The following is a 56,087-nucleotide window of genomic DNA, read 5'->3' as shown; positions in this document are numbered from 1 at the left end:
GCAAGCCGCTCGCCGGCATCGACCGCCGCCGCACCGCGACCTGGCAGCCCGACGGTACCGGCTATTCGACGCTCACCGTTATCGACGCCGCCGGGCGCGCGGCCAGCGTGAAGGTTTTCGTTGAATAGAAGCGGGCAAGCGATTCGGCGCGTTGCGCCTTTCAAGGATCGAAAGGCACTTCTCTCGAGGCTTATCGCGAAGCACACCCGTCCTTCAGCGGGAGCAGCTATAATCCTCCCGGCACTAGCTCTCCTGGCTGCCTTCTCCGCCCACGCCGACCCCTGCCCGCCGGGTTCGTCCGGCTCGCCGATGTCGATCCGACCATTCGCCAGGACATCCGCTATGCCGGGCTGGAAAACTTCCTGCGGCGCAAGGTCGACGGCTCGAAGCGCCTGTCTGCATCCTGACCGCGCCGGCGGCGAAGGCGCTGTCCGTCGTCCAGAAAGCAATAGCGGCCAAGGGCCTGACGCTGATCCTCTTCGACTGTTACCGCCCGGCACGCGCCGTCGCCGACATGGGCAGATGGACAAGGCAAGGCGGCCCGCCCGACCCGCAGTGGTATCCGAAGGTCGACCGCGGCGACCTCATCTCCGAGGGCTATGTCGGCGAACTGTCCAGCCACTCGCGCGGCTCGACCGTTGACCTCGCCGTCGCTGAGCTTGACGAGACAAGCGCGGCTCATCGCGCCTGCGGCGCGACTGACCCCGGCACCCTCGACTTCGGCACCGGATTCGACTGTTTCGATCCGGCGAGCGAGACGGCGCACCGCCACCTGCCCGTCCAAGCAGCGGCAAACCGCACGATGCTGCTTTCGGCCATGCGCGCCGCCGGCTTCCGCAATTATGCGCGCGAATGGTGGCATTTCACCCTTGCCGACGAGCCGTTCCCAAAGCAGCGCTTCGATTTTCCGGTGACCGCCGACTAGGGCCACACGGCTTGCCGTGACCGCGACCGGTTCTAATTAGGCCCGCTGACGAGGATCCATGTTGCCGCCACGTGAGGAAGATATTTCCTCGACTGGCCGCCCCTCGGCGAAAAATTGCTGCAAGGAGATGAAAAAGGCAACATTCAGTGCATCTAATTTCTATAAATTCGCTAGAGTTCGGGCCGTTCAACGGAGGCGGAAATGACCAACCCTCATTTCGGGAAACTGCTCGGCGCGCTGGTCGCCACATCTGTCCAGTTCGGCACCCTCGGTTTCGCGTTTGCCGATACGACCATTCTCAATGTGTCCTACGACCCGACCCGTGAGCTCTACAAAGCCTATGACGAGGCCTTCGCCGCGCACTGGAAGGCGGAGACCGGGGAAACCGTTACCATCCAACAGTCGCATGGCGGATCCGGCGCCCAGGCGCGAGCCGTCATCGACGGTCTCGACGCCGATGTCGTGACGCTCGCGCTCGAGGGCGACATCAACGCCATTGCCGCGAAGACGAAAAAGATCAATCCGGACTGGCGCACGAAGTTCGAGAACAACTCGGCCCCCTACACCTCGACCATCATCTTCCTGGTGCGCAAGGGCAATCCCAAGGGCATCCATGACTGGAGCGATCTGGTGAAGGACGGCGTCCAGGTAATCACGCCGAACCCCAAGACCTCGGGCGGCGCGCGCTGGAACTACCTCGCCGCCTGGGCTTATGCCAATACCAATGACGGCAATGACGAAGCCAAGACCAAGGAGTTCGTCGGCAAGCTCTATGCGAATGTCCCCGTCCTCGATACCGGCGCCCGCGGCTCGACGGTGACCTTTGCGCAGAAGGGGCTGGGCGACGTGCTGATCGCCTGGGAGAACGAAGCCTATCTTGCGCTTGATGAATTCGGCGCCGACAATTTCGACATCGTCTACCCGCCGACCTCGATCCTGGCCGAGCCGCCGGTCGCCCTCGTCGACGGCAATGTCGACGCCAAGGGCACCCGCAAGGTCGCCGAGGCTTATCTGAGCTGGCTCTATTCGAAGGAAGCCCAGACCATCATCGCCAAGAACCACTATCGTCCGGCCAAGCCCGACCTGGTGCCTGCCGAGGATCTCGCCAAGCTCCCAGCAATCAAGCTTGTCACCATCGACGATCCGCAATTCGGCGGTTGGAAGAAGGCGCAGCCTTATCATTTCGGCGACGGTGGTATATTCGACCAGATTTACAAGCCCGCCCAATGAAGCATGGCGGCCATGGGCCGGATGAAACCTGATTGGGACTATTGTACGAGTGCCCGAGCCGAGGCGAAGGGCACTCTGGTCTGAGTAAGAAGGGACGATCCAGAACAGCATGAACACAGCACCCGCCAAGGCGGGGTGGCGGTTCAGACAGCCGAGTGTCATTCCGGGCTTCGGATTGACGCTCGGCTTCTCGCTTGCCTACCTCACGCTCATCATCCTCATTCCGCTTTCGGGGCTGGTCTGGCGTTCGGCCGCGCTCGGCTGGACCGACTTCTGGGCGATCGCCGTCGACCGGCGCACTCTCAATGCACTGAAGATCAGCTTCGGCACCGCCTTCCTGGCCGCCGCGGTCAACGTCGTCTTCGGCACCATCGTCGCCTGGGTGCTGGTCCGCTACCGCTTCCCCGGCCGACGCATCGCCGATGCGATGGTCGACCTGCCCTTCGCCTTGCCCACCGCAGTCGCCGGTATCGCGCTCACCACGCTCTATGCGCCGAATGGCTGGATCGGCCAGCTTCTGATGCCGCTCGGCATAAAGGTCGCCTACACCCCGCTCGGCATCGTCATCGCCTTGGTGTTCATCGGCCTACCCTTCGTGGTGCGCACCGTCCAGCCAATCATGGAGGAGCTCGACAGGGAGGTCGAGGAAGCTGCCGCCACGCTTGGCGCCAACCGCTTCCAGACCATCACTCGTGTGCTCTTCCCGGGACTGGCGCCGGCCATCGTCACCGGCTTCTCGCTCGCCTTCGCGCGCGGTGTCGGCGAATACGGGTCGGTCATCTTCATCGCCGGCAACCTGCCCTTCAAGTCGGAGATCGCGCCGCTCCTCATCGTCATCAGGCTCGAGGAATACAATTACGAGGCGGCGACCGCGATCGCCGCGATCATGCTGGCGCTGTCCTTCGTGATGCTTTTGGTCGTCAACCTCGTCCAGACATGGAGCCGCAAGCGCTATGGCTGATCCCGAGATCAAATCCTACGAACCGCATCACGAAAGCCAGTCGGCCGCGGTGACCGAAAGTCGGCCGGTTCGCTGGGTGGCGATGGGAATAGCCTTCGCCTTCCTCGCCGTCTTCCTGCTTCTGCCGCTGATCGTTGTCTTCCACGAGGCGCTTAGCAAAGGCATCGGCGCCTACACGGAGGCGCTTGCCAGCCCCGACACGCGCTCGGCGATCCGCCTGACGCTGCTGGTGGCGGCGATCTCGGTGCCGCTCAACCTCATTTTCGGCATCTCGGCTGCCTGGGCGATCGCCAAGTTCGAGTTCAAGGGCAAGGCCTTTCTGACCACCCTCATCGACCTGCCGTTCTCGGTGTCGCCCGTCATTTCCGGCCTGGTTTATGTGCTCCTCTTCGGGGCGCAAGGCCTGCTCGGCGCGTGGCTGAAGGCGCATGGCATCGTCATCCTGTTCGCCGTGCCGGGCATTGTGCTCGCAACCATCTTCGTCACTTTCCCCTTCGTCGCCCGCGAGCTGATCCCGCTGATGCAGGAACAGGGCAATGGCGACGAGGAGGCGGCCCTGTCACTCGGCGCCAACGGTTGGCAGGCCTTCTGGTATGTGACGCTGCCCAACGTCAAATGGGGCCTGCTCTACGGCGTGCTTCTCTGCAACGCGCGCGCCATGGGCGAGTTCGGCGCCGTGTCGGTGGTCTCGGGTCATATTCGCGGCCTCACCAACACCATGCCGCTGCATGTGGAAATTCTCTACAATGAGTATAACGCCGTCGGGGCCTTCGCGGTCGCCTCGCTGCTTGCCGGCCTGGCTTTGGTGACGCTGGTCTTGAAAACACTTCTGGAGATGCGCTACGGCGCCGAGATTGCCGCGACGCGCGGACATTAGATGCATGCCGCCCGAAACCGCGTAGCATGCATCAACTGATTGAGGGATCTGTATGGAAGTTCGCGTTGTCAACGTGCGCAAGGAGTTCGAGCGGTTTCCGGCGCTCCACGACGTTTCGCTCGACATCAGGTCGGGCGAGCTTATCGCGCTGCTCGGGCCATCCGGTTCCGGCAAGACGACGCTGCTCCGCCTGATCGCCGGCCTGGAGCGGCCGACCAAGGGCGCCATCTTCTTCGGCGAAGAGGATGCCTCGCAGAAGTCGATCCAGGAGCGCAATGTCGGCTTCGTGTTCCAGCATTACGCTCTGTTCCGCCACATGACGGTTGCCGACAATATCGGCTTCGGCCTCAAGGTCCGGCATGGCGCCGCGCGTCCCTCGGCGCAGGAGATCCGCCGCCGCGCCTCGGAACTCCTCGACCTCGTCCAGCTGTCAGGGCTGGAAAAGCGCTATCCGGCGCAGCTTTCCGGCGGCCAGCGCCAGCGCGTCGCGCTCGCCCGCGCCATGGCCATCGAGCCCAAGGTGCTTTTGCTCGACGAGCCGTTCGGCGCGCTTGACGCGCAGGTGCGCCGCGAGCTGCGCCGCTGGCTGCGCGAAATCCACGACGCCACCGGCCACACCACCGTCTTCGTTACCCACGACCAGGAGGAGGCGCTCGAACTCGCCGACCGCGTTGTCGTCATGAGCCAAGGTCGCATCGAGCAGGTCGGCTCGGCCGACGAGATCTACGACACGCCGAACTCGCCTTTCGTCTACAGCTTCATCGGCGAATCGAGCTCGCTGCCGGTCAAGGTTGACAATGGCGAGATCTGGCTGGCCGACCGGCCGGTCGGTCTACAGGCGCCGCATGCGCAGTCGGGAGAGGCCCTGCTCTACTTTCGTCCGCACGATGTCGAGCTGCTCGACGGCTGCAGCGGCTGCATTGCCGGGACGGTCGCCGCCAGCCGCCGCGTCGCCGGCACAAGGCGGGTCGAGCTCGAGATCGGCGGCGAGCGTCAGCGCGTCGAGATCGAGCTGCCGGTCGACCATCCGGCGGCACAGAAGAGCCGGGTCGCTTTCAGGCCGAGGCGCTGGAAGCTTTTCCCGGCCTCCTGACCTATTTGCCGCCTGCCACGTCCGGGCGCCCGGTGGAGGAGCCGCGATGAATCAGGTTGGAAGAAAATCCTACCAAGCGGCTGTTCGGGCGGGAGATTTTCCCGCTGCTCGTGCGTCCCCCGGACCGCGTGCCTCGCGCAGCCAGGCTTTCCTTTTTATGGTCACACCATAGTTCTGATTGTCTGGAGGAGGACCGTTTTCATGAAGCGCTTATTGCTGGGTATTGCCACGCTTGCCGGCTTCGTCGTCCTCGCGTCCTCCCAAGCCTGGTCGGCCGACAAGCTGCTCAATGCCTCCTACGACGTCGGCCGCGAATTGTTTGCCGACATCAACAAGGCTTTCATCGCTGAGCATCCCGGCGTGACCGTCGATCAGTCCCACGCCGGAACCTCGGCGCAGGCTCGTGCCATCGCGGAAGGTTTGGCAGCCGACGTCGTCACCTTCAACCAGGTCACCGACGTCGATTTCCTGGTCAAGAGGGGTCTGATCTCCGCGGACTGGCAGAAGGATTTCCCAGACAACGCATCGCCTTTCTATTCGCTGCCGTCCTTCCTTGTTCGTGCTGGCAATCCCAAGCACATCAAGGACTGGAACGATCTGGTGCGTGACGACGTGCAGGTGATCTTCCCCAACCCGAAGACATCGGGCAATGCGCGCTATACCTATCTCGCTGCCACCGCTTACGCCAAGGAGGCCTTCAAGGGCGACGACGCCAAGGTGAAGGAGTTCATCGCCAAGCTGTTCGCCAACGTGCCGATCTTCGACACCGGCGGCCGCGCCGCCACCACCACCTTCGTGCAGCGCGAGATCGGCGACGTGCTGATCACCTTCGAATCCGAAACGCGTGGCATCCGCAGGGAATATGGCGACGACAAGTTCGAGCAGGTCACGCCTTCAGTCAGCCTGCTGGCCGAATTCCCGGTGGCGATCGTCGATAAGATCGCCGACGAGCACGGCAGCCGCGATCTCGCCAAAACCTATCTCGAATTCCTCTATTCGCCCGAGGGCCAGGACATTGCCGCCCGCAACGGCCTGCGGGCCCGCGACGCAGCAGTGGCCGCCAAATACAAGGCCGAGTTTCCCGACGTGCGCCTGTTGACGGTAGACGAGGTCTTCGGCGGCTGGGACAGGGTGCAGAAAGAGCATTTCGCGGCAGGAGGCTTGCTCGATCAGGCCTATGGCAGCCGGTAGCGCTTACAATCAAAAGAAGTGGAAAGCCGTCATCGCCGTCGGCATCGCCGGCTTTTTTCAATCTGGAGCCCGCATCACTTTGCCGGCGAAATCAACGCGGCCAATGTGAAAAACATTACGAAGAATCAACGCGTTTGTGCCTAACCTGTGTCGACGAATTGTTGTGCCAAACCGCCTAGCGCGGCCAAAACTGTCATGATTTGCACACAAACAACCGCCAGATGCAGGCGCTTGGGGTTTGATAAACTGAATCGGGCATGCTGACCAAAAAAGGCAAATACGGCCTCAAGGCCCTCGTGCATCTTTCCGGCCTGCCGGCTGGCCAGCTTGCATTCGTCAACGACATAGCGGTCGCAAACAACATCCCGAAGAAGTTCCTGGACGCCATCCTGGGCGAATTGCGCAATGCCGGCTTCGTCCAGAGCCGCAAGGGCAAGGAAGGCGGCTATCGCCTCGCCAGGCCCGCTTCCGAGATCAAGATCGGCCATGTGGTGCGCGTGCTCGACGGGCCGTTGGCGCCGATCCCTTGCGCCAGCCGCACGCAATATCAGCGCTGCGAGGACTGCGACGAGGCGACGTGCCAGGTCCGTCACATGATGCTGGAAGTGCGCCAGGCGATCGCCGAGGTGCTCGACAACCGCAGCCTCGCCGCCATGCGCGACGCCGACAACGACGATTTCCCGGTCGAACTCACGTCGCAGATCTGACCGCTCAGCCGCGCCGTCTCGCCGTTGGTTGTCTGTCCGCGACAGACGCTGTAAATCGGCTGACGGATGGATGAAGGTTTGGGGGTATCTGACGCATGAGGCTGCCTCGGCTTGGCAAGTCCCGCAGGGCCAACCGGCAACCGTCATCCGCCAGCATCTATCATACCGAGATCATCGCCGACGTTGCAGTGCCGGAGCGCGGCGAGACCGTCCGCTTCTTCAGCCGCAAGCTCCTCCGCCCCGGCAAGTTGCGCAGCGTCTCCAACAAGGATCTGCGCGAAAGCCTGCTATCCATGTTCTATCTCGGGGTGGCGGCGGTGCTGCCGGTGGCCTGGTGGGCGCCGATCTGCGATTGGGTTTCGACGCTTCGACGCAAGCGTCATTTTCGCAAGGATTTCGCGCGGTATGACGTGGCGATCAAAGCGGTGCTTGGCGATGATGCCGACACGCGAAGCCTTTTCAGGGGACATCTCGCCGCCGCGCATCGCCGCCGTCTGATGCTTGCCGCTCATCTGGCGCCTGGCAGGCGCTGGTCGCCGGCGATCCGGCTGGAAGGCATCGACGGCTTGCGCGAGGCCTTGCAGCGCGGCCGCGGCGCCATCGTCTGGTGCGATCAGTTCGTCGCCCAGACCATCATGGGCAAGCGCGCCCTCTTCGAAGCCGGCATCGAAGCGCACCAGGTGAGCGTCAACTTCCACGGCTTTTCGGAAAGCAAATTCGGCCTGCATGTGATCAACAAGCCGCTGGTCGAGGTCGAAAACCGGTTTCTGAAGAGCCGCATCGTCTTTGAGCGCGCCGAAGCCTACCAGGTTACGGCGCGCATCCAGAAGACGCTGAAGGAGAACGGAGTCGTGCTGATGACCAACACCATCCACGCGGGATCTACCTTCACCGAGAGCGCCATGGGCGAGCGTGGCTGGACCCACCTCGCCTCGGCGCCGGCGAATTTTGCGGCGCGCGCCGGCGCTGCGCTGTTTGGCATGTCGACCCTGGAGACAGTGCCCTTTCGCGAATACCGGGCGATCGTCAGTCCCGAACTGAAGCCCAACGCTGTCCAGCCTGCATCCCGGCCGGCAAAGGACGTGGCGGCAAAGAACCTCGTTCTGCAAGCGGCCTATATCCTGCTCAAGCGCGACCGGCTGCTGGAAGCGGTCAAACTGCATCCCGAGCAGATGATGGCCTGGTCCAGCGCCAACCGGCTCACCGGACAGCAGGATCAAGCCGCGATCGGCGCCGACGCCGCATAATGCATTTCCCCCAGACGCGCAGCGGTTTTGGGTCAACGACATGCATCAGAACGAAGACTGAAAAGTGCGTCGCCTGAACCTGTTCAGCTCGAGGAGCTTGAGCTCAGTGCTTGTTTAAGGATGGCGGCGACGCTCCGCGCGCCATCCGCCGTCACCGCCGGTTCGTCCGGCTCCGGTTCTTCCAAGGCCGCGAACTGGCTGTCGACCAGGCTCGCCGGCATGAAATGGCCTTTGCGCCCCGACACCCGTCGCCAGGCGGTCTCGCGATCGATCTTCAGATAGAGGAAGACGATGCCCGGGCAAAAGCTGAGCAGCCGGTTCCGGTAGCTGCGCTTCAGCGCCGAACAGGCCGCCACCGGCTTGTGTCCCTCGCCGACCGAGGCTGCGATGCGCTCGCCGATGGCATCGAGCCAACCCTCGCGCAAAGCATCCGTCAGCGGCTCGCCGCGCGCCATGCGCGCCACGTTTTCTGGTGGATGCAATAGGTCGCCCTCGATGAAGACCGCGCCCAGCGCCTCGGCCAGCGCTTCGCCGATCACCGACTTGCCGCAGCCGGCTACCCCCATCACGACTATGGCCGGCGCTGACCGGATGTCGTTCAATGGAAACCTCCGACGGCTGTGGCCTTGCGATCCTTCATCCACAATCAGCGGCTTGCCGGCGCACGGCCATAGAGCAAAAGCATGGCCACGATCACGACGCCGTAAATGATTTGCCGCCCCGCCTCCGGCATCTGCATGACCGACAGGATCGATTGCAGCAGCGTGATCAGGATCACGCCGGCGACGGTGCCGAGATATGAGCCGCGGCCGCCGAGGATCGAAGTGCCGCCCAGCACCACGGCGGCGATCGACGGCAACAGATAGGCGTCACCCATCGACTGCGCCGCCTTCGATGCGTAGCCCGCGAGCAGGACGCCTCCGAAGGCCGAGAGCCCGCCGGAGACGGCAAAGGCAATCAGCACCACGCGGCGCGTGTCGATTCCGGAAAGATAGGCGGCGCGCTCACGGTTACCGATGCCGTAAACTACGCGGCCGAAGGAGGTGCGGGTCAGCACGAAAACCATTGCCGCCCCTATCAGCGCCCAGATGATGACGGCGTTCGGCACCCCCGGAATGGTGAAGCCGGTCGCAAGGTAGCGCATCGCCGCCGTCGCCGAATCCTGCGGCGAGAACCCGCCTGTGTAGACCACCATCAATCCTTGCGCGACGGCGTTGGTGGCTAGAGTGATGATCATCGAGGGAATGCGCAAATAAGCCACGCCGACGCCGTTGACGATGCCGATCGCGACCCCGCACAGAACGCCGAACGGGATGGCGAGCGCGACGCCGACCGGACCGTAGGCTGCAGCGGCACAGGCCATCATCGCGCCGGTCGCCACCGACCACGGCACGGAAAGGTCGATCTGCCCGAGCAGGATCACCAGCATCATGCCGGTGGCGATCACGCCGAGGAACGACGCGACCTTCAGCTGCTGCAGGAGATATTCCGGCGAGAGAAAACTGCGCGAATAGAGGCTACCGAGCAGAAGCAGGATAACAATGCAGGCAAAGGCGGTCGCCACCGCCGGATCGGCGCGGCGGATGAATTTCGGCATGCGGCTGGCGATGCCGCCAAGCGTCGTTTCGCTCACAGGAACCACTCCAGCCGGTTGCGCACCCGAAACAGCGCGAAGGCGCCGAGGCTGACCGCGATCAACAGGATGATGCCCTGGAACAGCGGCTGCCAGAGCGGGTCGAAATCGAAGACGAAAAGCAGGTCGCCGATGGTGCGGAAGGCGAGCGCCCCGAAGATCGCGCCAATGGCGCTGCCTTTGCCCCCGAACAGCGAGACGCCGCCGAGCACAACAGCCGCGATCGAGAACAATGTGTAGGCATTGCCGCTCGCATAGGCGGCCTCGCCCGTATAGGTAAAGAAGGTGAGGAACAGGCCGCCGATCGCGGCAAGCAGTCCGGCCAGCGTGTAGGCAAGGAACTTGCCCCTGCGGATCGGCACACCTGACATATAGGCGGCCGTCTCGGACGAGCCGGCAGCGTAAGCGGCGCGGCCGAGCTCGGAGCGGCGGAACGGCACCCACACGACGAGCACGACGACGAACAGCGCCATCAGGCTTGCGGGCACAACGCCGAAGAAGCGCCCTGTCAGGAAATCGGCGACATCCTCGTTGACCGATCCGCCGGGAACCGGTCGAAAAAGCAGCGCGAGACCGAAATAGACGGCGCCGGTGGCTATCGTGGCGACGATCGGCTGCAGGCGCCCGTAGATCACGATGGCGCCGTTGATCGCCCCGCAGACGAGCCCGGTGCCAAGCACAGCCACCAATCCAAACGCGGTCTCGAGACCCGTGCCGATGACGAGCCAGGAAGCCATGCAATTGGTCAGCGTGAAGATCATGCCGACCGAGAGATCGATGCCGGCGGTGATCACAACCAGCGTTTGCGCCATCGCGACGAAGGCAAGCAGAACGCCCTTGTTCGCCGCTGTCTGCACGACATTGGCCGTGAAGCCGGCTGGATGATTGCCGCTGTAGATCGCGAACATGACGATGAAGATGGCGAACGCCAGCAGCGTCCCGCGCTGCTCGGCCAGCCAATAGCGCCAATCCTTCACGCGCCCTCTCCTTGCTCTGCCCGCTCGCTGCCGCCGTGGATATTCAGCGCGCTGGCGATCAGCGCGTGCTCGGTGATATCGGCGCCAACCAGCTCGCGCTTGATGGCGCCGTCATAAAGCACGAGCACGCGGTCGCAGCAGCCGATCAGCTCGTCATAGTCGGTCGAATAAAACAATATCGCTGCGCCGGCGTCGGCGAGCTTACGCATCAGCTGATAGAGCTCCTGCTTGGTGCCGACATCGATGCCGCGCGTCGGATCGTTGAGCAGAATGATGCGCGGCTGCCGCATCAGCCATTTGGCGATCACCACCTTCTGCTGGTTGCCGCCGGACAGCGCGCCGACCGGGATATCGAGCCCCGCCGTCTTGATGGCCAGCAATTCAACCATGTCATCGATCAGCCGCTGCTCGGCGGCACGGTCGATGACGCCGGCCTTTGACAGCCTGTCGAGTGCTGCGAAGGAAAGGTTCTCGCGCACCGTCATGGGCAGCATCAGCCCTTCCGTCTTGCGGTCTTCCGGGATCAGCGCCATGCCGATACGGTCATCGCTGGCGGCTGCCGGGCTGGCAATCGAAACCGGCTTGCCGTCGACCAGGATCTGCCCGGAAAGACCTCGCAGAACGCCGAAGAACGCCAGCAGCAGCTCACGCTGACCCTGGCCGTCGAGCCCGCCCAATCCTACGACCTCGCCGGCCGCAACCGAGAGCGAGATATTGTCCAGCCTATCGCTCCAGGACAGGTTGCGCGCCTCCAGCACAGGAGCCGCAACCGTCTGGGGCCTGGTCGGCTTCGGCGGAAAGATGTGGCTGTATTCCCGGCCGATCATCAGCTCGACGACTTCGTTGTCGCTCTTCGATCCAGCCCGATAGCTGGCAACATTGCGGCCGTTGCGAAACACCGTGCACTGGTCGGCAAGCTCGGAGATCTCGTTCATTCGGTGGGAGATATAGAGCAGCGCCAGCCCTTCCTGGCGCAGCCGCTTCAGCACCTCGAAGACCTTCGCGACATCGGCGGCGGTCAGCGCCGACGTCGCCTCGTCGAGGATCAGGATGCGCGGCTTCCTGGCCAACGCCTTGGCGATCTCGACCATCTGTCGTCGCGAGAGCGGCAGGTCCTTGATCAGCGCCAGGGGGTGAATATCGGCGGCACCCGCGCGGGCAAGCGCCTGTTCCGCGAGGCGCCGTTGCGCCTTGCGGTCGATCATGCCGAAGCGTTTCGGCGGATCGGATATGACGATGTTGTCGGCGACGCTCAGCTCCGGAATGAGCGACAGCTCCTGAAAGATGCAGACGATGCCGGCTTGGTTTGCCGCGGCGGGCGAAGCAAATGTCACCTCGCGGCCGTCCAGGGTCATGGTACCTTCATCCGGCGCAACGACACCGGCCATGACCTTGATCAAAGTCGATTTGCCGGCGCCGTTCTCACCGAGAATGGCGTGGATGTTGCCGGCCGTGACGGTGAGATCGGCCTTTTCCAGGGCGCGCACGCCGCCATAGCGCTTGGATATGCCTTCCATGCGGAAGAGCGGAGCCGCGCCGTTCATCAGCCCTCCCCAGGCCAGTTCGTGATTGGCATCAAGCGGCCGGCGCCGCGGCTTCCGCGACGCCGGTCCGTCAGACTATTTGTTTTCCTTGGTCTGGCCCATGATTTCCTGCGCGGTGAAATTGATGCCGCAGGTCGGGAAGGAATTGCCGACGAAGAAATTGTCGGACTGATCGGGGAAGTAGTCCTGCCCTGCCTTGAAGTTCGGATCCTCGACGATGGCCAAAGGCAGCTTGACCGACTGCGGCACGACATTGCCTTCGAGCGCGGCAATCGCCGTCTTGATGGCAACGGCAACCTGCGCCGGGCCGGTACCGGCCGACGAACATTTCAGCCCGTCCGCCGCATGCGCCGCGCAGAATTTGCGGAAGCCGTTTTCCGTCTCGCCGCCGAACGGCACGAACGGATGCTTGGCGTCGATCATCGCCTGCACGATGCCGGTATCGCCGCCTTGCCCTGTGATGCCGTCGAACGGTCCGCTGGTGGCGATCGCGTCGGCCGTGGCTTTCTGCGCCACGCCGTCGTCCCACTTGCCGACGACCTCGGTGACATCCCATTTCTTGCCCGACGCGTTGAGAACCTCGTGAATGCCATTGTGCCGGTCGGTATCGACGGAGGTACCCGCGACGCCGCGCACCTCAAGCACTTTGCCGCCGTTCGGAACGTGCGAGACCAGCCATTTGCCCCACAATTCGCCGAGCCCCTTCTGGTCGACATTGACGTTGATGGCGTCCTTGGTGTCGAGGATGTTGTCGAAGGCAACCAGGATGACACCGGCTTCCTTGGCGCGCTTGATCACGGGCCCGAACGCGGTCGGGTTCTGGGCGTTGACGACGATCGCGTCGAAGCCGGAGTCGATGAAGTTATTGATCGCCGAGATCTGCGCCGGCACATCCTCGCCGGTCGATACCACCTTGAATTCCTTCAGCTTCTTGGCGACGTCCGGCTGCGCGGCATAGGCTTTGGCCGTCTGGATCATCTGGATGCGCCAGGTATTGGCGATATAGCCGTTCGCGAGCGCGATACGATAGGGCCCTTCCTTCTTCGGATATTTGAAGAATTGTGTGTCGGCCGCCCAGGGCGCGAAGCAGTCGGGCTCGGCCGAGGGCCCTTTGACGATTTCCGGATCGGCGATCGCCGACGAGCTCAGCATGACAAATGCAGTGGCGGCAACCACACCGCCAACAAGTGACTTGATCATCAGTATTCCTCCCAGTTGCAGTTCTGCTTGTTGATTAAGTCCTGGCGTTTTGGCCGGCACCTCCTACCGCATCCAATCGCCTGCCGGCCGGCCTTTGCTGCCCGCTGCCTCCTCTTGCCTCGCCTGCGGGCAATTCAGCAAACTATCATATTATACATAATAAACAAGTAAGGACTGTTTTCTTATGTATAATAAACAGCGCCTTCCCCCCACCCACCGTACTACTCGATGCTGAAGATGGTAGCGCTACCATGCAAGGTAGTAAACCGGCATTTGCACAGTCGTCTTTGCGTGTTTCAACGTGCGGTGCTCTCGCGGCGAATGAGCTCGAAACCGAGATCGACAACCCTCTGCTGGGGCCTCCGGCCCGCAATCGCCGCCAGCGCCATCGCCACTGCCTGCCGTCCGATTTCATAACGATGCGTGCGAACGCTGGTGACCGACGGGAACGCCGCCTGCATCATGTCGAGGTCGTTGAAGCCGACGATGCCGATGGCCTTCGGTACCGCGATGGCGGCGCGGCGACATTCGAACAAGACCCCCAGTGCGATATCGTCATTGTTGCAGAAGACGCCGTCGAGCGACGGCATCTTGGCCAGAGCATCGCGCAAAAGCTCGCGGCCGAGCGTCACGCTGGACAGTAGCGGCGTGGTGGTGACCAGGCGGGGATCGAACAGGCCGGCCGCCTCCATGGCCGCGCGATAGCCGGCAAGGCGCCGCTGCGAGCGCGGGTCCATGCGCGCGCCGATGAAACCGATGCGCCGATAACCTGCCTCGATCAGGTGCTCGGTGGCAGCGCGACCACCGTCGAAATGCGAGAAGCCGACCAGCATATCGACCGGATCGTGTCCGGTTTCCATCACTTGCACCACCGGGCAGCCGGCCGTCTCCAGCAGCTTTCGCGACTGCGGCGTCTGGTCGATGCCGGCAACGATAAGCGCCGCCGGGCGCTGCGAGGCGAACAGCTGCAGCAGCCGCTCCTCTTCCAGGCCCGAATAGTGGGTATTGCCCATCTGGATGCGGAAAGGGCTGTCCGAAAGACTGTCATAGACGCCGCGCACCACTTCGGCAAAGACATTGTTGGTGAGCGACGGCACCAGCACGCCGAAGACCTCCGCGCGCGCCGAGGCCAATGCGCGCGCATTGGGGTCCGGGATGTAACCGAGCTCGTCGACGGCGACCTGTATCTGCCGGCGCAGATCTTCCGAAACCCGCCCAGGCTCGCGCAGCGCACGCGACACGGTGATCGCGCCGACGCCCGCCTTGCGCGCCACGTCGGCGATGGTCGGGCGGCCGCCGCCGCGCCGCGAGCGCGGCCTTGTCACCGCCTTGTCCTTTTTGCACGAAAGGAGCGCAGCGGCGAGTTGACGATCAACAGTTTAGCCACAGCAACCATGTTTCGCAGCCCGTCCCATTCCGGTTGGGTCGCGCAGGCCATGGCCGTTGTCAAGCCGACGAATTTTGGTTCAGCCGACCCCCGGCAGAGGCGATAAACCCCGGGGTCAATGCCTCGGTCGTCAGACCGCCCTCGCTTGATCGGCCGTAAGCGCCTGCTCCCGCGTGCCGGAGACGATGATCTCAAGGACCTCGTGCTCGTCGGTGTTCCTGACATGACGGTCGCCGACATTCTCGCCGCGCTTGAGCACCATGACACGGTCACCTACGGCGAAAATGTCGACCAGCCGATGCGAGATGATGATCTGGGCAACACCCTGTCTTTTCAGTTCCAGCATGGTCTCGAGGAGCCTCGCGGTCGCCATCACCGAGAGATTGGCGGTCGGTTCGTCGAGGATCACGACGCGTGGCTCGAACGAAATCGCGCGGGCGATCGCCACGGATTGCTGGCGACCGCCCGACAGGCTCTCGACCTTCTGGAAAACGGAGTTCACGTCCACCTTGAGCCGCTTCAGCACGCTATCGGCTTCCGCGTACATCTTGCGGCGATTGACGAAAGGGCCTTTGCGCGGCCAGCGGCCGAGAAAGATGTTCTGGCCGACATCCATGTTTCCGCAAAGAGCGAAATCCTGGTAGATCATCTCGATGCCCGCATCGCGGCTCTCATGCGGACTCTTGAAGTGCACCGGTTGACCGGCGACGAGGATTTCGCCGGCGTCGCGCTGATAGGCGCCGGTCAGGATCTTCATGAGCGTCGACTTGCCGGCCGAGTTGTCGCCGACCAGTCCAAGGATCTCTCCGGGATAGAGCACCAGATCGACTTTCCGAAGCGCCTGAACGGCACCGAAGGCTTTTTCGATGCTTCGCATTTCCACGATCGGTTGAGGCAACGCAGCATCAGGCATGAATGGTTTCCCGGGTTCGTGCGCCTCGCGCGAGGCGGGCTCGCAGGCGACCGAAGATATTGGCCTGGCGCACCCAGATGTCGATCAGCACCGCGACAATGAGGATGACGCCGATGAAGACATTGATCCAATGCTGCGGCATGCTGAAGCCCTGGACATTGAGCTGCAGGAGCGCCCTAACCAGTGTGATCACGGCTGCACCGGCCAGAGAACCCAGCATGGTGCCGTAGCCGCCGAAGATCGACCCGCCGCCGATGATCACCGACGCGATGGCGTCGAGTTCGCGGAACTGGCCTGCAACGGGGTTGAAGCTTCGGAAATAGGCGACGTTGATGATCCCGGCCATCGTCGCGCAGAACGCCGCCAGCATGAGCGAGATGAAGCGCGCCCGGTTGGTGTTGATGCCGGCATAGGCGGCGGCGCGGATGTTGCCGCCGGTTGCATAGACCTTTTGCCCGAACGGCGTGTGGGCGAGCACGACGCCGGCAATCACGGCCACGAAGATCATCCAGATGGTCTGCACGCTGACCACCTCGGCCAGTGTTCTGAGGATGCCATCCGGAAGTACGATGCTGAAGTGAAGGAGGATGTCATTCACCTTGCGGCCGAGCAAATTGTAGCCCTCCGGCCAGCCGGTAAGCTGCTGCCCGGCGACGAACCAGGCCGCGAGGCCGCGGGCGATGTAGAACATGCCAAGCGTTGCGATGAAGGCCGGCAGTTTCAAGCCAACGGCGACGACGGCGTTGACGAGGCCGGCAAGCATTCCCGCAAGCAGGCCCATCGCGATAGCGGTGACGGGGTCGGCACCCAGGACCTTCAGGAAATAGGCCGCCGCGCTGCCGGCGAGCGCCAGGACGGCTCCGACGGAGAGGTCGATATCGCCGGCCGCAATGACGTAGGTAAGCCCGACCGTGATCAGCGCCAGTTCCGTATAGTTGAGCAGGATCGCGAAAGTGTTGGACAGGTTCCACCAGTAATCCGGCCTGAGGAAAAGACCCGTGAGCCACAGCACCACTGTCAGGATGACGGCGAGGGCATCGCGCCGGGCGAGGAACTTGCCGAACCCGGTCGCCGACAATGCGATGTCGGTCGCCATCGCGCCCTTGGTCACCACGCCCTCGAGCGCGACGCCGCCGATCTCGAAGGCCGGCGGCGGCGGCCTGCCGCGCAGCCATGCCCAGAGGCGCGCCGCGACCTGGCGGCGGATGAGATAGGGTTCGATCAGCACTGCGATGACAAGCAGCAGTCCGAGGAAGACCGGCACCGCGCCTACTGGCAGGGAGTAGACGGCGTTGACCGTCACCTCCTCCTCGCCGATCTTGATGGTGCGCGTGATCGGCAAACCCTCGCGCAGCACCTTGTCCAGCAGAACGACCAGCGTGGCGCCGAGGCAGGACCCGGCGACGCGGCCGCGACCGCCGAGAATGGAAGCGCCGCCGATGATCACCGCGGCGATGACGGTCAGTTCGCCGCTGACGCCGTAAAGCGGGGTCACGCCCTTGTCTTGAGCGGCCGACAGGAGGCCGGCAACAGCGGCGCAGAGCGACGAGAGCAGATAGGCACGGATCCGCACCCAGTTCGTCGGTATGCCAGCATAGACTGCTGCCTGCTCGTTGCCGCCCGTCGCAAAGGTTTCGTAGCCCCAGCGAGTGTTGGCGAGCACGTAGGCGCCGATCACGGCAACGACCGCGAAGATTGCGATCTGGTTGTTGAAGCCGAAGACGTTCGTCTCGCCGAGATGGAAGAAGAGCGGGGCCTCCTTCGCTTTGCCTGGATAGTAGATCGCCTGACCGTGCGTCAGGGCGAGGACGAAGCCGCGGCCGATTAAAAGCGTGGTCAAGGTGGCGATGAACGACGGCACTTTTAGGATGGTAACGAGCACGCCGTTGACGAGGCCGATCACCATGCCAAGAAGGACGCAGACGGTCACCGACGTGACGATGCCGAGATCGGCGAAGCTTGGCGCGAACAGCCTCGCAAAAACGACGGCCACCAGGCCGTAGATGGAACCGACCGAAAGGTCGAGGTCCTTGTTGATGATGACGAAGGTCATTCCGACGGCGATGATGGCGACCCGCGAGGTATCGCGAAACAGTGCATGGAACGCCTCTGGCGAGCCGAAGAACGCCGGATTGACGGCAGCGCCGGCGAGATAGATCAGCGCCAGCAGGGCGAGCAATCCCATTTCCCAGCCGCCGACGAGCTGGGATGGAAGGCGACGAACGAGAGCTTCAGCGGGCATTCTTTGATAAGGGGTTCCGATGGTCGAAACGCGCGGGAGGATACCAGCCCTCCCGCGCCGGGTTCAGTGTCGCTTTGACATTCAGTTCTCGAAACGCTTGCCGACCTTTCCAACGGTCTCCTGCGTCACCAGTTGGGCGCGCGTGTCGAGATTGGCGGCCGCGACGCCGCGATCGATCTGCAGATAGAGTTGCATGACCGGATAGAAGCCCTGCAGGAAGGGCTGCTGCCCGAGCGCGCCGGTCAGGTCGCCGCTCTTCAACGCATCCTGCTGCGCCGGACCGAGGTCGAATCCATAGGCGCAGATCTTGCCGGTCTTTCCGGTTTGGGCGACGGCCTTGGCCAGCGCTGGCGTGAACACGTTATTGCCGGCGAAGGCGCCGACAACATCACCGCGCGACTCGAACAGCGTCACGATGCCGTTCACCGGATCGTTCGGATTGGTGTCGATGCCGGTGTTCTCGGGACCTGCGTCGACCTTGAAGGCCTCGAGCTTGCCGGCATCCTTCAGGCCTTTGACGATCGCGTTGAAGGCCGCGGTGACGCGATTGTTCACCTCGATGTTGCCCATCGCGGTCGATGACGGCAGAACGATCGAGCCCTTCTCGATACCCTTGTCCGCCAGGCACTTGACGAGTGCCTCGCCGGCGATCGCCGCGGCGGAGGCGTCCTGACCGGTGTGGCTGATGCCGCTGCGGTCGAGGATCGTGCCGTCGAAGGAATTGGTCGTTGCTACCGGTATGCCCTTGGCCGCGGCGGCCTTGACGATGTCGTTATAGGCGCCGACCTGGGGCGTTGTCATGATCAGCCCGTCGATCGTCGGATCCTGCACGATCTGATTCAGGATTTCGATCTCGCGGGCCGGGTCGTCGGTCGGAGATTCCGAGCCGAGCAGCAGTATCTTGGCGCCGATCAGATTGCCGGCGGCGGTTGCGCCGACATAGACCGGATCGAAGAAGCCGTTGCCGGCCGTATGTGTGACGATGGCGAAGGTGAGATGGCCATCGGCCGAATGGAAATCCTTGGTGGTGGGGGCTTCCTTTGCGGCTTCCTCGAAGCTGTAGCCGCCGACTGCTTTCTCGACGCCGCCGGACTGCGCGAAGGCGGAGGGCACGCCGAGCAACAACGCCGCGGCGGATGCCGCGAGCGGGAAAGTACGTCTCATGATTATCCTCCCTTGCATTCAACGGGCGGAAGCCGTTCGAGCGCATTTATTCAGGAGATTTTCCGAGTGCTTCCTCCCACTTTCGCAATATTCCGCCCAAAGCCTTTCCAAGTAAATAGCCAGTATTCGGGCGCGACGTCATGCGAAAGAGCACGGACGAGTACGGCCCGGCCCCGCCTGACTCTCCCTTTGCGCCGGTAGACAAGCTTGCAATGGCCAGGGTTGCCGGCGGAAATCAGGCCGGCGCTTCCGCGCCTCGCCTCGCCTTCCACATAAGCAGCAAAATCGCCGCGAGATTGACCAGGTTCCAGGCGATGCCGTTGAGGAAGGCCGCGGCATAGGAGCCGGTTAGATCGTAGATCCAGCCCGACATCCAGCCGCCGACGGCCATGCCGAAGATCGTCGCCATCAGGACGATGCCGACGCGCTGGCCGGCTTCCTTGGCCGGCATGTAGTCGCGCACGATGATCGCATAGCAGGGAACGATGCCGCCTTGCGAGAGGCCGAACACCAGCGACACCACATAGAGCGAAGCCAGCCCGTCGAAGGGAATGTAGAACAGCAGCGACAGGCATTGCAGCGCCGAGCCGATGATCAAGGTTTTCACCGCGCCGATGCGATCGGCGAGGAAACCTGAGCCGATGCGGCTGACAACGCCCGCCGCCAGCATGATCGACAGCATGTCGGCGCCGCGCGCGACGCCGTAGCCGAGGTCCATGCAATAGGCGACAATATGCACCTGCGGCATCGACATCGCCATGCAGCAGCCGAAGCCGGCAATCACCAGCAACATCTGCAACGCCGCCGGCGACAGCGAGATTGGCTGCGTCGGCCGACTTCCCGACGAGCCATGGGTGGCTTCGCGCGGCGCGCCGCGGCGCAGCATCAGCACCAGCGGCACCATGGTGGCGAGGCAGAAGATGCCGATCGCGGCATAGGTGAACCGCCAGCCTTCGCCTTGCATGACATAGGGCATCACCGTCGGCCAGACTGCTCCGGCAAGATAGCTGCCGGATGCGGCCGCGGTCACCGCGACGCCGCGGCGCCGGTTGAACCAGTGCGAGATGTCGGCGATCAACGGGCCGAAGATCGCCGATGTGCCGAGTCCGATCAGAAGCCCCTGGACAAGGGTGAACGCAAGGATCGAGTTGGTCAGCGAGGCCAGCAGGAAGCCCGCGCCGAGCGCAATCGCAGAGACGAGCGCCGGGATCCAGTAACCCATGCGGTCGATGGCGCGTCCGACCAGCATATTGCCGGCGGCGAAGCCGACCATGGTCGCGGTATAAGGCATCGAAGCCGCGGCCCTGTCGACGCCGAATTCGGCCTGCACGGCGGGCAGAACGACGACCACCGCCCACATGCCGGCGCCGCCGATCGTCGATAAAAGCATCGAGACGCCGAGCCGCATCCATGCATAGGCGCTGTCGATGCTGGGGCCATCTGCCCGGCTGGAGACGGTTGTCGTCACACCTTTCCTGTCCGCGCTTGTTGGTGATCGGGCGGTTTCACACCACCAAGTATCGGCGCATTCCCGGTGCCGAGCAGCGCCACAAGGGACAAATCCGTGGCTCCAGAAATCGGGAACCGGCCTTGCCGCCCAGAGTTCTTGCCCCAGGAGAGCGTTATGCCCAAGGGAGAGTTGTGCCCCAGGAAGGAGGTTCGCCATGACCGCCAGGAAAAAATGGTCGGCCGAAGTCACCGCGCACAGCGATGCACTGGATCTCGAGGAGCACATTTTCGAATCCGACGATGCCAAGAGGATCGCCGCGTCGCTGAAGCGCTCGGCTGAGCACAGCCATCGCCGCAAGGCAGAGCCGTTCCGGTCGGCGATGTCGATGTTGAATTTCTACATCAACCGCGCCGGCAGGAACCTGCCGGAGAAGCGGAAGCGAGTTCTGGAAAAGGCCAAGGACGAGTTGCGCGTCGCATTCGGGCGCGAAAAGGAAGACTAAGGACTTGTCGAGGTCGGACCGGGCCTCACCCGGGTATCGGTAGGCCCTAACGCGAGCGGATGACGTCGTCGGTATTCGCGAGCAGCTTGCGCACGGCGTTGCGCGCCGCATCCGGCCGCTGCAGCCGGATGTTCCTCTCGATCGCTTCGTGCAGTTTCTGGGCGTGCTGCAGATCGTCCAGCTCGCGTGTCGTATAGGCGAAGAGATGATTGAAGGCGGATTCGATCAGGACGCCCAGGGGCACCAGGAGATCGTTGCCGGAGGCCCGGAGAATGGCCAGGTGGAAGCGGGTGTCGGCGCGCGTCCGCTCCTGCAGATTGGTCGCCTCGCCCATCTCGCGGCAGGCCTGGCTGATCTCGGCCATCTGCTCATCGGTGCGCCGCATTGCGGCAAAAGCCGTCGCCTCGGGCTCGATGATGTGGCGGAATTCCTGCACCGTCTTCAGGAAGACTTCACGGTCCGGCGACGTCGCGTACCAGGAGAGCACGTCGCGGTCGAGCAGGTTCCAGCGCTCCTTCGGCTCAACCCAGCTGCCGATCTTCGGACGTGATGCCAGAAGGCTCTTGGCCATCAGCATCTTGATCGCCTCGCGCACCGCCGAGCGGCTGACGTCGAAAGTCTCCGACCATTTGGCTTCGTTGGGCAGGATGGTGCCCGGCGGATAGTCGCCGCGCACGATCCGAAGGCCGATTTCGCTGGCCAGCGAGGTATGCACGCTGGCGCCAGGGATGCGCGGCGCGTCCGGCCGGCGAACGCCAGCCATACGCTCGGCGGATGCCGCTTTCGTCGGCCTCTTTTCGTTGTTCGGCTTTGCGTCCCGCATATGCCCAGAAAGTCCGGTTTTCAGAAGCTGTCAAGCGCGGCAAGGCCGGCTTTGCCGCCAGACGCCGCGCTGTGCACAGCTCAACCTATGTTTGTCGGCCCTCACGCTGTTTTGACGTATTTGCGCCAGCTGTGTTCGGGGCGGAAGCCGAGCACGTCCCGCGCCTTGCGGTTGGACAGCAGCGTCTCGAATTCACCGAGCTCGGCTTTCACCGGCACGCCTGGATAGAAACGCTTCAGGAGCTCGGCCGTCGGCAGATCGGACGAGGTCTCGTCATTGGCGGCGTTGAACACCTGATAGCCCAGCCCATCCTTCTCGATGGCGCGCAAGGCGATCTGGCCGAGATCGCGGGCGTCGATATAGCTCCAGGCAATGCGCTTGCGGAAACCGGGATCGGCAAACCATTTCGGGAACAGCGCATATTCATGCGGCTCGATGACGTTGCCGATGCGCAGCGCATAGATGTCGAAACCGCTGCGCAGCGCGAAGGCGCGCGCCGTCTTTTCGTTGACGATCTTGGACAGGGCGTAGCTGTCCATCGGATCGACGTCATAGTCCTCGTCGAGCGGGAAATGCGTCGGGTTGCGCGGCTCGTTGGCGAAGACCAGGCCGTAGGTCGTCTCGCTGGAGGCGATGATCACCTTGCGGATGCCGAGTTTCACCGCCGCTTCGATGACGTTGTAGGTGCCCATCGCGTTGATGCGGAACACCTCGTTGTCCGGCGTGATCATGATCCGCGGGATGGCGGCAAAATGCACCACGGCGTCGACCGGCTGTGCGCGCAGCGATGGATCGAATTCATGTAGCCCGGCATAGCTCGACAGCGCGTTGAACACCTGGCCGCTGTCGGTAATGTCGGTGATCAGCGTGCGCACCTTCGCGTTGTCGAGCGGCTTGGTGTCGATGTTGAGCACCTGGCAGCCATGCTCGACCAGATACTGCACGACATGGCGGCCGGCCTTGCCGCTGCCGCCGGTGAACATGATCCGCTTCGTCATTTTGCTCTCCACATTTCTCAAGGATTGTGTGTATTGTCAGACAATATGGCATTCAGCAACGGCCTGCCAACCGCGATCCGCGAAAACCTTCTCCAGCAAAGCTCGCCGGCCGGTCGCGCCGGCGCCGACCATCAGGAAAGACAAGGGACGAAACGACATGACCACCACCGCTGCCCGCGAAAACATCGGTTTCATCGGCCTCGGCCTGATGGGGCATGGCATCGCCAAGAACATCGTCGACAAGGGCTATCCGCTCACCTTCCTCGGCCGCAAGAACCGCAAGCCGGCGGATGACCTGCTCGGCCGCGGCGCAAAGGAAGTGGCCACGTCCAAAGAAGTGGCAGCGGTCTCCGACATCGTCTTCATCTGCGTCACCGGCTCGCGTGAGGTCGAGGCGATCATCCGCGGTCCCGGCGGGCTGAAGGAAGGTCTGAAGCAAGGCTGCGTGGTCGTGGATTGCTCGACATCCGATCCCGTCTCCACCGTCGCGCTGGCAGCCGAACTCAAGGCGCTCGGCGTCGACTATGTCGACGCGCCGCTCAGTCGCACGCCGAAGGAGGCCTGGGAAGGCACGCTCGACGCCATGGTCGGCGCGCCAGACGCGGTGTTCGCACGGTTGAAGCCGGTGATCGAAACCTGGGCCGGCCGCATCGTCCATATCGGTGACACCGGCGACGGCCACCGCATGAAGCTGCTCAACAACTTCATCTCGCTCGGCTACGCGGCGATCTATTCGGAAGCCTTGGCGCTGGCGCAGAAGGTCGGCATCTCGCCGCCCCGCTTCGACAGCGTGATCCGCAACGGCCGCATGGATTGCGGCTTCTACCAGACCTTCATGCGCTGGACGCTGGAAGGCGACCGCGACGCCCACAAATTCTCCATCGCCAATGCCTTCAAGGATTTGACCTATCTGGAATCGATGGCCGGCGCTGCCGGTATCGCCAATCCGCTTGGCAACGCCACCAAGAATTCGTTCGCGACCGCCTTCGCGGCGGGGCCGGCCGAGCAGTATGTGCCGATGCTGGCCACCCATATCGGCAAGCTCAACGGCGTCGACCTGATGCCGTCGAAGGACGGCAAAAAGCAGACGATCTGAAAGCCGCGGCCAAGCCTGTCAGCGTCTCGAGAGCTCGATCACCTCGTCGGTATTGGCGAGAAGCCTGTGCACCGCGCTTCTCGCCGCGGCCGGGCGCTGCAGGCGGATGTTCCGCTCGATCGCCTCGTGCAGGGACTGGGCCCGCCGCTGGTCGCTGTGCTCGCGCGTGACGAAGATGAAGAGATGATCGAGCGCCGATTCGATCAGCACGCCAAGCGGCACCAGCAGCTCATTGCCCGAGGCGCGCAGGATGGCGAGATGGAACCGGGTATCGGCGCGCGTGCGCTCCTGGATATGCGCCGCCTCTCCCATTTCGCGGCACGCCTGGCTGATTTCGACCATCTGCTCGTCGGAGCGCCGCAGCGCCGCGAAGGCGGCCGCCTCAGGCTCGATGATATGGCGGAACTCCTGCACCGTTCTGAGAAACACCTCGCGGTCAGGCGAGGTCGCGTACCAGGCGAGCACGTCGCGGTCGAGCAGGTTCCAGCGCTCCCTCGGCTCGACCCAACTGCCGATCTTGGGGCGGGACGCGAGCAGGCTCTTGGCCATCAGCATTTTGATGGCCTCGCGCACCGCCGAGCGGCTGACATTGAACGTTTCCGACCATTTGGCTTCGTTGGGCAGGACAGTTCCGGGCGGATAGTCGCCGCGCACGATCCTGAGGCCGATCTCGCCGGCGAGCGACGCGTGCACGCTGAGGCCGGCGATCCGCGTCGCCTCGGGTCGTCGTATCGTGGCCGCCTGTGCAGGCTCGGCTAAGCGCTTTCCAGACTTTTCCCGTGGCATCCAAGTTCCGGTGCCTCCTGTCGCGGGCTCCAAGACTCCCGCAAAAACTCTGCCGGATAAGAAGATTCTGGGCGCAAAACTCTTGGCTCCGCCGCCCCGGCAAGGCCGCGTCCATAGTCCTAGCGAAAGTGGAGGGGCGCCCTTCGAAGGGCGCCCCGGGGATCGAAGCCTACTTCTGGATGCAGGTGTCGACCGTATCCTTGGTGCATTCGTCGAGCCCGGTGAAGACCGGATCGTCGACCTTCTTGCCCTGGATGAGGTCAAGCATCACCGACGGCGCCTTGTAGCCCATTTCGAACGGCCGCTGGCCGACCAGTGCGGTCACAAGGCCTTCCCTGGCGATCGCCACCTCGTCGCCGATCGTGTCGGCGGCGCCGATGACGAACTCGTTCTTGGCGATCTTGTCGGCCATCGGCTTGAACAGGTCGCGATAGGGCTGCGGAGCGCCGAACAGCGGCCAGCCGCCCATGATGCCGAAAGCGTCGAGCTTCGGATTGGCGGCCAGGATGTCTGTCATCGCCTGCACGCCCTTGGCGCCGTCGTCATTGGTGAACACCGGGCAACCCGCCACTTCCGTCCAGCCGCCTTCGCCGGCGAGCGCCGGCAGGCCTTCCTTGCCCGACAGCGCATCGCGCATGCCCTGCGCGCGGCGCAGGATGTTGTCGGCGGCCGGATTGCCCTCGATCGTGCAGATCGTGCCGCCATTCGGCTTGGCCTTCTTGATGTATTCGCCGATCCGCTTGCCCATCAGATAATTGTCGGTGCCGAGATAGGTCTTGCGAAGCGCGGCGTCTTCTTTGGCGAGATCGGCATCGACCGTCATGATCGGGATCGACGGATTGGCGCTCTTGATCGTCTGCGCGATCAGCGGCGCGTTGGACGGCGAGATCGCCATTGCGGCCGTGTCCGGCTTGCTCAGCATGTCCTGCACGATCTGGGCTTCGCCGGCCTCGTCCGACGTCGATGCCGGGCCGGTGTAGAAACATTCATATTCGGAGCTTGCGTTCTCCTTGTTCCACTTCTCGCAGCCCTGATGGATGGCTTCGAAGAACGGGTTGTCGAGGCCCTTTACGACAATGACGAGCTGTTTCTTGGCCAAAGCCGGCCCGGCGCCCAGCGCCATGGCGGCGACGGCGGCGAGCAAAAGTGATTTCCTCATATCAGTCCTCCCTTGAAAACAGACGGACACGACGTGCCCGCCACACCGATCGGCCCGGATGCAAGCAACACGCGGAATAGGCTCGAAAGTTCGTGTCTCAAGCCAGGCCGACAAGCATTTGCCGATCCGTTCCAGCTCGAATGGGCGCCGGCCGGATCCTGAATCTTGCCCATCGCGTCACGCCGAGCAGCGATTTCGCGACGGAAAAATTCTTCCTCCAATGCTAGCTAATAACGGCTCGCTGCCAACGTCAATTGCTATTTGTCCTACAAAACCGATTTTTCGACGGGACTCGAAATTAATCGCCCGACAATTGATTGACGCCCATGGCCGCATTTGCCTAAATGAGTCTATCGCACCTGCTCGGGAGGAGTTGGAGGCGCGAGGCCCCTGCGGCGCCGGCAATTATGGCAAGGCAGTCGAGGGACGAAAACGGGGAGGCTTAAGGCTGGTGTCGGTTCTCGAACTTGCCAACATCTCGAAGCATTTCGGCGCCATCCAGGCGGTGAACGACGTCTCGTTCACGCTCGAGGCCGGCGAGGTCGTCGGCCTGATGGGCGACAACGGCGCCGGCAAGTCGACGCTGGTCAAGATGATCGCCGGCAATTTCCGCCCCAGTCACGGCACGATGCACATGGACGGCAAGGAGCTGATCCTGCACAAGCCGGCCGAGGCCCGCCAGCACGGCATCGAGATCGTTCATCAGGACCTGGCGCTTTGCAACAATCTGACGGCCGCCGCCAATGTCTATCTCGGCCGGGAACTGCGCCGCGGCATCGGCCCCTTCCGCATTCTCGACTACGCCGCGATGTACAAGCGCGCCAGCCAGCTCTTTGCCGAACTGAAATCCGAGACGCGGCCGCGCGATCTCGTCAAGCAGATGTCCGGCGGCCAGCGCCAGGCGGTGGCGATCGCCCGCACCATGCTGTCGCAAGCCAGGATCGTGCTGATGGACGAGCCGACGGCGGCGATCTCGGTCAGGCAGGTCGCGGAGGTACTGAACCTGATCCGCCACTTGCGCGACCAGGGCATCGCCGTCGTGCTGATCAGCCACCGCATGCCCGACGTCTTCGATGTCGCCGACCGCGTCATCGTTATGCGGCGCGGCAGGAAAGTCGCCGACAAGAAGATCGCCTCGAGCTCGCCGGAAGAAGTCACCGGGCTGATCACCGGCGCCATCGAACAGGTTGCGTAATCGCGTGGATCGGGCGTCCAACGCCTCAGGAAAGGTCGATAATGGCAGTCACCCTTGACCAGACGATCGCGCAGAAGCAGCACACATTCTTCTCACGGCTCTTTGCCAACCAGACCTTCTGGGTGGTGATCGCGGTTATCCTCGCCTGCCTGTTCCTGTCCTTCGCGACCGACGCTTTCGCCACGCAGAAGAACCTCTTCAACATCACCCGCAACATCACCTTCGTCGCCATCGTGGCGCTCGGCATGACTTTCGTCATCATCACCGGCGGCATCGACCTGTCGGTCGGCTCGGTGCTGTGCCTGTGCTCGATGGTGCTGGCCGTCACCATGCATGCCGGCTATTCGATCGAAATCGGCATCCTGGCCTCGATCGTCACCGCTTTAGCCATCGGCGCCTTCAACGGGGTGCTCATCGCCTATCTCGGTTTCCCACCCTTCGTGGTGACGCTCGGCATGCTGTCGGTGGCGCGCAGCCTCGCCATGGTCGCCTCCAACAACACCGTCGTCTTCCAGTTCGGGCCGGACCACGACAAGCTTCTGGCGCTGGGCGGCGGCGCCTGGGTGTTCGGCATTGCCAATCCGGTGCTTTACATGATCCTTTTGGCGTTGATCACCGGCTTCATCCTGCGCTGGACCAAGTTCGGCCGGCATATCTTCGCCATCGGCGGCAATGAGCATGCGGCCACGCTGACCGGTGTTCCGGTGCGCCAGATCAAGGTCGCAGTCTACATGATCTCGGCGCTCTCGGCCGGTCTCGCCGGCATCATCCAGACCGGCTGGCTCGGCGCCGTCACCACCAATCTCGGCAACGGTATGGAGCTGCAGGTGATTGCCGCGACCGTCATCGGAGGCGCCGACCTCGCCGGCGGCGTCGGCACCGCGTTCGGCGCCATCGTCGGCGCCGCCCTGATCGAGGTCATCCGCAACAGCCTCGGCCTGCTCGGCATCAACGCCTTTTGGCAAGGCACTTTCATCGGGGGCGCGATCATCCTGGCGGTGCTGTTCGACCGCATCCGTAATTTTAGGCGCAGCGATTAGAGAGCAACCTTCCCTTCTCCCTTCTTGTGGAGAAGGGGAGACCCCTGCTCAGTCTGAAAATCCGCCCAGCTGGTCGGTGCGGAGCGGCCGTCATTCCTCCACGCCTTGACGGGGCCAGAGGCGATGAGCTCCGGGTCATTGCGATGCACAAAAGTGCCGAGCCCCGACAGTTTGCCGTAGAAGTTCGGTGCCGCCGCGGGCGTGCGCAGGCCGGCCTTCCAAGCCCATTTCAGTCCCGCCCGGTATGGCCTGAGACCTCTGCACCCGCACTGGCCGGCAGGGTCAGGAAACGCATCGCTGCCACCAGCCCGAGCAGGCCGATCGCGAAAAAGGCGATCCTGAAGTCTATTAGGTTGGGCGCCGCGCCGCTGCGCACGATCTGCGACAGGTTGAGGATCGCCGCGGCCACGGCCACGCCAAACAGCATCGCCACCTGCTGCAGCATGCTGGACAAAGTCGCGGCCGAGCTGCGCTGCGGCGCGCCGATATCCGCAAAGGCAAGCGTGTTGAGCGCCGTGAACTGCATCGAGCGCGTCAGACCGGCGACCAGCATCAACGCCACGACAAGTGCCAGCGGTGTCTGCGGCGAAATCACGCCGCACGCCGCGATTGCAAGCGAGGCAATCACCCCGTTGACCACCAGCACCCGGCGGAAGCCAAAGAGTCTGAGCGTCGGCGTGGTCACCGCTTTCATCGCGAGGTTGCCGAGGAAGTAGGCCAGGATCAGAAGGCCGGCGTCCACCGGCCGCATGCCGAAGCCGACCTGGAAGAGCAGCGGCAGCAGGAACGGCGTGGCGTTGATGGCGACGCGAAAGATCGTGCCCGCCGAGAGCGTGGAGATGGCGAAGGTCGGCACTTTGAAGGGGGACAGGTCGAGCAGCGGATGCGTCACCCGCCGCAAGTGCCGCACGGCGAACCAGCCGACCGCGACGCCGGCGGCAACCAGGCCCACTGTCGGCAGCATGCCATCCTCGGGATGCGCAAGCCGTTCCAGCCCATAGAGCATCGCGGCGAGGCCGAGCGCGGTGAGGAAGAATCCCGGCCAGTCGAGCGGCCTAGTCTCGGATTCGCGATCGCCCGGAACGAAGCGCGCGACAAGCAGCAGCCCGGCGAGGCCGAGCGGAACGTTGATGAAGAAGTTCCAGTGCCAGGACAGATAGGTGGTGATGAAGCCGCCGAGCATCGGCCCGATCACCGGCGCGAACAAGGCCGGCCAGGTGATCAGCGCCGTGGCGGCGAGCAATTCGGACTTGGCGGCGTTGCGCAGCACCAGGATGCGGCCGACCGGCGTCATCAAGGCGCTGCCGAGGCCCTGAACGATGCGGGCGGCAACGAATTGCGTCAGGCTCTGTGAGTAGCCGCAGGCGATCGACGCCAGCGTGAACAGCCCGATCGCGACGAGGAAAATGTTGCGCGCGCCAAACCGGTCGGCAAGCCAGGCCGACAACGGCACGAACACCGCCATGGTCAACATGTAAGCGGTGATGCCGATGCTCATCGCCACTGCCGGCACGCCGAATGACTGCCCCATCTGCGGTAGCGACGTCGAGATGATCGTCGAATCCAGCAACTGCATGAAGAAGGCGACGGCAACGATCAGCGCGACGCGCCGCGCCTGGCGCGCCGCCGTCGGCACGAGTTGGGATACGGCTTCATTGTCGGGGATGCTGGTCATGACGCGCCGGTTGAACAGCATAAGGCTGAACCAGTCCAGAGCTTATCCAACAAACTTTCGTGTCGGCCCGCCGCCTGTTATGGATGAGCGCGGGCCGGACGAGGGAAATGCATGAAGCCGATCTATATCGACTACCTCAATGCTCTCGACATTGAAGCCCTTGGCCTGAGCGATGCCGAGATCATCGGCGCCGTTGAAGCCGGGCTCGTCGCCCAGGGCAAGGGCCAGACGGTGATCGAGCCGCGCGTCCATCTCGAGCCGGATCCGTCCTTCCGCGGTCATTTCAACGTGCTGCGCGGCTATGTGGCGCCGCTCGATGCGGCCGGCGTCAAGATCGTCGGCGATTATGTTGACAACTACCTGCACTCCCTGCCGTCCGAATTCGGCATACTCAACCTGTTCGACCCGCGCACCGGCGCGCCACGCGCCATCCTCGACGCCACCGTCATCACCGATATGCGCACCGGCGCGGTCACCGCCATCGGCGCCAAGCATCTGGCGAAGAAATCATCCAGGGTGCTCGGTCATATCGGCGCGCGCGGCACCGCCTATTGGAACGTGCGACTGCTCGATCACCTGTTCGACTTCGACGAGATCCGCGTCCATTCGCGCCGCCCCGAAAGCCGCGACGCTTTCGCCGCGAAGCTTGCCGCCGACCTCGGCAAGCCGGTTATCGCCGTTGCCGACTGGAAGAGCTGCGTGGAAGGCGCCGACATCGTTGTCGAGGCCTCGCGGCTGCCGGAACCGCAACCCCTGCTCAAGACCGCCTGGATCAAGCGCGGCGCGCTGGTCGTGCCCTACGGCACAATGAGCGCGGTGGAGCTTTCGCTTACCGACATCATGCAAAAGATCGTCGTCGACGACTGGGGTCAGTGCAAGGGCGGCAAGTTCGGCTCGCTACGCGCCCATGTCGAGACGGGACGGCTGAGCGAGGCGACGCTGCATGCCGAGCTCGGCCAGATCGCTGCCGGGCACAAAGCGGGCCGGCAAAGCGACGGCGAGACGATCCTGTTCTGGCACCGGGGTCTGTCGCTCTCCGACATCGCGCTCGGCAAGGCGTTGCTAGCCAAAGCCGCGGAACAAGGCATCGGCCAGAGGCTGCGTTTCGCATGACCCCGCTCGTTCTCACCGGCGCCGGCGTCAGCATCGAGGACGTGGCCGCCGTGGCGCGCAGTGCAGGCAAGGTCGAGATCACGCCGGCGGTCATCGAGAAACTCGGCAAGGCCCGCCAGGTCCTCGATGACGCCGCCGCCGGCGGCCAGCAGATCTATGGGCTGAACACCGGGCTGGGCGCCAATCTCGGCACGGCTGTCGAAGGCGATGCCGGTGCCTTCCAGCGCCAGCTTCTCGACGGACGCGGAGCTGCGGTGGGAAACCCATTGCCCGCCCAGCTCGTGCGCGCCGCAATGTTTGCCCGCATCGCCATGCTTTCCGCCGGCGGCTCCGGCCTGTCGCCGCATGTCCTCACCGCGCTTGTCGATCTGCTCAACGCCGGCATCCATCCGGTGATGCCGTCGCTGGGTTCGATCGGCGCCGGCGACCTGGTGCTGATGACCGCGATAGCCCACACGCTGATCGGCGAAGGCGATGCAGACTATCAGGGCAGGCGCATGCCTTCGGCAAAGGCGCTGATGATGGCGCGGCTTGCGCCGGTCAGCCTGGCACCGAAGGATGGTCTGTCGCTGATCAACGCTTCCGCGGTTTCCACCGGCGCCGGCGCGCTGGCGCTCCTCGACGCGCTGTCGGCACTCGAACAGCAGGAGCAGGCCGGCGCGCTCACCATGGAAGCGTTCGGGGCCAACCGCACCATCCTTGACCCGCGCCTGCATCTGGCGCGTCCAGCCGCCTGCCAGCAGGTGGCGGCAAAGGCGTTGCGCGACCTGCTCACCCGCGACGGGACGCCCGCGCCGACCACCCTTCAGGATCCGCTGTCGATCCGCTGCATGCCCTCGATCCACGGCGCGCTCATCCAGGCGATCGACCATGCCCGGCTCGCGGTCGAGATCGAGCTCAACGCGTCCGCCGACAACCCGCTGGTGCTCGCCAACGACTCACTCGTGCTGTCGACCGGCAATTTCCACACCGCCTCGCTGTCGCTGGCCTTCGAGACGCTAGGTCTGGCGATTGCGCAATGCGCGGCGGCGTCGGCCGCGCGCTTCATCCAGCTCACCGGCTCAACTCGCCACGGCTTGCCGAAATATCTGTCGCCAATCGGCGGCGCGTCCGCCGGCTTCGTGCCGCTGCAGAAGACGGTGACGGCGATCCTGGCCGCCATCCGCCACAAGGCCAATCCGGTGATGCTCGACTTCCTGCCCGTGTCCGAGGGCGTCGAGGATCATGCGACGCAGACTCCCCTCGCCGTCGCCAAACGCGCCGAGATGATCGTGCTGTGGCGGCGGCTGATCGCCCTGGAGCTTATGGCCGCCGCACAGGCCGTCGATCTTCGCGAAGGGCTCATTCTTGCACCGGCCACCAGCGCGATCCACGCGGCCGTCCGCGCCCATGTGCCGACGCTTAAGGAAGACCGGCCGCTCGGATCCCATGCCGATGCGCTCCACGCGGTGCTCGCCGACGGGTATTGGCTCCCTGCGGTGCACCAAATACTGCTCGATTAGACGAGATCAGGGCACCGCATCGTTGCGGACCACCAACGACAGATCGAGATCACCACCCGCCCAAGCCAACCCTCAGGCCAACTGGCCGCTCGCCCCGAATCGGATGGCCGGGCTCCGCCGCTTATGGGCCCGCTGGCCGCGCCCCTCGGCACCCTCTTGGGTTGCACGATGAGTTCGGATATGAAGAGCCAAGGGCATATAAGGGGTGGCTCAATTGCATCGTTCCTGCTTCGTCTTGGCGGCAGACGCAAAAAATTTCCCATACGCCGTTCTGGGCGCGCGGCGCATACTGGACGTATCTGCGCCTATCGACGGTTTCATCCTTCATATCGGCGCCGGAACTGAGGATTTGCCGGTCGCGGACCGATTGCTCGGCGCTGCCGTCAAGATCGTCGACGTGTCCGATCTCATGAAGGAATTCGATTTCGATCCCGGTCACCTCAGCGTAGCAACCTACATTCGCCTGCTTGCCGACAAGCTGGCGGTATTCGAGCCCTACGACAGGCTCGTCTATGTGGACACCGATGTTATCTTCAACCGGTCGATCACCGACTTGGCCGATGTTGAACTGAATGCCCCACTCTTGGCGGCCCATGACGAACAGACCTATTTCGATCCGAGCTGCCGTGTGTCTCTTGAGATGGAGCCCGGCTCATCGCATTTCAACGCCGGCATACTGGTGCTGAACATGCCAATGATCCGCGCCGAGGGGCTCTTGGAGCGGGCGCGCGAACTGGCGCTGCGGCGCGTACCGAAGCTCGATCAGGGAGCGCTCAACATAGCGTTTGCCGGACGCTGGCAAACGATGCATCCGCTCTGGAATCTGCAGACCAACTATTCCAGCCAGATACCCTTCAGTAGAGCCTTCGCGCGTCATTTCACCTTTGGAAAGCCGTGGTGGCCAAGCCCTGAAGGAGTGGAACTCGCCGCGATGGCGATCTATCGCAACCTGGCGAAAGATACGCCCTGGCTCGATCGGTTCAAGCGTCCGCTCTGGACGAGAGGTCTGCGCAAGCGATTGCTCCGCAAATTCGACGGCCTCTCCGGGATTATTCTCAATAAGGAAAAATACAGACGCCGTTTCCGCTTCAACGCCGAACGGTGCACCGCCATCTTTGCCGCGCAGGCCGACCAGGGGATGATGGCCGCAACCTATCCGGAGGTCCTGATGGGCGTGGTCAAGGCACGGAAATAGGCGCCGATCTCTCGACGAAAGCTTACCGGCTCGGGCCGCGAGGCCGGCCCAATACCTGCCGCACTTGGCAGCGAACCAGGCAGACCCATCGCAGTGCCCGTTCAGACTCTTGCGTCCACTTTCTTCATGAAACGCCTGAGCTCGTCTGGATCCATATGCACGATGTGCCGGTCTTCCGGATAGGCGCCGCTGTTGACGTCGCCGACATTTTCCGAGAACGCCGCGATGCGCTCCGCTTGCCTTCAGCCGATATCGATCATCACCTTGCCGGCCTCGACCTTGACTGGATAGGTTTTGAGGTTGACGCAGACCGGCGCGCCCTTGGCCTGGCCGGTCTTATAGTTGAAGCGGCCATTATGCTTCGGGCATTCGATGATGTCGTCCATCACCAGCCCGTCGGCCAAATGCGCCTTTTCATGCGTGCAGAAACCGTCGGTGGCGAAGAACTCGTCGTCAGGCGAGCGGTAGATCGCGAAGGTGCGGCCGCCATGGTCGAAGCGGATCACGTCCTCCTCGTCCACGTCGCCCACCGCGCACGCTTCGACCCACTCCGGCATCTTGTCCTCTCCTGATTGGGTTCGCGCAACTGCCGCGCGCACCGACCTTATTCGGCAGCCGCAGCCGTTATGTCGAGATCGTGGAATTCGCCGCGATAGGGCTTGGCCGTCGGCGGCAATTCGCGCTTGAGGAAGTAGTCCTCGTATTTCAGCTGCCTGAGCAGCACCGGCCAGACCTCGCGATAGGCATGCCACATCGACGGGTTCGGCTCCGGCAAATCGTGCTTGACCAGCTCATGCAGCCTGGGCAGCGCGTGGTAGGGCACCATCGGAAACATGTGATGCTCCACATGGTAGTTCATGTTCCAGTAGATGAACCGGCTTATCGGGTTCATGTAGACGGTGCGCGTGTTGAGCCGATGGTCGGTGACGTTGTCGGCCAGCCCGATATGCTGCAGCAGGCCGGTCGTTACCATGTGCCAGGTGCCGTAGAGCCGCGGCAGGCCGATCAGCATCAGCGGTATCCATGACCCAAGCGCGATCGCGACAGCGATCGTCGCGACGTATACCGCGATGTGCCAGCGCGCCGCGATCACCGCCTTGTGCTGCTCCATCTCCGGAATGTAGCTCTTCTCGTCGTCCGACAGCTTGCCGAAGGCCTGGCGCACCAGCGTGGGCAGCGAATAGCGGAAGTCGAGAATGCCCGTGAAGGCGAGCGCAGCTTTGATGAGGTCCGGGGGCCGCATAACGGCGATCTCGGCATCGCGGCCGACAATGATGGTGTCGGTGTGGTGACGGGCATGGCTCCAGCGCCACTGCACCGGATTGCGCATCAGCATGAACGAGGCGATGTGATAAACGACATCGTTCATCCAGCGCGTGCGAAACGCGGTGCCGTGCCCGCATTCGTGCCAGCGCGAGTCGCTCGACGAGCCATAGAGCACGCCATAGACGAACATGAATGGCACGACCCACCACGTGCCCCAGAACCAGATAATGCCGGCGGCTGAGCCCAGGATCGCCGAGATCCAGATGACGCTATCGCGGATCGCCGGCCCGTCGCAACGCTGCATCAGCTCCTTCATCACCTTGCGCGGCACGTCGGTGCGGTACCACTCGGCCGATGCAAGTCCGGTCTCTATCGCAAGCCGCGTGCTCTCGCCGACAAGGCTGTAGTCGCGCTTCGTACCGGTGGTCGTCATCGTCATTAAAGCCCGTTGGCGCGGAATTTCCCGTCGAGGAATTTCTTGGCGCGCGGCACGTCCTCCTCGTCGAGATGCTCGATGATCACCGGGATGTTCGGGTGCTTTTCGCTGAGACGTTTGAGATAGAGATCGTAATTCAGCACGCCGAGCCCCGGCGCCGGCAGTTCGATCTCGCCGACGCCGCGGAAGGTCAGCCCCTCATGCGCCTCCGCGTCGCCGATGTCGGCATGCTTCTCCGTCCTGTCGCCGCCCGAACGCTTCACGTCCTTGGCATGCGCGATTTTGATCTTGTCCGTCAGCGTGTCGAACACCTGGTTCAGCACTTGATCCATGCGGTCGATGTTGTGCGCCTCGAAATAGTTCGTCGGGTCCATCAACAGGCCGAGGCCGGGATGATCGACTTGAGCGAACGTCCTGACCGTCTCCTCGACCGAGCCGACAACGTTGTTGACGTAGGTTTCGAGCAGGAACACCGCGCCGTGGTCGTAGGCGGTCTGGGCAAGATCCGAGATCACCTTGCGGCACTCCTCAAAACCCTCCTCGGTCTTGTTCTTCGGATGATGCACCCAGTCGGATTCGGTGTTGTAGGTGCCGGTTTCCGAGATCACGTAAGGCGAGCCGAAATCGCGCGCGTTCCGGATGATCTCCTTCAGGTAGGCAAGCCGCCGCTCGCGCTCGGCCCTGTCCGGGTGGATGATGTTCGTGTAGCCGGACACGCAGCAAACCGGCAGGTTGTGGTCGCGGAACGTATCGCGCACCGGCCTCGCCTTGTCCCTGGTGATCTGTCCGGCCGAGAGGTCGATATCCTTGAAATGCAGGTCGAGCTGCACGGTGTTGAAATCGAGCGCCCGGATGCGCCTGGCGACCTCCTCGAGCTCATACGGAAAATAGCCTGTGAAGATACCTGCCTGCATCATGAGGTGAAGTCCTCCCGATAAGCGATTCAATTGCCCTGTTTCTTAGTCGCCTGGTCGACAGGGATTTCGGACAGCCTGATGGTGCGGCCCTCCGCCATCGACCGGTAACCGGCCTCCACCAGCGCCATGGTGTTGACGTTGTCGGCAACGGAAAGCGCCGGCGGCGTGCCGGTCTTGAGCGCATATTGCAGCTGCTCCATGACGCCGATGAAGGCATGCGGAAACCACATCGTCTCCCAGCTCGGGCTGATCCATTTGCCGCCGGTCGTCTCGGTCGAGGCGTAGGTCAGCGTCGAGGCGACGCCCTTCGGCCAACCGATCGTGCCCTTGGCGACACCCTTGGTACCATCGACGCGCCAGTCGATGTGCTGGTCGTCGGAATAGCCTTCCTGACGCGGGCCGGACCAGACGTCCTCCAGCGACACCGCGAGCACGCCGGAGGGAAAGCGCAGCGTCGAAACGGTGATGCCGTCGGAATGTTCGAACTTGGTGCGCGGATCCCTGCGCGTCAGCGTCGTGATTTCGTCAGGGTCGCCGAACAGGAAGCGCAGCACGTCGAGGTGGTGCACACTCATATTGGCGAGCGTCAGCCGGTCATATCCGGCGAGGAAAGTTTGCCAGTGCGGGATGGCATGCATGTCGATCTCGGCGAAGACGATCTCGCCCAGCGCGCCGCTATCGATGATCTGCTTCAAGACGCGCATCGACTGGTCGTAGCGCATGTTCTGGTTGACCGAGAGGATCTTGCCGGAGGCCGCCGCCTCGTCGCGCAGCTTCACCGCTTCCTCGACCGAGAGCGCCAGTGGCTTCTGCGCCAGAATCGCCTTGATGTGCGGCTGGTTCAGTGCATGGCGGATCAGCGCGGGCTGCTGGTCCGGCGGGAAGGCAAGGTCGACGATCTCGACGCGGCTGTCTTCGATCAGCCGCTCCGGCGTATCGCAGACGGTCGGAATGCCCCAGCGGCCGGCGACCTTTTCGGCATTAGCCCTGGTTCGTGAGGCGATCGCCACCACCGGAAAGCCGGCTTGCGCGTAGGCGGCGAGATGGCACTCGGCCATGATCATGCCGGCGCCGATGCAGCCGATCCGGTAGTCCTTGACCCGGACTTTCACGTCCGGCTCGAACTCCATGCTCGCCATCCATTCCTCCCGTCGAGGACTGGATTTAACGCCAGGATCAGGCGGGCAGCCAAGGGCCGCGCCATCATTTCCCATCAGGGACCGGGGATCCGGCTTACGCGGCGATCAGCACCGTGCTCTCCGGCGACCAGCTGAGCATCACTTCCTGGCCTTCGGCCAGCCGGTCGGCGCCGGTGTTCTGGACAATGACCTTCAGCGTCTGTCCATCGCGGTCGACGAAATAGCTGCTGTTGTTGCCGGCGAAGATGCGTTTTGAAACCTGGCCCCTGACCGTGTTGGCATATCCCGCCTCGGACGTTGCAGAGCCGGTTGAAATCTGGATGCGCTCGGGCCGCACGGCGCAGCTCGCCTTGGCGCCGGCCGAGAGAGACGCACCCGACGCAGCGGCGATTGCTGTACCGTCGGGCAGCCTGATGCCGTTGCCGGTCGCATCGCCGCGAAAGATGTTGGCGTCGCCGAGGAAGGTCGCGGCGAACTCGCTTTGCGGCCGGTCGTAGATCTCCTCCGGCGGCCCCTCCTGCACCAGCCTGCCGTCGCGCAATATGCCGATGCGGTCGCTCATCGTCAGCGCCTCTTCCTGGTCGTGGGTGACGAAGATGGTGGTGATGCCGATCTCGCGCTGGATGCGCTTCAGCTCGATCTGCATGTCGACGCGCAGCGCCTTGTCGAGCGCGCCGAGCGGCTCGTCGAGCAAAAGCACGCGCGGCTTGGTGACGATGGCGCGCGCCAGCGCCACACGCTGCCGCTGGCCGCCCGAGAGCTGGTGCGGCCGGCGGCCGCCGAGCTTGCCGAGTTGCACAAGATCCAGCGCCCGCTGCACTTCCGTTGCGATGGTCGCCTTAGCTTCGCCGCGCACCGAAAGGCCGAAAGCGACATTGTCGGCGACGCTCATATTGGGAAACAGCGCATAGTTCTGGAACACCATGCCGATGCGGCGCTTTTCCACCGGCACGCGCTCGACGCTTTCGCCGCCGATGGCGATGCGGCCGCTATCGGGAAAGTCGAAGCCGGCGATCTGCCTGAGCAGCGTGGTCTTGCCGCTGCCGGAAGGGCCGAGCAAGGCATAGAAGCCGCCATCCGGAAAGTCGATCGAGACGTCGTCCAGCGCCTTGTGCGCGCCGAAACTGCGGGAGACGTTCGATACCTGGACGCCGGCCATTATTTCTCTCCGCCGAATTTGAAGAAGCGCGCCGTCAGCAGCATGAGCGCCATCGACACCACGATGATGATGGTCGACACCGCGTTGATCTCGGGCGTGAATCCCTTGCGGATCGCGGCGTAGATTTCGACCGGCAGCGTCGTCTGGCCTGGCGTCGACAGGAAATACGAGACCACGAACTGGTCGAAGGAGACAGCGAATGCGAACAGTCCGCCGGCGATCACGCCAGGCATGATCCAGGGCAAAGTTACACGCACGGTAACCTGCCACTGATTGGCGCCGAGCGAACGCGCCGCTTCTTCCAGCTCCGGCGCGAAGGTTTGCAGGCGGGCGGACACGACCACGATGACGTAGGGCAGCGCCAGCGCGACATGGCCGAGCAGGATGGCGATGAGCCCGCGACCGATGCCGATGCCGAAGAAGAAGATCAGCATCGCGGTGCCGGTGATCAGCCACGGAATGGCGATCGGCGGGAAGAGCAGCGCCTGCAGGAATTTCTTGCCGCGGAACTCGTAGCGGTAGAGCGCCAGCGAGGCGGCTGACCCGAGCACCGTCGAGATGACGGTGGTGATGATCGCGATCTCGATGCTGTTCCAGGTCGCCGCGATCAGCTGGTCGTTTTGCCAGAGCGAAGCATACCAGTCCGTCGTCCACTCGAACGGCAGCTGGTAAAAAGGCGAGGCGTTGAACGACATCAGCGCCATGATGATGATCGGCAGATAGAGGAAGCCGAGCAACAGGAAGATGTAAAAGCGCCCGACCCACTCCAGAATGCGCGTCGTCGCCATCAGCCGGCCCTCCGCAAGACCGGTGCCGTGAGCGCCAGGATGACCAGCACTACGGCAAGCAGGATGAAGGAGAGCGCCGCGCCCAGCGGCCAGTTGAAGACGGCAACAAACTGGTCCTCTATGACGGTGCCGTAGAAGGTGCCGGTGCGGCCGCCGAGGATGCGCGGCTCCATGAAGGAGCCCACCACCGGCACGAAGATCAACGCCGCACCCGCGATCAGGCCGGGCATCGACAGCGGGATGATCACCCGCTTGAGCATCTGCAGCCGCGAAGCCCCGAGCGAGCGGCCCGCCTCGATCAGCGAGTCGTCGATCGCCTGCAGCGTGAGGTAACAGGTGAGCACCATATAGGGCACGTAGGAGTGCACCAGGCCGATGATGACCGCCGGGTAGGAATACATGAGATCGATATTGATCTTGAACGGCAAGACGGCATTGAGCGTGGTGTCGAGAATGCCGCCCTCACGCAGCACCATGGCCCAGGAGAAGATGCGCACCAGCCCGTTCGACCAGAAAGGCAGGATGACCAGCAGGAAGATCGCCTCGCGGCTGCGGCCTTTAAGAACCTTCGCCAGCACGTAAGCCGCCGGATAGCCGATGACGACGCACCAAAGCGTGACCTCGAGCCCGAGCCGCAGCGAGGCCAGAAGAAGCGTCAGATAAAGGCTTTGCGAGAAGAAGGCGGCGTAGTTGCCAAGCGTGAACGACCATTCCTTCCCGGCCAGCGGCAGGTCGGTCATGAAGGAGAAGAACACCATGGCCGACAGCGGCAGAAAGATCGCTACCGTCAGCCACAGATAAGCGGGAAGCAGAAGCGGCAGGGCTGGCCGCAGTCCGCGGCGCGAACCGGTCGCGAGCTGCTCAGCCATGATGCCTCTCCTCCCCGTAAGACGCCAACTATTTCACGTCGACCTTCAGCTCCTGCCAAAGTGCCAGGTATTTCTCGCGCTGCTCATCGGTGACCGGCGCCTGGAACTGGATACGTTTGGCGACCTCTGGGCTGCCCATGACCTTTCGGTTGAATGCGTCCTCGGGCAGCGCCTCGACCGCCTTGGTGTTGGCCGAAACCGGCGCGCCGACCTTGGTGACCCATTCGACATAGAATTTCGGGTCGATCATGTAGTTGATGAAGGCCTCGGCGCCGGCGACATTCTTGGAACCGGCCGGGATGGAGAAGGCGTCGAGCCAGGCGACGGCGCCTTCCTGCGGAATGACCAGCGAGACCGGCAGCTTGAAATGAGTCTTGGCGCGGTCGGCGGAGCCGCTCCAATAGGTGCCGATATCGATCTGGTTGGAGGCAACCATCTGGTTCCAGTCGTTCTCCGAACTCCAGAAGGTCTTGATCTGCGGCATCAGCGAGGTGAGCTTCGCCTTGACCGCGCCCATATCCTTGATGTCGTTGATGTTCTGGCCCGATGCGATGGCGCCGAACTGCACCGCCTCGACGGCGTCGTCGCGGATGATGACGCGCCCCTTATGTGCCGGATCCCACATCTCGGCGATGCTCGTCGGCGGCTTGTCGAACGACTTCTCGTTGATGGCTAGAGCGGTCAGGCCCCATACCCACGGCACGCCATAGACCTTGCCGTCATGGTTCAGCATCGGCGAGCCGGCCTTGTCCTTGGCGATATCGGCATAGTTGGAGAGCTTCGACGTATCGATCGGCTGGATCAGCTTGCCGGCCATCGCCTGGTCGTTGAAGGCGGCGTTGATCATGACGACGTCGTAGAGGCCGGGATTGGTCCTCAGCTTGGTCAGCATCTCCTGTTCGGAGTTGAAGAAGTCATTGACGACCTTGTAGCCGGTCGCCTTCTCGAAGTTGGCGACCGCCCATGGCTCGTCGGCGCCGTAGCCCTTCCAGTTGAGCACATGCACTTCTTCGGCGGCCTGGGCGGCAAACGTGAATGCTGAGACGAAGACGGCGGTCGCCGTCAGAAAAGCGGTGAGTCTGGGCATGCGCATGTTTTTTCCTCTCATTGTTGGCCCGGTTGATGGGCTTGTTAAGTTGCAGTCGCGTCCTCCCGGCCATGCGCTATCGTTCCTTGATCGCGATGACTTAGGAATTCCTGGATCTCGCTGTCGGTCGGCGCGGACGAGCCGCCATGACGCGTGACGGAAACGGCCGCCGCGGCGTTCGCGTAGCGCGCCGCTTCGCAGGGCGACAGGCCGCGCGACAATGCGCTGACGAAGGCGCCGATATGCGTATCGCCGGCACCATTGGTGTCGACGGCGCTGACCGCGAAGCCGGGGATCGCGTGCGTGCCGCCTTCTGCCAGCCGCACAAGGCAGCCATGCGCGCCGGCGCGGATCACGACGCCCGCGGCTTTTGGGCAGTGTTCGGCCAGAAGCCGGATCGCGACGGTCTGCGCGTCGCCACGGCCGGCTATTGCGGCGGCCTCGTCGGCGTTGCAGCTCAGCCAGTCGGTGCGGGCAAGCACCCTTTCCAGGATCGGGCGCGGAATCTCCCCGATCACAGGCGTCGGATCGAAGACTACGGGAACTTCCTCCGGCAGCGCCTCGATCCAGTCGACGAGCGCTTCGCGGCTGCCAGGGTAGCTCAACGTATAGCCGGAGGTGAAAACCCAATCGCCCGGAATGACTTGGACGGGCACCATCATGTCCGGTGTCAGCACGCTCTCCGCGCCCGGCCATGAGACGAAGGTGCGTTCCGCATCGCTGCTGATCATGGCGACGCAATTGCCGCTGTCCATCAAGGGTGACGGCGGCGTCAGCGTCTCGATGCCTTCAGCGGCGAAAGCCGCGCGCAGGAAGTCGCCGTCTGCCCCGATGCCAAGCTGTCCGCCGAACACCACCTTCATGCCGGTGCGGCTCGCCGCGACCATCATGTTGAAGCCGCCGCCGGCGACGCGCGAATAGCTCGTCGCGGTCTTTTCGCTGCCCGCCGCCGGGAGAGCGTCGATGCGATAGACATAGTCGACCACCGCGCTGCCGACATGAGCGAGGCGCCCGCTCATGCGGCGTCCTCCTTGCCGCCACGGGCCTTCGGCATGCGCGCCGCGACAAGATCATTGGCCAACGGCTCGACCTCCGCGAGATCGATGCCCTTCAGTCCCGCGATTTGATCTTGCGGCAGGCCCGACAGGCCCGAACAGGCGCCCGCCATGCCCGCGGCGATGGCGCCTATGGTGTCGGTGTCGCCGCCGAGATTGGCGCTGATCACTGCCGCTCGCCACGCATCCCCGTTGGCAACCTCCAGCACGGCGAATGCTGCAGGAATCGACTCCTGGCTGGCGACCCCCGTGCCGATCAGGTCAACGATCAACCGGATCGCCTCTTTGTCGCCCTTCCCGCGCACAAGTTCCTGCGCCCAGAGGATGCGTTCGGCGATGTCGCCGCCGGTGACCCAGTGACCGAGCGCGGCACCAAGCTTTGCCGCCGCGACGGCATGGCCGGAAGCAGCGCGCCAGTCGGCGCCCGAAACACCGAGACTGACCGCGGCAGCAACTGCGGCTGCGGAGGCAATCGCAATCGACGTATTGTGCGTAGCCCGGCAGGTTTCCGCGACTTTCGCAACCAGGGCATCGAGCGGCTCCGGGCGGATCATAATGCCGACCGGCGCAATCCGCATCGCGGCGCCGTTGGTGTCGCCAGTTCGCCCCGCTTCTTCCGCCGGCACGCCGTTATTGATGGCGTCGATGGCCCGCTTGGTCGACGGTCCAAGCAGGTCGTAACTGCCACGCGCCTTGACGTCGCGCTCCCAGTCGAGCAGCGCGTTGACCCATCGCGCATGGTCGAAGCGATTCCCGGAGCTGACCAGGATGCGGCCGAGCAGCAGGGCCTGCTCGGTGTCGTCGGTGATGGCACCTGCCGGCAGCCCCTTCGACACCGGATGGTCGACGGCGGGCGCAACGAAACCCTCGACATGGCCATAGAGCTCGGCGATGCGGGCGGGCGACAGAAGCTGTGTCGGCATGCCCAGCGCATCGCCAAGCGCGCCGCCGATCAGCGCGCCCATCGCCCGGTCGATCGCGTCGGCCGCCATGCTCAGAACTCCAGATGCAGCGCGAAATGCGCCGGGTTGAGCAGGCTGGTGACGAATTCGATGGCGCGGCCGTCGGCGGCGCGCGTCAGCCGCCGCGTCCTGAGGAACGGCGTGCCCGGCGCGCAATCGAGGATGGCGGCATCAGCAGCGCTGAGCATCTCGATGTCGACCCACTCCTCGCCATGGTCGGACACCAGCCCTGCCCCGCGCAGCGTCTGGTGCAGCGAGCCTTCGCGAAGCCCGCGCAGCGGCACGTCTTCCAGCTCGGGCGACAGTGGCAGGCGGCTGCGTTCGATCGAGATCGCATGGCCGTCATCGGCATTGGTACGGACGCGATCGACGGCGATGAAAGACGAGCTCTCGACACCGAGCTTTGCCGCGAGCTCGGCATCCTCGATGATCTCGAGCCTAAGCGTCCGGGTTTCGGCATTGGCGCCCGCATTGGCGAGCGCGCGCGACCAGCCGATCGCGTCATCGACCGGCATGCCGTCGAAAGTGACGAAGGACCCGATGCCGACCTTGGTGGTGATGAGGCCGCGGCTTGAAAGCTCTTCCAGCCCTTTGCGAACCGTGTTGCGGCTGACCGAGAAGCGCTGGACGAGCTCGTTCTCGCTCTGCAGGCGATCGCCGAAGCCGAGCACGCCTGAGCGGATCTCGTGCTCCAGAACCGTCGCGATCTGCTCGGGCTTGCCCGTGCCGGGAGTGAGTTGCGTCGCGCGACGGGCCATATGGATACCTGTTCAATGAACCTGTATAGTCCTGTTCATTATCGTATCTGAGACGAAGCGTCAACGGCCAAGTCCCGCATGTCCCGATTGTTTTGCGCTGCACCTCGTTTGCCTGCAGGCATCCTCATAGTGACGCGAGAGGGGCGCTCTCATATGCTCCGAAACGAACCTTCTGATCTCCGGAGCAATGGACGATGGTCAACTTCCTGCCGCTGAAAAAGGCCGTTGCGGAGACTCTGCACGATGGCGATTCGGTCGCCTTCGAGGGCTTCACCCATTTGATCCCGACCGCCGCGGCCCATGAGGCAATCCGCCAGGGCTTTCGCGACCTGACGCTGATCCGCATGACGCCCGACCTGATCTACGATCAGATGATCGGCATGGGCATGGCCAAGAAGATCGTCTTCTCCTATCTCGGCAATCCCGGCGTCGGCCTGCTCAGGCGCGTTCGCGACGCCATCGAGAATGGCTTTCCGCGGCCGATCGAGGTCGAGGAGCACAGCCACGCCGGCATGGCCAGCGCCTATGAGGCGGGTGCCGCCGGCCTGCCCTGCGCGGTGTTCCGCGGCTATCGCGGCGCCGGCCTTGCCGCGGTCAATGCAAACATCAAGTCCATGACCTGCCCGTTTACCGGCGAGGTGCTGGCCGCCGTTCCGGCGATCCGGCCCGACGTCACCTTCATCCACGCGCAGAAGGCCGACCGCAAAGGCAATGTGCTGGTCGAAGGCATCATCGGCATCCAGAAAGAGGCCGTGCTCGCCGCCAAACGCGCGGTGGTGACCGTCGAGGAAGTGGTCGACAGTTTCGACGATCTCCACCCCAATCTCACCGTGCTGCCGAATTGGACGATCGCGGCAATCTCGATCGTGCCGGGCGGCTCGCATCCCTCCTACACGCATGGCTATTACGAGCGCGACAACTCCGCCTATCTCGAATGGGACGAGATCGCCGCCGACCGCGACCGCTTTCAGGCATGGATGCAGAAGAACGTCATCGAGAGCAGCGCAGACGACTTCGCTGCTCGCGTCGAGCATCTGAGGAAAGCCGCATGAGCGAGATCGATTTGGGCTTCACTCCCAACGAGATGATGACGATTGCCGCGAGCCGCGCGCTGAAGAACGACGATGTCTGCTTTGTCGGCATCGGGGCGCCGTCGGCCGCCTGCAATGTCGCGCGGCTGACCCATGCGCCGGACATCACGCTGATCTACGAGAGCGGCACCATCGGCACCGCGCCCCACATTTTGCCGCTGTCGATCGGCGACGGCGAATTGTGCGAGACGGCGGTCACCACCGTCGCGGTGCCGGAGATGTTCCGCTATTGGCTGCAAGGCGGCCGCATCTCGATAGGCTTCCTAGGCGCCGCCCAGCTCGACAAATTCGGCAACATCAACACTACGGTCATCGGCGACTATGCGCATCCCAAGACGCGGCTGCCCGGCGGCGGCGGCGCGCCGGAAATCGCCACCTCCTCGCGAGAGGTCTACATCACCATGGCGCAGTCGAAGCGCGGCATGGTCGAAAAGATCGACTTCTTCACCTCCTTCGGCCATGGCGAGGGTGGCGACCATCGCAAGCGGCTCGGCATCGACACCGCCGGTCCGAGCTTGCTGATCACCGACCTCGCCGTCTGGAAGCCGGACCGTGTCACCAAGGAATTCACCGTCGTGTCGCTGCATCCCGGCGTCACCCGCGAAGAGGTGCAGGCGACCTGTGGCTGGGAAGCAAAGTTTGCCGAGGCGCTTGACGAGACGCCGGCGCCGACGGAACTCGAGCTGAAGACATTGCGCGATTTGCAGGCGCGCACCAAGGCCGCGCATGCGGGTACCGCCAAAGGGAAAGCTGCATAATGACTGATGCCTTCATCTGCGACTACATCCGCACGCCGATCGGCCGTTTTGGCGGCGCGCTATCCTCGGTGCGAGCCGACGATCTCGCCGCCATTCCGCTGAAGGCGTTGGTCGAGCGCAACCTGGGCGTCGACTGGGCCGCGGTTGACGACGTCGTCTTTGGCTGCGCCAACCAGGCCGGCGAGGACAACCGCAACGTCGCCCGCATGGCGCTGCTGCTGGCCGGCCTTCCCCAGGACATTCCGGGTTCGACGGTCAATCGGCTGTGCGGCTCGGGCATGGATGCCGTCACCATCGCCGCCCGAGCCATCAGGGCCTGCGAGGCCGAGCTGATGATTGCCGGCGGGGTGGAATCGATGAGCCGCGCGCCCTTCGTCATGCCGAAGGCCGACACCGCCTTCTCGCGCAATGCCGAGATCTACGACACCACCATCGGCTGGCGCTTCGTCAACCCGCTGATGAGGAAGCAGTGCGGCGTCGATTCCATGCCGGAGACCGGCGAGAACGTCGCCGAGGAGTTTTTGGTCAGCAGAGCCGACCAGGACGCCTTTGCCGCGCGCAGCCAGGACAAGGCTGTTGCGGCGCAGGCCAATGGCCGGCTGGCGAAGGAGATCACGCCGGTGGCGATCCCGCAAAGAAAAGGCGAGCCAATCGTCGTCTCGAAGGACGAGCATCCCCGCGCCGGCACGACCATCGAGGCGCTGGCCAAGCTGCCGACGCCGTTCCGCCAGGGCGGCACCGTGACTGCCGGCAACGCCTCCGGCGTCAATGACGGTGCTGCCGCGCTGATCATCGCCTCCGAAGCGGCGGCCAGGAAACATGGCCTGACGCCGATCGCCCGCATTCTCGGCGGTGCTGTTGCCGGCGTCGCGCCGCGCATCATGGGTATCGGTCCCGCGCCGGCAACCAAAAAGCTCTGCGCCCGTCTCGGCTTGAGGCCTGACCAATTCGACGTCGTCGAGTTGAACGAAGCCTTCGCCTCGCAAGGCATTGCCGTGCTGCGCGAACTCGGAATTTCCGAGCAGGCGGAGCATGTGAACCCCAACGGCGGCGCGATCGCGCTCGGTCATCCGCTTGGCATGTCGGGCGCGCGCATCACCGGCACGGCGGCGCTGGAGCTGCGCGAGCGCGGCGGCCGCTACGCGTTGGCCACGATGTGCATCGGCGTCGGCCAGGGCATTGCGATTGCACTGGAACGGGTCTGACGACTCGGTCCGCTCAGTAAGGCAGGCCGACATTGTTCTCCGCCAGCGCGGTCGAGGCGGCATTGATGTGTACGAGATAATCGAGGCCGGCTTCCTGGATGCGCTGGCCGAACTCACCCGTCTCGGGGAAGCGGTGCAGGATCGTCGTCATCCACCAGGAGAAGCGCACCGCCTCGCAATCGATTGCGATGCGTCGTCCTCGAGCCCGGTCCGGTATCGGGTGGTATTGTTTGCGTCATCGCCCATGGAGATGCTTTCCCTCAGGCAACGACGCGACGAAGGCGCGGATCAGGGCGACGACCGCGTCGGGCTGCTCGATGCAGGGTATGTGCCCGGCGCCGCGGATCAGCTCGAAGCGCGCGCCGGGGATCAGGTCGGCAAGCGAGCGCACGAGATCGGGCGGCGTCGAGCCGTCCTGGTCGCCGACGATGCAGAGCGTCGGCACCGCGATGCGGCGCGCGCTGTCGGTGAAATCCGCGTCGCGAACCGCCATACACGTGCCGATGTAACCCGGCAGCGCCTGCCTGGTCAGCATGTTGCGGCAACCGGCAAGCTCGGCGGCGCGGTTGGCATGAAAATCCGGCGTGAACCACACCTTCATGATGCCATCGGCAATCGCCTCGATGCCGTCACGCTCGACCGTCGCGATGCGGCTGTTCCAGCTCTCGGGGGTGCCTATTTTGTGCGCGGTGTCGCTGAGGATCAGCGCTTCGACGAGTTCGGGCCGCCGTGCATAGAACCCCTGCGCGACCATGCCGCCGACCGACAGGCCAAAAAGCACGACCTTCTGGAAGCCGAAGCAATCGATGAGCGCGCTCAGATCGTCGACATGGTCGTCGATCGAGCGCACGCCGCTGCCGATGTCGGAAAGTCCGTGGCCGCGCTTGTCATAGACGAGCATCGGCATCTCACCGGCAAGCCGTGCGACGACATCGTCCCAGATCCGCAAGTCGGTGCCGAGCGAATTGATGAAGATGATCGGGCGCGCAGCAGCCGTCCCGGCGATAAGGCGATGGTGCAACGCAATGCCGCCGATACTGACGAATGGCACGATCTCGATCCTCCAAACCAACATTGCACCAGTTGTCTAGATCGGTAAACCGAAGGCTACTCTGGACGGTGCACGCCGCCTTGGATCTTTTGAGGGGGCGTTTGGCGATCCGCCTCCGGGGTCGAGACCAGCAGGGCGGCGGCGGCATTCGCGGCGGCGATGGCGGCCTCGGTGGGCTCGCCGCGAGCAAGTGCAGCCGCAAAGGCACCGACGAATTCATCACCGGCGCCATGGGTGCTGACCACCTTCACCGGAATGGCAACGAGCGCCAAGGCGCGGCCATCGCGGTCGTCATAGGCGACGCCATCGCCGCCGGCGGTGACGATTGCGGCCGGACAAACGATTGCCAATTGCCGCGCTGCCTCAGCTGCGCCTTGAAGCGTGTCGACGACCGGAATGCCGGCCAGGAACTCCGCCTCTATGGCGTTGGTGATCACGATGTCGACGAGCCCGGTGAGTTCGGCGGGCAGCGGCCGGGCCGGCGCCGCGTTGAGCACGACGCAGCAGCCGTGAGCCTTCGCCGCGCGCGCGGCAGCGATGTTGGCGATTTCCGGAACTTCGTTCTGCAGCAACAGCACCGAAGTCTGCGCGAGCAGACCGGCGGCCGCCGCGACATCCTTTTCGCCGAGTGTCAGATTGCTGCCGGAAACGATCACCGCGCCGTAGTCGCCATCGTCGTCGAAGATGGCCACGCTCATGCCTGATCGGATCCCCGGTTCTGTTCGCACGAAGCGGTGATCGACATTGCTGCGGCTGAGATTGGCGAGCAGCGCGCGGCCGAAATCGTCGTCGCCGACGGCGCCGATCATCGCCGACCTCGCCCCCGCGCGCGCCGCCGACAGGGCCTGATTGCCGCCCTTGCCGCCGCATTTCGGCTGCCAGCCGAAACCGGTCACCGTCTCGCCCTTGCGCGGACGATCCGGTGCGTCGACCAGGATGTCGTAATGCAGGCTGCCGAACACGACCACCACCCCCGCTGAAGCAACGCTCATCCGCGATGATCTTTCATCTGTTCTTGTCCTGGCGTTTCGACGTCACTGCCGACATGGTGCGGCCGAGATTGTGCTCCGCCGCCTGATAGTCGCGCTGCGCCACCGCGACGAACAGCGCATCCAGGATGTTGAGCTGGGCGATACGGGCGGCCGCATTCTCGCCCATCAGCGGCGACCCCCGCGCGGTCGAGCAGAGCACGACATCCGCCTCGGCTGCCAGTGGCGAGTTGGCGTAGTTGGTTACGGCAAGCGTGCGGGCGCCGTTCTTTCTGGCGAGTTGAACGGCATCAATCACCGCGCTGCTGTTGCCGGAATGGGAAAAGCCGACGGCAATGTCTTCGGCGCCGAGGAGCGAGGCCGACATGAGCATCATGTGGGAATCGTCGTAAACCGCCGCGCGGATGCCGATGCGCAGGAACTTGTGCGAGACGTCCCGGGCAATCTGAGCTGAGCCGCCGACGCCGTAGAAGTCGCGATTTCTGGATCGATAAATGAGGTCGGCGGCCCGGTCGAAATCGCCGATGTCAAGGATCGCGAGCGTTTCCTCCAGCGCCTGTATGGAAGTGCGGAAGACCTTTTGCACGATCTCGGCCGAACTATCGTCGACGGAGAGTTCCCGGTGCATCTCGGCGGTCGGCGAGCGGCTGTATTCGCAGACTGCCGTCCGGAAGTCGCGATAGCCGGAGAAGCCCAGCTTCTTGGCGATCTTCACCACCATCGCCTCGGAGACGCCGGCCTCGTCAGCGATCTCTTTCAAAGGGATCGTCTCGTCGAAACCGCGGCGGCCGAACACGGTTTCCACCACCTTTGCCTCCAGCGGTGTGAGATGCGGCATCATCATGCGGATGCGCGGCCCCACAGCTCGGAGATCCGCGGACGTCATCCTGCATTTGCTCCGAGCAGGATTTCTTGGACGACAGCCTGAGAGGCAACCGCGTCCTGTCCGTCGAGGGCAGCCGCCAGCCGATTGTCCTGCCCCAGCCGCTCGACGACCCGCAACATGCGCTTGACGGTCGCGATGTTGACCTCGCATTCGCGCACCGGGTCGAGACCGGTCATGTCCGGAAAGGTGTCGAAATAGATGGCACCGGCGTAGCCGTCCCTGCGTATCTGGCGCAGCAGCTCGATCGTCTGCAGCGTGTGCACGGCGCCGACCATCAGGCCGTCGTCGCGCTTGGCGTAGCCATCGTTGAGATGAACGCCGAGCAACCTGCTGTGACGGGCGACAAGAGCGGCGGCAAAGGCCGGTTGCTCGTCGGCATAAAGAACATGCGCGAAGTCGAGAGTGACGCCCAGATTGGGCAGGCCGGCCTCGCGGATCGCCAGCAACGTGGTCGCGGCATCCGGCATCAGTGAATAGGAGCGCGGCTCGTTCGGCTTATATTCGAGACTGATGGCGCAATCGGGGTCATGCGCCGCAACTTCACGAATACCGTCGATTTCGTGTTGCCAAAGCGTCGCGTAGTCGGCCTGGAAAGCGTAGTCGAAACCATCCTGCCCCAGCCACAATGTCATGAGACTGGCGCCCGCCTCTTGCGCCGCATCGATGCCAGCCTTGGTAAGGTCGATGGCTTCACGCCGCACTGCCGGATCGGGATTGGTGAACGCGCCGAGCTTGAAGGCGGGATTAGAGTAGTAGCGCATCGCGAAGCCATTGATGGAAAGCCCAAGATCGCCAAGCCTCCGTGCGATTTCCCTGGGGTTTTCACCGATATGGTCGGGATAGTTGAGATCGAGATCGGTGAGCCCCTCGACCTTGGCCGCCCGCGCCGCCATCTGCAGCACCGAGGGCTTCCCGGTAAGCCCGGCCCACTCCGCCTCAGGCCGCGAGGCGAAGGAATTGAGACGGGTGGCAAAACGGTGGGATGTCATTTGGGATCCTTGGGATGCCTGAGACTTCACATGGAAAAATGATTTTGTAAAGTTCTCTGGTGAGCTGTACAGGCTGGTTGCCCTGGTTGGCATGCGCTGATTGTTCTGGCATTACCGGGTTCGAGAACCATTCCGACGGGCAGCAATGACCTCGAAACGCAACGTCCTTTTCATGATGTGCGACCAGCTGCGGTTCGATTATCTGAGCTGCGCCGGGCACAAGAGCCTGACGACGCCGAACATCGACCGGCTCGCCAGCCGCGGCGTGCGTTTCACCAATGCCTATGTGCAATCGACGGTCTGCGGCCCCTCGCGCATGAGCGCCTATACCGGCCGCTACGTCCGCTCGCACGGCTCGACGCATAATGGTGTGCCGCTCAGGGTCGGCGAGCCGACGCTGGGCGACCATCTGCGCGAGGTCGGCGTGCGTTGTGCGCTCATCGGCAAGACACATATGAAGGCCGACGAGGAAGGCATGGAGCGCCTCGGCATCGCCAAGGATTCCGTCATCGGCGTGCGTGTCGCGGAATGCGGCTTCGAGCCGTTCGAGCGCGATGACGGCCTGCACCCCTCGACCAGCTACGACCCCGATCCGGTCTACGACACCTATCTGCGCCAGCACGGCTTCGAGGCCGAAAATCCTTGGGAGCACTGGGCGAATTCCGGCGAAGGCGAGAATGGCGAGAATTTCAACGGCTGGCTGCTCGTCCATGCCGACAAGGCGGCGCGCATTCCGGAGGAGCATTCCGAGACGCCTTACATGACGCGCCGCGCCATGCGCTTCATCGAGGACGCCGAGGCCAAGGGCGAAGCCTGGTGCGCGCATCTTTCCTACATCAAGCCGCACTGGCCTTATATCGTGCCGGCGCCCTACCATGCCATGTACGGCAAGGCGGAGATTCAGCCGCCCGTTCGCAGCGAAGCCGAGCGCGTCTCGCCAAACCCGATCTTCGAAGCCTTCCAGCACGAGCGGTATTCGAAGAACTTCTCGCGCGATGAGGTCCGCGAAACGGTCGTTCCCTGCTACATGGGCCTGATCAAGCAGATCGACGACCAGCTCGGCCATTTGTTCGACTTCATGGAGAAGCGCGGCCTATTCAAGAACACGCTTGTCGTCTTCACTTCTGACCATGGCGACTATCTCGGCGACCATTGGCTCGGCGAGAAATACCTGTTCCACGACGTCGCGGTGAAGGTGCCGATGATCGTCTACGATCCTCGTCCGGAAGCCGACGTCACAAGAGGAACCACGTCGGACGCGCTGGTCGAGATGATCGATCTCGCGCCCACCTTCCTCGATTATTTCGGCGGCGAGCCCAAGCCGCATGTCCTCGAAGGCCGCTCGCTGCTGTCGCTGACTTCGGGTGAGCGGAAGAGCCTGCGCAACTATGCCATCAGCGAATATGACTACAGCGGCGATGCGGCGCGGCTGAGACTCGCCATGCCGGTGTCGGGCTGCAAGCTCTACATGATCACCGACGGCCGCTCCAAACTCGTCCATGGCGAAGGTGTCGAGCCGATGTTCTTCGATCTCCAGAACGACCCCGGCGAATTGCGCGACCTCGGCCGCGAGCCGTCGGCCGCTGGCGACATCGAGAGGCTGCGCAAAATGCTGATGCGCTGGCTGGCGCTGCCCAACAACCGCATCACCGTCCCCGACGAGTGGCTGACGGAGATCGACGACAAGGTCGGGCATTTCGACCCGATCATCGGCTCCGGCGTGCTCATCGGCTACTGGGACGAGGCCGAACTCGCCGAACAGCTGGAGGCGCGTCGCCGCTGGCTGACGCGCCGGGGCAACTAGCTTTCGTTACCCGAGTGTCAGCCCCGCCTTCTTCGCTTCCTCGCGCAGGAAGGGCAGCCCCACCTCGATGACGTCGCGCGGGTCGTCCGCCACCGGGCGCCATACCGCGAGCCCCCCGGCGATGTCGACGTCGACATGGTTCATGCTTTCGAGCGTGATCGGGCCCTCATAGCCGATGTCGGCGATCGCCTTCATGCAGGCTGCCCAGTTCAGCATGCCGCGCCCCGGCACGCCGCGATTGGCCTCCGACACATGGACATAGCCGAGGAAGGGCGCCGCCGCCTCGAAGCCGGCCGCGAAGCTCTCTTCCTCGATATGCATGTGGTAGGTGTCGAGATGGATGAAGATGTTGTCGGCGCCGATGCGCTCGATGATGCGCGCCGCGTCGATGCCGCGGTTGATCAGATGCGTCTCGTAGCGGTTGCAGGGTTCGATGCCGAGCTTCAGGCTGCGGGCCTTCGCCGACTTTGCCGCCCGTTCGAGGAAGCGGCACATGCCGTCGATCTCCCGCTGCGTCGGCGCCCGGCCGGTGGTCTTGCCGATCGTGCCATAGGTGACGCCGCCGAGCGCCTCGGCGCCCACCTCGTTGCAGACATTGAAGGCCGGCTGCAGGAAATCGAGTGCCTCTTCCGGCCGCTCCACCACGTCGAGTGCGCGCGGCAAGCCGAGCGACGGAATGAGCTGCACGCCATAATGGTTTGCAAAACCGCGCGTGCGCTTGGTGTCGATCTCCTCGGGTCTGAGCAGCGGGATCTCCATCAGGCCGATGCCGAGCTCCTTCAGCCGGTCCATCTGCGGCTCGATGCGGGCCAGATCCCAGACCGGGGCGATGGCGAAAGTGTGCAGTCCGAAAACATTCATATCAGCCTCGTTGCTCGTGCGCCGCCGCGGCGGCCGTGTCGCCGCCGCCGACGATGCGGCTGACGACTTCGTTCATGTTGGTTTTGGCGGTGACGAGATCGGCATCCGCCCTGCCGTGGCGCAGCACGACGATGCGGTCGGTGACCGACAGCACGTCATTCAGCCGGTGCGAAATCAAAATGACGGCGATGCCTTCAGACTTCAGCCGCCGGATGAGATCGAGCACGCTCTGCACCTCGCGCACGGCGAGCGCCGCCGTCGGCTCGTCCATGATGACGAGCTTCGGGTTGAAGGTGAGCGCCCGCGCAATCGCCACCGTCTGCTGCTGGCCGCCGGAGAAGGAGCCGACGGAACGACTGATCGACGGCAGGTGCGCCCCGAGCCGCTCGATCATCCGCGCCGCCTGCCGATCCATCTCGGTCTTGTCGACAAAGCCGGGGAAGAGGCCGAGCAGCCTTTTCGTCGGCTCTCGGCCAAGGAAGATGTTGGAGGCCACGTCCTGCTGCTTGGCCAAGGACAGATCCTGGTAGATCATCTCGATGCCGAGCCGGCGCCGCTGGCCGGGATCGAGAGCGAGGATGTCCTTGCCGTCGAACTCGATCGAGCCGGTGTCGGCGCGGTAGATGCCGGTGATGGTCTTCATCAGCGTCGACTTGCCGGCGCCGTTGTCGCCGACCAGCCCGACCACCTCGCCGGCCGCGACCGACAGGTCGACGCCATGCAGCACGTCGACCGCCCCGAAGCTTTTGCGGATCTTATGGAGCGAAAGCAGTGTCATACGCGCGACTCCTTCCGCACCTGATACTGGTCGATGAAGACCGCGAGGATCAGCACCGCGCCGATCGCCATCTGCTGGTAGTAGGACTGCACCGCAAGCAGCGTCAGCCCGTTCTGCAGCACGCCCATGATCAGCGCGCCGATCATTGTGCCGAGGATCGAGGCGCGGCCGCCGAACAGATTGGTGCCGCCGATGATCGCCGCGGTGATCGCGGTGAGTTCGTAGTTGATGCCGGCGGTCGGGTCGCCCGCATTGACGCGGGCGGTGAACAAGAGACTGGCAAGCCCGGCAAGCGCGCCGGAGAGCGTGTAGATGATGCGGCGATGCTGCTCGACGCGGATGCCGGCGGCGCGCGCCGCGCCTTCGCTGTCGCCGAGCGCCAACGTGTGGCGACCGAAGCGCGTATAGGCAAGCACCGTATGCGCGACGATCGCCGTCAGCACGAAGATGAAGACGGGCATCGGAATGCCGAGCGGCCTCCCTTGTCCGATATAGACGATCTCCGGCGGCAGGCCGTAGATCGCCCTGCCCTGTGAGATGACGAGCGCCAGCCCGCGCGCAAGGCCCAGCATGCCGAGCGTGACGATGAAGGCGGGCACGAAGGCGCGGGTGACCAGTTGGCCGTTGATGTGGCCGGCGATACTTCCGGCCAGAATGCAGGCGATCACCGCGAACACCGATGGCCAGCCGAGGTTGACGGCAACGAAGGCTCCCGCCACGCCGGCGAGCCCCATGACCGATCCAAGCGACAGATCGAGCCCACCGGAACCGATGACGAAGGTCGCGGCGATCGCCAGCACGCCGATCGTCGACGTCGCGAGCAGGATGTTGAGAAAATTGCTGAGCGACAGGAAGAAAGGCGACAGAAGCGCCATCGCCGCGCTCAGCAGCACAAGCACCAGCAGCGACTCCAGCCTGATGTGGAGCCTCTCGACGGATGCGCGCTGCACCCGAGCCCAAAACCCGGGCTGCGCCGTTTCGGAAGCCATGGTTTTCACCCTTCTGGGTAGGGAAGTAGGGGAATAGGGAAGTGAGCGGGAGAGAGCCGGGTCTTGGAAGTGCAAACCTTCCTCCTCCTACTCCCCTACGGACCTACTCCCTTCTCTTACTTCACATATTGCAGCATCGGCTCCTTGCCGGCGTCGAGCACGTCCTTGGTCAGCACCAGGGTGGGCACCGCGATGCTTTCCTCGACCTTCTCGCCAGCCAGCGCCTTCTTGACGTTCTCGACCGCCTGCTTGCCGACGAGATAGGGAAGCTGGGCGACGGAAGCGTTCAGACGGCCTTCCTTGATCGATTTCACCGCGTCGACATTGCCGTCCACGCCGATGATCGTCACCTGCTCGCCCTTGCCGGCGGCGTAGACCGATTCCACGGCGCCCAACGCCATGCCGTCATTGGCGCAGAAGATGGC

At 63.7% G+C, this 56,087-nt stretch carries 54 protein-coding genes and 3 pseudogenes (2 of these 57 only partly in view); 20 read left to right on the top strand and 37 right to left on the bottom strand.

The genetic code is table 11. The features are described from left to right. The 9 genes from pbpC to CK215_RS17600 form a co-directional block, all read left to right on the top strand. Positions 1 to 128, top strand: partial view of a penicillin-binding protein 1C gene (gene pbpC, locus CK215_RS17640; RefSeq protein WP_095831665.1) — the end only. It extends 1,963 nt beyond the left edge of the window; 128 of the gene's 2,091 nt are visible here — the last part of the coding sequence; its start codon lies off the left edge, out of view; it ends in the stop codon at positions 126 to 128. 128 nt (positions 129 to 256) lie between these two features. After that, positions 257 to 925 carry a M15 family metallopeptidase gene (locus CK215_RS17635; protein ID WP_348628605.1) on the top strand — a complete coding sequence of 223 codons (669 nt, stop codon included), beginning with the start codon at positions 257 to 259 and terminating at the stop codon, positions 923 to 925. A 201-nt stretch (positions 926 to 1,126) separates the two neighbouring features. Continuing rightward, positions 1,127 to 2,155 carry a sulfate ABC transporter substrate-binding protein gene (locus tag CK215_RS17630; protein ID WP_095831664.1) on the top strand — a complete coding sequence of 343 codons (1,029 nt, stop codon included), beginning with the start codon at positions 1,127 to 1,129 and terminating at the stop codon, positions 2,153 to 2,155. 109 nt (positions 2,156 to 2,264) lie between these two features. Then, positions 2,265 to 3,116: a sulfate ABC transporter permease subunit CysT gene (cysT, locus tag CK215_RS17625; protein WP_066990552.1), complete on the top strand. Its 852-nt coding sequence runs from the start codon at positions 2,265 to 2,267 to the stop codon at positions 3,114 to 3,116. Next, entirely contained in the window at positions 3,109 to 3,993 is an 885-nt protein-coding gene (cysW, locus tag CK215_RS17620) for a sulfate ABC transporter permease subunit CysW (RefSeq protein WP_067328919.1), read from the top strand. The genes cysT and cysW overlap by 8 nt, the downstream gene beginning before the upstream one ends. Positions 3,994 to 4,045: 52 nt before the next feature. Continuing rightward, the gene (locus tag CK215_RS17615; RefSeq protein ID WP_095831663.1) at positions 4,046 to 5,086 is read left to right on the top strand and encodes a sulfate/molybdate ABC transporter ATP-binding protein; all 1,041 of its coding nucleotides are present in this window, start codon (positions 4,046 to 4,048) and stop codon (positions 5,084 to 5,086) included. A gap of 201 nt (positions 5,087 to 5,287) precedes the next feature. Continuing rightward, complete coding sequence (locus CK215_RS17610) at positions 5,288 to 6,277, top strand: sulfate ABC transporter substrate-binding protein (protein ID WP_095831662.1); 990 nt, start codon at positions 5,288 to 5,290, stop codon at positions 6,275 to 6,277. 257 nt (positions 6,278 to 6,534) lie between these two features. Beyond that, positions 6,535 to 6,984, top strand: coding sequence for an Rrf2 family transcriptional regulator (locus CK215_RS17605; RefSeq protein WP_013530871.1), 450 nt, complete (start codon positions 6,535 to 6,537; stop codon positions 6,982 to 6,984). 95 nt (positions 6,985 to 7,079) lie between these two features. After that, a complete protein-coding gene (locus CK215_RS17600; RefSeq protein ID WP_067328911.1) occupies positions 7,080 to 8,231 on the top strand; it encodes a hypothetical protein in 1,152 nt (383 codons plus the stop codon). 83 nt (positions 8,232 to 8,314) lie between these two features. Here CK215_RS17600 and CK215_RS17595 read toward each other — a convergent pair whose 3' ends face one another. From CK215_RS17595 to CK215_RS17550, 10 genes are all read right to left on the bottom strand, one after another. After that, complete coding sequence (locus CK215_RS17595; protein ID WP_095831661.1) at positions 8,315 to 8,797, bottom strand: gluconokinase; 483 nt, start codon at positions 8,795 to 8,797, stop codon at positions 8,315 to 8,317. A gap of 80 nt (positions 8,798 to 8,877) precedes the next feature. After that, positions 8,878 to 9,864 (bottom strand): ABC transporter permease, encoded by a 987-nt coding sequence (locus tag CK215_RS17590; protein WP_095802329.1) that lies wholly within the window; start codon positions 9,862 to 9,864, stop codon positions 8,878 to 8,880. Next, positions 9,861 to 10,841, bottom strand: coding sequence for an ABC transporter permease (locus tag CK215_RS17585; protein WP_095831660.1), 981 nt, complete (start codon positions 10,839 to 10,841; stop codon positions 9,861 to 9,863). Before CK215_RS17585 ends, CK215_RS17590 begins: the two co-directional genes overlap by 4 nt. Next, positions 10,838 to 12,385, bottom strand: a complete 1,548-nt coding sequence (locus CK215_RS17580; RefSeq protein ID WP_095831659.1) for a sugar ABC transporter ATP-binding protein — start codon at positions 12,383 to 12,385, stop codon at positions 10,838 to 10,840. The genes CK215_RS17585 and CK215_RS17580 overlap by 4 nt, the downstream gene beginning before the upstream one ends. Before the next feature lie 75 nt (positions 12,386 to 12,460). Then, positions 12,461 to 13,585, bottom strand: coding sequence for a sugar ABC transporter substrate-binding protein (locus CK215_RS17575; protein WP_066990529.1), 1,125 nt, complete (start codon positions 13,583 to 13,585; stop codon positions 12,461 to 12,463). 296 nt (positions 13,586 to 13,881) lie between these two features. Next, complete coding sequence (locus CK215_RS17570; RefSeq protein ID WP_095831658.1) at positions 13,882 to 14,910, bottom strand: LacI family DNA-binding transcriptional regulator; 1,029 nt, start codon at positions 14,908 to 14,910, stop codon at positions 13,882 to 13,884. 192 nt (positions 14,911 to 15,102) lie between these two features. Continuing rightward, a complete protein-coding gene (locus CK215_RS17565) occupies positions 15,103 to 15,885 on the bottom strand; it encodes an ATP-binding cassette domain-containing protein (RefSeq protein WP_066990523.1) in 783 nt (260 codons plus the stop codon). Further along, positions 15,878 to 18,127, bottom strand: a complete 2,250-nt coding sequence (locus tag CK215_RS17560) for an ABC transporter permease (RefSeq protein ID WP_095831657.1) — start codon at positions 18,125 to 18,127, stop codon at positions 15,878 to 15,880. Before CK215_RS17560 ends, CK215_RS17565 begins: the two co-directional genes overlap by 8 nt. A gap of 81 nt (positions 18,128 to 18,208) precedes the next feature. Further along, on the bottom strand, positions 18,209 to 19,291 hold the full coding sequence (locus tag CK215_RS17555) for a substrate-binding domain-containing protein (RefSeq protein WP_095831656.1): 1,083 nt from the start codon (positions 19,289 to 19,291) through the stop codon (positions 18,209 to 18,211). 235 nt (positions 19,292 to 19,526) lie between these two features. Further along, a complete protein-coding gene (locus tag CK215_RS17550; RefSeq protein ID WP_095831655.1) occupies positions 19,527 to 20,699 on the bottom strand; it encodes an MFS transporter in 1,173 nt (390 codons plus the stop codon). A gap of 256 nt (positions 20,700 to 20,955) precedes the next feature. On the opposite strand from CK215_RS17550, the gene CK215_RS17545 reads away from it, so the two are divergent. After that, positions 20,956 to 21,243 carry a DUF3175 domain-containing protein gene (locus CK215_RS17545; protein ID WP_095779400.1) on the top strand — a complete coding sequence of 96 codons (288 nt, stop codon included), beginning with the start codon at positions 20,956 to 20,958 and terminating at the stop codon, positions 21,241 to 21,243. Positions 21,244 to 21,289: 46 nt separating this feature from the next. Here the strand turns inward: CK215_RS17545 and CK215_RS17540 are convergent, their stop codons facing one another. Then, positions 21,290 to 22,066 carry a FadR/GntR family transcriptional regulator gene (locus CK215_RS17540; RefSeq protein ID WP_095779401.1) on the bottom strand — a complete coding sequence of 259 codons (777 nt, stop codon included), beginning with the start codon at positions 22,064 to 22,066 and terminating at the stop codon, positions 21,290 to 21,292. A 101-nt stretch (positions 22,067 to 22,167) separates the two neighbouring features. After that, complete coding sequence (locus tag CK215_RS17535) at positions 22,168 to 23,064, bottom strand: NAD(P)-dependent oxidoreductase (protein WP_095779454.1); 897 nt, start codon at positions 23,062 to 23,064, stop codon at positions 22,168 to 22,170. A 157-nt stretch (positions 23,065 to 23,221) separates the two neighbouring features. Here CK215_RS17535 and CK215_RS17530 point away from each other — a divergent pair, with 157 nt between their 5' ends. Further along, positions 23,222 to 24,160 carry an NAD(P)-dependent oxidoreductase gene (locus tag CK215_RS17530; RefSeq protein WP_095831654.1) on the top strand — a complete coding sequence of 313 codons (939 nt, stop codon included), beginning with the start codon at positions 23,222 to 23,224 and terminating at the stop codon, positions 24,158 to 24,160. 18 nt (positions 24,161 to 24,178) lie between these two features. Here the strand turns inward: CK215_RS17530 and CK215_RS17525 are convergent, their stop codons facing one another. Together CK215_RS17525 and CK215_RS17520 are read right to left on the bottom strand one after the other, a co-directional pair. Further along, entirely contained in the window at positions 24,179 to 24,946 is a 768-nt protein-coding gene (locus CK215_RS17525; protein ID WP_095831653.1) for a FadR/GntR family transcriptional regulator, read from the bottom strand. A gap of 169 nt (positions 24,947 to 25,115) precedes the next feature. After that, positions 25,116 to 26,105 carry a sugar-binding protein gene (locus CK215_RS17520; protein WP_066992270.1) on the bottom strand — a complete coding sequence of 330 codons (990 nt, stop codon included), beginning with the start codon at positions 26,103 to 26,105 and terminating at the stop codon, positions 25,116 to 25,118. Between the two features lie 451 nt (positions 26,106 to 26,556). Between CK215_RS17520 and CK215_RS17515 the strand changes: the two genes are divergently transcribed. Together CK215_RS17515 and CK215_RS17510 are read left to right on the top strand one after the other, a co-directional pair. After that, entirely contained in the window at positions 26,557 to 27,300 is a 744-nt protein-coding gene (locus CK215_RS17515; RefSeq protein ID WP_095831691.1) for an ATP-binding cassette domain-containing protein, read from the top strand. 41 nt (positions 27,301 to 27,341) lie between these two features. Further along, positions 27,342 to 28,340 carry an ABC transporter permease gene (locus CK215_RS17510; RefSeq protein ID WP_066992267.1) on the top strand — a complete coding sequence of 333 codons (999 nt, stop codon included), beginning with the start codon at positions 27,342 to 27,344 and terminating at the stop codon, positions 28,338 to 28,340. A gap of 119 nt (positions 28,341 to 28,459) precedes the next feature. Here CK215_RS17510 and CK215_RS31820 read toward each other — a convergent pair. Together CK215_RS31820 and CK215_RS17500 are read right to left on the bottom strand one after the other, a co-directional pair. Next, a pseudogene (locus tag CK215_RS31820) lies at positions 28,460 to 28,564 on the bottom strand (amidohydrolase); the annotation flags it as partial. Between the two features lie 5 nt (positions 28,565 to 28,569). Continuing rightward, positions 28,570 to 30,015: a DHA2 family efflux MFS transporter permease subunit gene (locus CK215_RS17500; protein WP_095779456.1), complete on the bottom strand. Its 1,446-nt coding sequence runs from the start codon at positions 30,013 to 30,015 to the stop codon at positions 28,570 to 28,572. Between the two features lie 111 nt (positions 30,016 to 30,126). Between CK215_RS17500 and CK215_RS17495 the strand changes: the two genes are divergently transcribed. From CK215_RS17495 to CK215_RS17485, 3 genes are all read left to right on the top strand, one after another. Next, entirely contained in the window at positions 30,127 to 31,128 is a 1,002-nt protein-coding gene (locus tag CK215_RS17495; RefSeq protein WP_095831652.1) for an ornithine cyclodeaminase family protein, read from the top strand. Then, positions 31,125 to 32,630 (top strand): histidine ammonia-lyase, encoded by a 1,506-nt coding sequence (gene hutH, locus CK215_RS17490; protein WP_095831651.1) that lies wholly within the window; start codon positions 31,125 to 31,127, stop codon positions 32,628 to 32,630. The genes CK215_RS17495 and hutH overlap by 4 nt, the downstream gene beginning before the upstream one ends. A gap of 235 nt (positions 32,631 to 32,865) precedes the next feature. Further along, on the top strand, positions 32,866 to 33,825 hold the full coding sequence (locus CK215_RS17485) for a glycosyltransferase (RefSeq protein ID WP_095831650.1): 960 nt from the start codon (positions 32,866 to 32,868) through the stop codon (positions 33,823 to 33,825). Between the two features lie 101 nt (positions 33,826 to 33,926). On the opposite strand, the pseudogene CK215_RS32405 reads toward CK215_RS17485, so the two are convergent. The 12 genes and pseudogenes from CK215_RS32405 to CK215_RS17425 all read right to left on the bottom strand — a co-directional run. Continuing rightward, positions 33,927 to 34,064 (bottom strand): annotated as a pseudogene (locus tag CK215_RS32405) (3-methyl-2-oxobutanoate hydroxymethyltransferase); the annotation flags it as partial. A 3-nt stretch (positions 34,065 to 34,067) separates the two neighbouring features. After that, positions 34,068 to 34,382 (bottom strand): MocE family 2Fe-2S type ferredoxin, encoded by a 315-nt coding sequence (locus CK215_RS17475; RefSeq protein ID WP_067328880.1) that lies wholly within the window; start codon positions 34,380 to 34,382, stop codon positions 34,068 to 34,070. A 47-nt stretch (positions 34,383 to 34,429) separates the two neighbouring features. Further along, entirely contained in the window at positions 34,430 to 35,524 is a 1,095-nt protein-coding gene (locus CK215_RS17470; protein ID WP_170950324.1) for a fatty acid desaturase family protein, read from the bottom strand. 5 nt (positions 35,525 to 35,529) lie between these two features. Further along, positions 35,530 to 36,444, bottom strand: a complete 915-nt coding sequence (locus tag CK215_RS17465) for a sugar phosphate isomerase/epimerase (protein WP_095831648.1) — start codon at positions 36,442 to 36,444, stop codon at positions 35,530 to 35,532. A gap of 26 nt (positions 36,445 to 36,470) precedes the next feature. Continuing rightward, positions 36,471 to 37,583, bottom strand: coding sequence for a Gfo/Idh/MocA family oxidoreductase (locus CK215_RS17460; RefSeq protein WP_095831647.1), 1,113 nt, complete (start codon positions 37,581 to 37,583; stop codon positions 36,471 to 36,473). A 94-nt stretch (positions 37,584 to 37,677) separates the two neighbouring features. After that, the gene (locus CK215_RS17455) at positions 37,678 to 38,742 is read right to left on the bottom strand and encodes an ABC transporter ATP-binding protein (RefSeq protein WP_095831646.1); all 1,065 of its coding nucleotides are present in this window, start codon (positions 38,740 to 38,742) and stop codon (positions 37,678 to 37,680) included. Then, positions 38,742 to 39,530, bottom strand: a complete 789-nt coding sequence (locus tag CK215_RS17450; RefSeq protein ID WP_095783985.1) for an ABC transporter permease — start codon at positions 39,528 to 39,530, stop codon at positions 38,742 to 38,744. The genes CK215_RS17455 and CK215_RS17450 overlap by 1 nt, the downstream gene beginning before the upstream one ends. Continuing rightward, positions 39,530 to 40,399 carry an ABC transporter permease gene (locus tag CK215_RS17445; RefSeq protein ID WP_095831645.1) on the bottom strand — a complete coding sequence of 290 codons (870 nt, stop codon included), beginning with the start codon at positions 40,397 to 40,399 and terminating at the stop codon, positions 39,530 to 39,532. Before CK215_RS17445 ends, CK215_RS17450 begins: the two co-directional genes overlap by 1 nt. Before the next feature lie 28 nt (positions 40,400 to 40,427). Then, positions 40,428 to 41,492: an ABC transporter substrate-binding protein gene (locus tag CK215_RS17440; protein WP_095831644.1), complete on the bottom strand. Its 1,065-nt coding sequence runs from the start codon at positions 41,490 to 41,492 to the stop codon at positions 40,428 to 40,430. A gap of 38 nt (positions 41,493 to 41,530) precedes the next feature. Continuing rightward, positions 41,531 to 42,505: a PfkB family carbohydrate kinase gene (locus CK215_RS17435; protein WP_095831643.1), complete on the bottom strand. Its 975-nt coding sequence runs from the start codon at positions 42,503 to 42,505 to the stop codon at positions 41,531 to 41,533. Continuing rightward, positions 42,502 to 43,533, bottom strand: a complete 1,032-nt coding sequence (locus CK215_RS17430; protein ID WP_095831642.1) for an ADP-ribosylglycohydrolase family protein — start codon at positions 43,531 to 43,533, stop codon at positions 42,502 to 42,504. The genes CK215_RS17435 and CK215_RS17430 overlap by 4 nt, the downstream gene beginning before the upstream one ends. Before the next feature lie 2 nt (positions 43,534 to 43,535). Next, entirely contained in the window at positions 43,536 to 44,261 is a 726-nt protein-coding gene (locus tag CK215_RS17425) for a GntR family transcriptional regulator (RefSeq protein ID WP_066992221.1), read from the bottom strand. A 194-nt stretch (positions 44,262 to 44,455) separates the two neighbouring features. Here CK215_RS17425 and CK215_RS17420 point away from each other — a divergent pair, with 194 nt between their 5' ends. From CK215_RS17420 to pcaF, 3 genes are read left to right on the top strand one after another with little or no spacing between them, the layout of a single operon-like run. After that, entirely contained in the window at positions 44,456 to 45,313 is an 858-nt protein-coding gene (locus tag CK215_RS17420; protein ID WP_095831641.1) for a CoA transferase subunit A, read from the top strand. Beyond that, the gene (locus tag CK215_RS17415) at positions 45,310 to 46,110 is read left to right on the top strand and encodes a CoA-transferase subunit beta (RefSeq protein WP_095831640.1); all 801 of its coding nucleotides are present in this window, start codon (positions 45,310 to 45,312) and stop codon (positions 46,108 to 46,110) included. Before CK215_RS17420 ends, CK215_RS17415 begins: the two co-directional genes overlap by 4 nt. Continuing rightward, complete coding sequence (gene pcaF / locus CK215_RS17410; RefSeq protein ID WP_095831639.1) at positions 46,110 to 47,315, top strand: 3-oxoadipyl-CoA thiolase; 1,206 nt, start codon at positions 46,110 to 46,112, stop codon at positions 47,313 to 47,315. Before CK215_RS17415 ends, pcaF begins: the two co-directional genes overlap by 1 nt. A 13-nt stretch (positions 47,316 to 47,328) precedes the next feature. Here pcaF and CK215_RS17405 read toward each other — a convergent pair. From CK215_RS17405 to CK215_RS17385, 5 genes and pseudogenes are all read right to left on the bottom strand, one after another. Then, a pseudogene (locus CK215_RS17405) lies at positions 47,329 to 47,490 on the bottom strand (4-hydroxybenzoate 3-monooxygenase); the annotation flags it as partial. Between the two features lie 60 nt (positions 47,491 to 47,550). Further along, complete coding sequence (gene pcaD / locus CK215_RS17400) at positions 47,551 to 48,366, bottom strand: 3-oxoadipate enol-lactonase (protein ID WP_095779457.1); 816 nt, start codon at positions 48,364 to 48,366, stop codon at positions 47,551 to 47,553. A gap of 56 nt (positions 48,367 to 48,422) precedes the next feature. Then, positions 48,423 to 49,358, bottom strand: a complete 936-nt coding sequence (locus CK215_RS17395) for a PfkB family carbohydrate kinase (RefSeq protein ID WP_095829431.1) — start codon at positions 49,356 to 49,358, stop codon at positions 48,423 to 48,425. 13 nt (positions 49,359 to 49,371) lie between these two features. Beyond that, entirely contained in the window at positions 49,372 to 50,241 is an 870-nt protein-coding gene (locus CK215_RS17390; RefSeq protein ID WP_095829430.1) for a MurR/RpiR family transcriptional regulator, read from the bottom strand. After that, positions 50,238 to 51,230 carry a sugar phosphate isomerase/epimerase family protein gene (locus CK215_RS17385; RefSeq protein ID WP_095829429.1) on the bottom strand — a complete coding sequence of 331 codons (993 nt, stop codon included), beginning with the start codon at positions 51,228 to 51,230 and terminating at the stop codon, positions 50,238 to 50,240. The genes CK215_RS17390 and CK215_RS17385 overlap by 4 nt, the downstream gene beginning before the upstream one ends. 145 nt (positions 51,231 to 51,375) lie before the next feature. On the opposite strand from CK215_RS17385, the gene CK215_RS17380 reads away from it, so the two are divergent. Continuing rightward, entirely contained in the window at positions 51,376 to 53,034 is a 1,659-nt protein-coding gene (locus CK215_RS17380; protein ID WP_095831638.1) for a sulfatase-like hydrolase/transferase, read from the top strand. Between the two features lie 6 nt (positions 53,035 to 53,040). Here CK215_RS17380 and CK215_RS17375 read toward each other — a convergent pair whose 3' ends face one another. The 4 genes from CK215_RS17375 to CK215_RS17360 form a co-directional block, all read right to left on the bottom strand. Continuing rightward, positions 53,041 to 53,895 carry a sugar phosphate isomerase/epimerase family protein gene (locus tag CK215_RS17375; RefSeq protein ID WP_095779421.1) on the bottom strand — a complete coding sequence of 285 codons (855 nt, stop codon included), beginning with the start codon at positions 53,893 to 53,895 and terminating at the stop codon, positions 53,041 to 53,043. A gap of 1 nt (position 53,896) precedes the next feature. Further along, positions 53,897 to 54,673, bottom strand: a complete 777-nt coding sequence (locus CK215_RS17370) for an ATP-binding cassette domain-containing protein (protein ID WP_066992195.1) — start codon at positions 54,671 to 54,673, stop codon at positions 53,897 to 53,899. Next, entirely contained in the window at positions 54,670 to 55,662 is a 993-nt protein-coding gene (locus tag CK215_RS17365; protein WP_095831637.1) for an ABC transporter permease, read from the bottom strand. The genes CK215_RS17370 and CK215_RS17365 overlap by 4 nt, the downstream gene beginning before the upstream one ends. Positions 55,663 to 55,778: 116 nt before the next feature. Continuing rightward, positions 55,779 to 56,087: the 3' portion of a substrate-binding domain-containing protein gene (locus CK215_RS17360; protein WP_127217102.1), read on the bottom strand. It continues 681 nt past the right edge of the window; the window shows 309 of its 990 coding nt (coding positions 682–990); the start codon falls outside the window, past its right edge; it ends in the stop codon at positions 55,779 to 55,781.

The sequence above is a fragment of the Mesorhizobium sp. WSM3864 genome (genome assembly GCF_002294955.1).
In the GTDB taxonomy this organism is placed as follows: Bacteria; Pseudomonadota; Alphaproteobacteria; order Rhizobiales; family Rhizobiaceae; genus Mesorhizobium.
Note: the sequence above shows the minus strand (reverse complement) of the source record. Positions and strands in the feature narration are given on the sequence as shown.

What these genes read in the sequence shown, in the direction of transcription:
- CK215_RS17445 (WP_095831645.1), bottom strand. Translation starts at nt 40,399, where the DNA reads ATGGCTGAGCAGCTCGCGACCGGTTCGCGCCGCGGACTGCGGCCAGCC.
- CK215_RS17370 (WP_066992195.1), bottom strand. Translation starts at nt 54,673, where the DNA reads ATGACACTGCTTTCGCTCCATAAGATCCGCAAAAGCTTCGGGGCGGTC.
- CK215_RS17580 (WP_095831659.1), bottom strand. Translation starts at nt 12,385, where the DNA reads ATGAACGGCGCGGCTCCGCTCTTCCGCATGGAAGGCATATCCAAGCGC.
- CK215_RS17375 (WP_095779421.1), bottom strand. Translation starts at nt 53,895, where the DNA reads ATGAATGTTTTCGGACTGCACACTTTCGCCATCGCCCCGGTCTGGGAT.
- CK215_RS17545 (WP_095779400.1), top strand. Translation starts at nt 20,956, where the DNA reads ATGACCGCCAGGAAAAAATGGTCGGCCGAAGTCACCGCGCACAGCGAT.
- CK215_RS17365 (WP_095831637.1), bottom strand. Translation starts at nt 55,662, where the DNA reads ATGGCTTCCGAAACGGCGCAGCCCGGGTTTTGGGCTCGGGTGCAGCGC.
- CK215_RS17520 (WP_066992270.1), bottom strand. Translation starts at nt 26,105, where the DNA reads ATGAGGAAATCACTTTTGCTCGCCGCCGTCGCCGCCATGGCGCTGGGC.
- CK215_RS17385 (WP_095829429.1), bottom strand. Translation starts at nt 51,230, where the DNA reads ATGACATCCCACCGTTTTGCCACCCGTCTCAATTCCTTCGCCTCGCGG.
- CK215_RS17560 (WP_095831657.1), bottom strand. Translation starts at nt 18,127, where the DNA reads ATGCCCGCTGAAGCTCTCGTTCGTCGCCTTCCATCCCAGCTCGTCGGC.
- CK215_RS17595 (WP_095831661.1), bottom strand. Translation starts at nt 8,797, where the DNA reads ATGGGGGTAGCCGGCTGCGGCAAGTCGGTGATCGGCGAAGCGCTGGCC.
- CK215_RS17610 (WP_095831662.1), top strand. Translation starts at nt 5,288, where the DNA reads ATGAAGCGCTTATTGCTGGGTATTGCCACGCTTGCCGGCTTCGTCGTC.
- CK215_RS17630 (WP_095831664.1), top strand. Translation starts at nt 1,127, where the DNA reads ATGACCAACCCTCATTTCGGGAAACTGCTCGGCGCGCTGGTCGCCACA.
- CK215_RS17495 (WP_095831652.1), top strand. Translation starts at nt 30,127, where the DNA reads ATGAAGCCGATCTATATCGACTACCTCAATGCTCTCGACATTGAAGCC.
- CK215_RS17525 (WP_095831653.1), bottom strand. Translation starts at nt 24,946, where the DNA reads ATGCCACGGGAAAAGTCTGGAAAGCGCTTAGCCGAGCCTGCACAGGCG.
- pcaF (WP_095831639.1), top strand. Translation starts at nt 46,110, where the DNA reads ATGACTGATGCCTTCATCTGCGACTACATCCGCACGCCGATCGGCCGT.
- CK215_RS17530 (WP_095831654.1), top strand. Translation starts at nt 23,222, where the DNA reads ATGACCACCACCGCTGCCCGCGAAAACATCGGTTTCATCGGCCTCGGC.
- CK215_RS17430 (WP_095831642.1), bottom strand. Translation starts at nt 43,533, where the DNA reads ATGGCGGCCGACGCGATCGACCGGGCGATGGGCGCGCTGATCGGCGGC.
- CK215_RS17440 (WP_095831644.1), bottom strand. Translation starts at nt 41,492, where the DNA reads ATGCGCATGCCCAGACTCACCGCTTTTCTGACGGCGACCGCCGTCTTC.
- CK215_RS17390 (WP_095829430.1), bottom strand. Translation starts at nt 50,241, where the DNA reads ATGACGTCCGCGGATCTCCGAGCTGTGGGGCCGCGCATCCGCATGATG.
- CK215_RS17540 (WP_095779401.1), bottom strand. Translation starts at nt 22,066, where the DNA reads ATGCGGGACGCAAAGCCGAACAACGAAAAGAGGCCGACGAAAGCGGCA.
- CK215_RS17575 (WP_066990529.1), bottom strand. Translation starts at nt 13,585, where the DNA reads ATGATCAAGTCACTTGTTGGCGGTGTGGTTGCCGCCACTGCATTTGTC.
- CK215_RS17420 (WP_095831641.1), top strand. Translation starts at nt 44,456, where the DNA reads ATGGTCAACTTCCTGCCGCTGAAAAAGGCCGTTGCGGAGACTCTGCAC.
- CK215_RS17535 (WP_095779454.1), bottom strand. Translation starts at nt 23,064, where the DNA reads ATGACGAAGCGGATCATGTTCACCGGCGGCAGCGGCAAGGCCGGCCGC.
- CK215_RS17465 (WP_095831648.1), bottom strand. Translation starts at nt 36,444, where the DNA reads ATGATGCAGGCAGGTATCTTCACAGGCTATTTTCCGTATGAGCTCGAG.
- CK215_RS17450 (WP_095783985.1), bottom strand. Translation starts at nt 39,530, where the DNA reads ATGGCGACGACGCGCATTCTGGAGTGGGTCGGGCGCTTTTACATCTTC.
- CK215_RS17605 (WP_013530871.1), top strand. Translation starts at nt 6,535, where the DNA reads ATGCTGACCAAAAAAGGCAAATACGGCCTCAAGGCCCTCGTGCATCTT.
- cysW (WP_067328919.1), top strand. Translation starts at nt 3,109, where the DNA reads ATGGCTGATCCCGAGATCAAATCCTACGAACCGCATCACGAAAGCCAG.
- CK215_RS17475 (WP_067328880.1), bottom strand. Translation starts at nt 34,382, where the DNA reads ATGCCGGAGTGGGTCGAAGCGTGCGCGGTGGGCGACGTGGACGAGGAG.
- CK215_RS17425 (WP_066992221.1), bottom strand. Translation starts at nt 44,261, where the DNA reads ATGGCCCGTCGCGCGACGCAACTCACTCCCGGCACGGGCAAGCCCGAG.
- CK215_RS17500 (WP_095779456.1), bottom strand. Translation starts at nt 30,015, where the DNA reads ATGACCAGCATCCCCGACAATGAAGCCGTATCCCAACTCGTGCCGACG.
- cysT (WP_066990552.1), top strand. Translation starts at nt 2,265, where the DNA reads ATGAACACAGCACCCGCCAAGGCGGGGTGGCGGTTCAGACAGCCGAGT.
- CK215_RS17510 (WP_066992267.1), top strand. Translation starts at nt 27,342, where the DNA reads ATGGCAGTCACCCTTGACCAGACGATCGCGCAGAAGCAGCACACATTC.
- CK215_RS17555 (WP_095831656.1), bottom strand. Translation starts at nt 19,291, where the DNA reads ATGAGACGTACTTTCCCGCTCGCGGCATCCGCCGCGGCGTTGTTGCTC.
- CK215_RS17380 (WP_095831638.1), top strand. Translation starts at nt 51,376, where the DNA reads ATGACCTCGAAACGCAACGTCCTTTTCATGATGTGCGACCAGCTGCGG.
- CK215_RS17470 (WP_170950324.1), bottom strand. Translation starts at nt 35,524, where the DNA reads ATGACGACCACCGGTACGAAGCGCGACTACAGCCTTGTCGGCGAGAGC.
- CK215_RS17600 (WP_067328911.1), top strand. Translation starts at nt 7,080, where the DNA reads ATGAGGCTGCCTCGGCTTGGCAAGTCCCGCAGGGCCAACCGGCAACCG.
- hutH (WP_095831651.1), top strand. Translation starts at nt 31,125, where the DNA reads ATGACCCCGCTCGTTCTCACCGGCGCCGGCGTCAGCATCGAGGACGTG.
- CK215_RS17550 (WP_095831655.1), bottom strand. Translation starts at nt 20,699, where the DNA reads ATGCGGCTCGGCGTCTCGATGCTTTTATCGACGATCGGCGGCGCCGGC.
- CK215_RS17395 (WP_095829431.1), bottom strand. Translation starts at nt 49,358, where the DNA reads ATGAGCGTTGCTTCAGCGGGGGTGGTGGTCGTGTTCGGCAGCCTGCAT.
- CK215_RS17615 (WP_095831663.1), top strand. Translation starts at nt 4,046, where the DNA reads ATGGAAGTTCGCGTTGTCAACGTGCGCAAGGAGTTCGAGCGGTTTCCG.
- CK215_RS17565 (WP_066990523.1), bottom strand. Translation starts at nt 15,885, where the DNA reads ATGCCTGATGCTGCGTTGCCTCAACCGATCGTGGAAATGCGAAGCATC.
- CK215_RS17435 (WP_095831643.1), bottom strand. Translation starts at nt 42,505, where the DNA reads ATGAGCGGGCGCCTCGCTCATGTCGGCAGCGCGGTGGTCGACTATGTC.
- CK215_RS17455 (WP_095831646.1), bottom strand. Translation starts at nt 38,742, where the DNA reads ATGGCCGGCGTCCAGGTATCGAACGTCTCCCGCAGTTTCGGCGCGCAC.
- CK215_RS17460 (WP_095831647.1), bottom strand. Translation starts at nt 37,583, where the DNA reads ATGGCGAGCATGGAGTTCGAGCCGGACGTGAAAGTCCGGGTCAAGGAC.
- CK215_RS17415 (WP_095831640.1), top strand. Translation starts at nt 45,310, where the DNA reads ATGAGCGAGATCGATTTGGGCTTCACTCCCAACGAGATGATGACGATT.